We start from the raw sequence: 57,671 nt of genomic DNA, 5'->3' as shown, positions 1-57,671 counted from the left end.
GCAACACCGTTGCAGATTGCCCCGACCCCAAGCGCAACGAATGGCCCAAGGACAGCGTCCAGACGCTGGTGACAACCGGCTTTGCCGAGCGCGCCGGCCCGGCCATGGATTACCTCAAGGCGCGCAGCTGGTCGAACGACACGGTCAACAAGCTGCTGGCCTGGATGACCGACAACCAGGCGACCGGCGAGGAAGGCGCGAAGTATTTCCTCAAGAACAACGAGGACATCTGGACCAAGTGGGTTTCACCCGAGGTCGCCGAGAAGGTGAAGGCTTCGATCCAGTAATCAGGCTGTGCGAAAGGTCGGCGGCGTGCCGTTGAGGTGCGCCGCCGATGCGTTTCGCTTACGCCCAACAAAAACACACACGATCCGCCTCATGGGAAAGGGGAATCGATGGATTGGCTGACAAGATTTCCGCATATGAACGACGACACGCTGCGCGTGCTCAAGAAAAGCATCGATGAAGGATTCCGCACCTTCACCCGCGCCTATGGCGACAGCATCGAGGCTTTCTTCCAGCCGTTGCAGTATTTTCTCATCCAGTCCGAACGGTTCATGACCAATACGCCCTGGCCGATCATCCTTGTGTTGATCGCGGCGATCGCCTGGATCGCCAGCCGCAACTGGAAGATCGTTCTCAGTTCCGTCGTCACGTTGCTCCTCATCGGCTTCTTCGACATGTGGGACGACACGATGAAGACGATTTCGATGATCTTCGTCTGCACCGTTCTGTCGATCGTCATCGGCATCCCCATCGGCATTGCCATGTCGCGTTCCAACCGTCTGCAAAGCCTCATCAACCCGATCCTCGACGTGATGCAGACGATGCCGAGCTTCGTCTATCTTATTCCGGTGGTCATGCTGCTGGGCATCGGCAAGGTGCCGGGGCTGATCGCGGTGGTCATCTATGCCATTCCGCCGATGATCCGCCTTACCAATCTCGGCATCCGCCAGGTGGATCGGGACGTGCTTGAGGCCGCCGACGCCTTCGGCTCGTCGAGCTGGCAGAAGTTGAAGAACGTGCAGATGCCGCTGGCGCTGCCCACCATCATGGCCGGCATCAACCAGACCATCATGATGGCGCTGGCCATGGTGGTGATCGCCTCCATGATCGGCGTGCAGGGTCTCGGGCAGCCTGTGCTGAAGGCTATCGCCAATCAGTATTTCACGCTCGGCATGTTCAACGGCCTGGCCATCGTCGGCATCGCCATCATCTTCGACCGCGTCAGCCAGGCTTATGGCAAGCGACTGCAAAGGCATCTGGAGGTCATCCATGGCTGAGGCGCAGGCGAACGCCGAAAACGGCATCCGGATCCGCAACCTTTACAAGATCTTCGGCCACAACGCCGCAAGCTATGTGGACATGGTCGAGAAGGGCATGACCAAGGCTGAGCTGAACGAGAAGCACGGTCATGTGCTGGGCTTGAAGGACATCAACATCGACATGCCGAGTGGCGGCATCTTCGTCATCATGGGCCTGTCGGGCTCCGGCAAGTCGACGCTGATCCGCCACATCAACCGGCTGATCGACCCGACCGCCGGAGAGGTCATCGTCGGCGGCGCCGATGTGGTGAAGATGAACCCGCGCGAACTGCGCGAGTTCCGCCGCCGCAAGACGGCGATGGTGTTCCAGAAATTCGCGCTGCTGCCGCATCGCAACGTGCTGGAAAACACCGTCTACGGGCTGGAGGTGCAGGGCGTGTCGCGCGCGCGCCAGGTCGAGGCGGCGATGCGCTGGATCGAGCGTGTGGGCCTGCGCGGGTTCGAAAAAAGCTATCCGAACCAGCTTTCGGGCGGCATGCAGCAGCGCGTCGGCCTTGCCCGCGCGCTCACCAATGACGCGCCGATCCTGCTGATGGACGAAGCGTTTTCGGCACTCGATCCGCTCATCCGCATGGACATGCAGACGGTGCTTCTGGATCTCCAGAAGGAGATAAGGAAGACCATCGTCTTCATCACCCACGATCTCGACGAGGCGCTGCGCCTCGGCGACCGGGTGGCGATATTGCGCGACGGCGAGGTGATCCAGCAGGGCACCGCGCAGGACATCGTGCTGAACCCGGCCGACGGCTACATCGCCAATTTCGTCAAGGAGGTGAACCGCGGGCGCGTGATCCGGCTCGACGCGATCATGGAGCCGGTGGAGCCGGATGCACGGCCCATCGAAATCCGGGCACATGCCGAAACCACGCTCGACGAGGCGGTGACCATGCTGACCAGAGCCGGCCAGAACGAGCTTTCGGTGGTCAATGGCGACGGGCGGGCGATCGGCAGGCTGGACCTGCAGCGCATCATCTCGGCCATGGTGACGCCGGCCACCAGCGAATGACATCGTGCCGGGCAGCGGTTGCTGCCCGGCCTGTTCAATTCAGGCGTTGAAATATACCGCCACGGTTGCCTGCGCGCTGCCCCTCCTCATATTACCTGTTGCGGTGCCACGAGCGACAGCGAGACGAAGGGCACGACCATGCGATTTTTGTTGGCAGTCCCGATTATCGTCGGTCTTACCGGTATTGCCCACGCCGAAATGCGCGTCAGCTTCGAGTGGGGCCCGACGCGGAAATGCTTCGACGCCAATTCGCCACCGTTCCAGATTTCAGGCGTTCCCGAGGGAACGAAGCATCTGGAGTTCCGCATGCGCGACAACGATGCCCCGAAATTCAACCATGGCGGCGGTGACGTAACCTATGAGGGGCAGGACGAACTGCCCTACGGCGCCTTCCGTTACAAGGGGCCGTGCCCACCTTATGGCACGCACACCTATGTATTCACCGTCAAGGCGGTGGACGCGAAGAACCAGGTTCTAGCCACGGCCAGGGCCGAGCGGACGTTTCCGCAATAATCCCGGTCGATAAGGGGCTCCGCCTTCGGAGCCCCATCAACTCCGTTGTGCTCAGGCGTGCGGCTGCCTGGTCTTGCGCAGATAGGGCAGGATACGGTCGAACGCGCCGAAGCGCTTGATGGCGTCCTCGTCGGAAACCGCGCCGGTGATGATGACATCCTCGCCCTGCTTCCAGTCGGCTGGCGTCGCCACCTGATGCTTGGCGGTGAGCTGGATGGAATCGAGCGCGCGCAGGATTTCGTCGAAGTTGCGTCCTGTTGTCATCGGATAGGTCAGCGTCAGCTTCACCCGCTTGTCGGGCCCGATGATGAAGACCGAGCGCACGGTGGCGTTGTCGGCCGGCGTACGGCCTTCGGAACTGTCGCCCGCTTCCGCCGGCAGCATGTCGTAGAGCTTGGCGACCTTCAGGTCCTTGTCGCCGATCAGCGGATAGTCAACCGCATGGCCGGTCGCGGCGCGGATATCTTCCTTCCATTTGACATGGCTTTCGACCGGATCGACGGAAATGCCGATGATCTTGGCATTGCGCCTGGCAAATTCATCCGCGAGGCCGGCCATGGCGCCGAGTTCGGTGGTGCAGACCGGCGTGAAATTCTTCGGATGCGAGAAAAGGACCGCATAACCATCGCCGATCCAGTCATGAAAATGGATCGTGCCCTGGGTGGTTTCGGCGGTGAAATCCGGTGCAATATCGTTGATACGAAGGCCCATTGCATTACTCCCTGTTGGTCATTGAAAATCAGGCACAGATGATAGCGCAATCGGCATCGGCACCGAAGGCCTTATCACGCCCTCGTTTTGCATATTTGGGCAGCTGCGACGAAAAATCATCCTTTCCAACTCGGTGGGCGTGCCATTCATTCCCTTTGCCTGCGCCGCGCGGTATCGTTTCGGCCTGCGTGTTTCATCCATTCGTAAAACCCTGCTGCAAAAGAAGTGTGGAGGCTGACCGATGGGAAAGGCTGCGCAGGCTCATGCGATCGACGGCGGCTGGACGATATAACGCCCGCACGGACGGCTATACTCGCATGGCATCGTGTGAAGGAGATTTGCTGTGAAACTGTTGCGCTATGGCGAAGCCGGTCGCGAACGGCCGGGCCTGATCGACGCGGAGGGGAATATCCGCGACCTCTCGCAGAACATTGCGGACCTGTCGGGCGACACGCTGGACCCTGCCGCACTTGAACGGTTGTCGCATGTCGATCCCTCCACGCTGCCGCAGGTCCATGGCAAGCAGCGCCTCGGCCCCTGCATCGCCGGTACGGGAAAATTCATCTGCATCGGCCTCAATTATTCCGACCACGCCGCCGAAACCGGCGCCACCGTGCCGCCCGAGCCGATCATTTTCATGAAGGCGACCTCGGCCATTGTCGGCCCGGACGACGACCTGCTGATTCCGCGCGGCTCCGGGAAGACCGACTGGGAGGTCGAACTCGGCGTCGTTATTGGGCGCCACGCCAAATATGTCCCGGAAGACGAGGCGCTGGACTATGTCGCCGGCTACTGCACTATCAACGATGTTTCCGAGCGCGCTTTCCAGACCGAGCACTCGGGCCAGTGGACCAAGGGCAAGAGCTGCGACAGCTTCGGCCCCATCGGCCCGTGGCTGGTGACCAAGGACGAGGTCGCCGACCCGCAGAACCTTTCCATGTGGCTGACGGTGAACGGCCAGAGGGTGCAGGACGGCTCGACCAGGACCATGGTCTATGGCGTCAGATATCTGGTGTCCTACCTCAGCCGATTCATGAGCCTGCATCCGGGCGACATCATCTCCACCGGCACGCCTCCGGGCGTCGGCATGGGCATGAAGCCGCCGCGCTATCTGAAGGCCGGCGACGTCGTCGAACTCGGCATCGAAGGTCTCGGCATCCAGCGCCAGAGCGTCAGGCACGATGCATAGGGTACGTTTCCGAAAAGCGAGGACCGCTTTTCGGAAAGATCACCAATGAAGACAGAGTCTGAGGGCGATACGCGTAAGCGCCATCGGACTCTGGTTTCATGCCCTTCCGAAGTTCGAAAGCGGCCTTTCGACAAGCTGAAGCAGCAGTTCGCGCAGGCGCGCCGCGCCTTCCGGAATAGGATGCCGAAGGTCTATGCGGGCGACCTCATCCGCGGCCGCCTTTGCGACATCGGCATCGTGCGGCAGCCACAGCAGCCATGCCATGAGTATGTCCTCCGGCTGTGGTTCTCCGCCTGCCTCGGCCGGCCCCCAATGCATGTTCCCGCGCAGCGCGACGCCGGGCAATCTTTGCGATCCCATGCGTCAGGCCTCTATCTCGAGAGCCGAAAGCGGACGTGAGCAGCAGGCCAGCACAAAACCGTCGGCGATCTCATGATCGAGAATGCCTCCATTGTGGTTCATCTCAACCTCACCGAAGATTTTTTTCACCTTGCAGGTGCCGCACAGGCCGAATTCGCAGGCAGCCGGAATGCGCACGCCGGCCGCGCGCGCGGTCTGCAGGACAGTCTGGCCTGCAACGCATTCGGCATCGACTTCGGAAAGCGAGAAGCGGATAGGCGTTGCTTCGACGGGTCCATCCACTCCCGCCTCGCCCGGCAAGTTGTCGGCGAAGGACACCGGCTCCACCGGTGGCGCACCAAAGCTTTCCTGATGATAGTGCGCCATGTCGAAGCCGGCCGTTTCCAGCAACTGGCGTACGGCGCACATGAAGGGCTCCGGCCCGCAACAGAATATCTCGCGCTCGCGGAAATCGGGCGAAAGCAGTGGCAGGCGCACGGCGTCGATGCGCCCCATATGGCCGAACCAGCTTTCGCGGCTCGACCGTTCCTCGACCAGGAAGCCGAGCGAGAGGCCCGGCATCTGGTTGCCGAGCAGTTCCAGTTCCTTGCGGAAGATGATCTCCTCCGGCCGCCGCGCGCAGTTGACGAAGGCAATGTCGGTCTGCGGCGCAAAATCGTTCAGCCAGCGGGTCATCGACATCATCGGCGTGATGCCCGACCCCGCCGAGATGAACAGATATTTCGCCGCAGGGTGGTTGTGCAGCGAAAAATCGCCGGCCGGACCATAGGCTTTGACATGCATGCCCGGCCGCAGGTGATCGAACATCCAGCGCGTCCCGATGCTGTCGGCCTGCGCCTTGACCGTCACCGCAATGGAAAATGGCCGTGAGGGGCTGGACGAGAGCGTATAGGTGCGCAGTACCGGCTCTGTGCCTGCCGGCAATTCCAGCGTGACGAACTGACCCGGCTGGTAGCGGAACCAGGTCTGGTTGTCAGAGCGGAAGGTGAAGGTCTTCACCTGAGGCGCCTCGTCCGTTACGCCGATGCATTCCAGCACCTGCAGCCTGTCGTTCCAGGGCGCCATCTCATCGAGATGCCGGTAGAGACCGATTGAAGTCATGGCGTTCATGGTCTTCTCCCGCCTCAGGCGACGCTGCGCAGCGCCGGCTGATCACCGGTGGCAAGACGCGGCTCGATGAAGTTGCAATACCATTCGACGAACTGGATCACGCCGCCCTCATGCACCTCGGAATAAGGACCGGGTTCATAGGCCGGCGACTTGATGCCGAAGGCATTCTCCTCGACGATGCGGCGGTCCTGATCGTTGGTCTCGGTCCACACATGGGTAAGTTCGGCGAGATCGTAGTCGACCCCTTCCACCGCATCCTTGTGGACCAGCCATTTGGTGGTGACGGCCGTTTCGGTGGCGCTGATGGGCAGCACGCGGAACGTTACCGCATGGTCGCCCAGAACGTGGTTCCACGTCGTCGGATAATGATAGAGCAGCAGCGAGCCGATGCGCTCAGTGGACACGCTGTCGGAAAGGTTGCGCTTCACCGCCTGCCTGCCCGTCATGGTGTAGCTGACGGCATCGCGCAACAGCGGCGCGCGCGTGGCCCGGTACTGGCCGGCGGGGTCGATGCGGAACTTGCTCGGCAGGCCGGAAGCCTCGCACTTTTCCCAATGCGCCACCATTTCCGGGTCGCTCTCCGCGCCATTGACGCCGGTGATGGTCGGTGCCTCGGGGAAAGTCTTGCAGAGTTCGGGATGGTTGCCCGCGCAGTGGTAGCACTCGCGGTTGTTTTCCCACACCAGCTTCCAGTTGCCCTTTTCAATGATGGTGCTTTCGAAGGCGACCTTGGCCTCCGTCAGCCGGTGTGGCGCAAGGTAAGGTTCGATCATTGCCCGCATCGGCGTGAAGTCGGCCGGCTGGTCGGCCAGGCAGATGAAGATGTAGCCGCCTACGCTCTCGCAAGCCACGGGCTTCAGCCCGAACTGGCTGGCGTCGAAATCGTCGCACACCTGACGTGCGAACAGGAGGCGGCCGTCGAGTTCATAGGTCCACTGGTGATAGGGGCACACCAGCTTGGCAGCCGTGCCCTTGTGAGCGGTGCAGACGCGGCTGCCGCGATGGCGGCAGGAATTGTGGAAGGCGCGTATATCGCCCTTCTGGTCGCGCACGATGACCACCGGGTAATCCCCGATCTGCACGGTCATGTAGCTGCCGATCCTGGGCAGTTCGCAATCGTGGCCGATGAAGAGCCAGTCACGATACCAGATCAGTTCCAGATCCAGCTTGAAATAGTCGGGGTCGATATAGAAGGGCTGTTCGAGGCTGAAGCCCTCACGGCGGCTTCTGATCCGCCTCAGCATGTCGGCGCGTGCATCCATGTCCTGTCCTCGCATCGCACAAGGACTGAACTGGTGGTGATTTCAGAGGTGGATGGTTGCGCAATCGGCCCGCAGGGGCTTTCCGCGCAAGAATCCGCCACTTGACCGCCCACCGCGATCAGTCGGGGTTAAAACGACTTCAGGCTGGTTTCCGGGCTAAGGAGCTGGTTCTGCAGAACCGTCACGGATACCTTCCCGGGCTTTCGCCCAGTGGTCTCCCACCATGACACACTCCACCACCGTTGCGGGGGCAGCGCCGGACTTTCACCGGCTTCCCAATTCTCCAGTGTCGCCTTCACGACACCGGCACCTGAAGTGTCCCGATCTAATCATCGAATGCGGTGCTGCGCCCGCATGAATGCGACATCGCCGAAGCGCAAAGACGACAGGCCACGGATTGCGGATGTAAGGTCGATTTTACGTCAGCGTATGCTGAACTGCACGGGCAGAGACAGGTTCATGCGCGCCCTGGCGATTTCCGGCGGGGGTGCCGGAACGGGTGAAGAGCGCATCACCATGTCGATCGCGGCCCGATCCAAATCGGAATCACCGGATGAACGCTGCACCTTTGCAGACAGGACATCCCCGGACGGACCGATCGAGAAACTGACCTGAACGGTGCCGCGACCACGTGCGGAACGCGGCTTGTGCCTGTTGATCCAGGCCAGAACCTTCGCCTGCCAGCGCGCCGGGCTGACGGATGGGGCGGCAGCCGTGGAAGGCGCCGGCGCGGTAGCCGCTTTCGCCTGGCGCTCCACCTGCTTGTCGGCGATCTTTTCGGCCGGCTTTGCCTTTGCCACCTTCCTGACCGGTTGCGGCTTCTCAGCCGTCCTGGGCTCTGCCGGCTTGGGATTTTCCCTCGGACGCGGCGTAGGCAGCGGCACGGCCACCTCCGGCGTGACGGCTTCCGCCACTTCCGGCTCTGTGATCGCGGGCTCGGCGACTTCAGGCTCGGCCTCGCTGACCTCGTCGACGACGGGCTCCGCCTGCTCTGCCGGCGTTTCCTCGATCGGGTCGACCGTGTCTTGTTCAATCGTGGCGGTCTCGGTTTCCTCGCTGATGGTTTCGATGCCATCGACGGCGTCCGAAATCTCGGGCGAAACCTCTTCCGGTATGACGTCGCTTTCCACTTCGCTCGGCGCGACGAAAGGCAATGGCGCAAGCTCGACCACCATCGCCGCCTCCTGCGGGCCGGTCGGCGCGTCATTCTGCATGTATTGGAAAGCGGCCGCGACCACTGCATGGAGTGTCAGCACGACCAGCGCCGCCGTCGCCCAGCCTGCCACTTCCCGCTTCGAGGGAAGTGCGCTGTGAGCGTCGAAGCCAGGATGCTCGGCGGCCACGCTCATTGCGGTTGTGGTGCCTCCCCGGCAGGCACGGTTTCAATTCCGACCAGTGCGATCTTGAGATAGCCGGACGCGCGCAGCAGGTTCATCACTTCCATCAGTTCGCCATAGCCGACCACCTTGTCGGCGCGCAGGAAGATGCGCGTTTCCTTGTCGCCGCCCGTCTGCTGGTCCAGTACGGCGCCAAAGGTCTGACGCGGCACTGCCTCATTGCCCAGCGCCAGCGACAGGTCTTCCTTCAGCGTAAGATAGACCGGCTTGTCCGGGCGGGGTGCCGCGGCAGCGGTCGAAGCCGGCAGGTCGACATTGATGTCCACGGTGGCCAGCGGCGCCGCCACCATGAAGATGATGAGCAGGACGAGCATGACGTCGATGAACGGCGTCACATTGATCTCGTGGCTTTCTTCCAGCTCGTCGCCGGCGCTGTCGCGGATTCGGGCGGCCATGATCCTGCTCCCTATTCGGCGGCTACGGCTCTGGGGCGCACCGAGCGAAAGTCGAGGTCGCGGCTGACGAGACGCTCCACGCCTGCCGAGGCGTCGGCGAGAAGCTGGCGATAGCCGGTGATCGCACGGGCGAAGACGTTGTAGATGACGACTGCCGGAATGGCCGCGACCAGGCCGAGGGCGGTCGCCAGCAACGCCTCGGCGATGCCGGGCGCGACGACCGCAAGGTTGGTGGTCTGCGCCTCGGAGATTCCGATGAAGGAATTCATGATGCCCCAGACCGTGCCGAACAGACCGACGAAGGGCGCGGTGGAACCGATGGTGGCGAGCACACCGGTGCCGCGCGACATGCGCCGCCCCGCCATGGCCTCGATGCGCGACAGGCGCGAGCCGACACGTTCCTTCAGGCCGTCGCCGCCGGCATGGTCGAGCGCGGCCTGGGTGAGTTCGACCTCCTGCCGGGCGGCATGGACGAGGGCTGCGCCGGTATCGTGCCTGGCCTCCAATGCGCGACCGGCGTCGGCAAGGGTGCGCGCCTTGCTGATGACGTGAAGCGCGCGTCGCGCCCTATGGCGCGCTGCCGCCAGTTCCAGCGACTTGGCAAGCCACACCGTCCAGGTGACGAGTGAAGCGAAGGCCAGGCCGATCATCACGGCCTTCACCACGATGTCAGCGCCCATGAACATGCCCCATGGCGAAAGATTGTGCGGCAGTTCGAGCGCCGATGGGGCTTGCTGTGCCACCGGCCGGTTGTCATTCGGCGTGGACGGCGCGTCGGGGGGCATGATGTCGGTCGGCGTCGCAGTCATGGGCTGTTGCCCGGCAGGGGCGGAAAGCTCCTGCGGCATGGCCGGTGCTTGGGCAGCAGGCGCCTGCGGGGCCGTCTGCTCCTGAGCATGACCAATGCCGGGGGCAGCCAACACCGAGCCCGCCATCAGCATCATGGCCGCAATCCGTTTCTTCAGCATGGTCCGTCCTTTGCCGTGCACGGTCGATTATTTGTGGAGCGTAATAGTCATATTATGGTGCCATGGCAAGCGGACTCCGCACAACCGTTTTGAAATATTTTCTGAACAACTATTAATAATTGTTACGAAACAATACCTTATCTATTCCTTCTGATACGCTCCCCTGCTGTGGCTCCAACCCTCGCGTCACTTCATGCGCGCGTTCCACAGCATCTCCGCCTTGCGATAAGTTGAGGAAAACCCGTCTTCTCCCGTCCTTTCAATGGTCATCAGCGCGAGCGCGGCCGTTGCCAGCACGATGCGCGTGGCACGCTCGTCATGCGCCGTTCCCTGCCAGACCGCGTGCCAGTATTCGAACGAGGTCAAGCCGATCCGCTGTTCCGCGCGCGGCTCTTCCAGTGCCTGAAGGCGCTGGTCCCTCGCCTCGCCTCCAACAAGGCGGTGGATGCTGATGGAGCGATACGGAATCCATTCGGCCACGTCCCGGCTGCTGCCGATGACGGTGAGATCTTTCCAGCCAAGCAGCGCGGCGGCATCGCGATGCAGTTCGCGATAGGCAGGCTGGGTCACACCCAGAAACGAGGCGCGTGCCGCCAGCGGGTTGAGCAGATGCACGGCGCTGTTGGCGGGCGAGCGCGATTCGAATAACGGATAAAGGGAAAGCAGCCCCTGCATCTGCGGTGAGATCGCAGCGAGCGGAAGATAGGCGATGCTCGCCCTGTCCAGCGCCACATGCGCCTCGGCGACCGAAAGGCAGATCGGAATGCCCAGCGCATCGGCGGCATATTCGAGCTTGCCGCTCGCCCCGCTTGCATAACTTCCGTGCAGCACCACGCGATAGCCCGCCCTGGCGACCAGACAGGCAGCCTGAAGAAACCACGGCGTGCGCAGGGAACGCGGCGACAGATAGGCCGGCCAATCGAGGTCGGCCACCCGCGCAGTGGACCCGAAAGACGTGAGCGCGCGGCCGCGTGCCGCCAGCGTCAGGCCCGCTATCTCCGGCGCGGTTTCGCCACGGTAGCTAATCAGCCGCAGCAGCGCGCCTATCTGGGCGGGGTCTGCCCCACCATGCAGAACGGCCGCGAATGCGTCCTCGGCCTCCACTATGGTCAGCGGGCGCGAATTGCCCAGCTTGCGCCCGATGGTGGCGATGTATTTAGCCACGCGCCGGCGAGGATCGTTTTCCTCATGGATCCTGGCGATCTGCTGCGCGAGCGCCTCGGGCGAAGGCTGGTCGTCGAGTGCGAATGCCGGTCGCATGGCCAATGGCGGGGCCTCGATGATCGGCGCGCGGCGCCAGCTCTCTGCGGCGGCGTGATCCTGCGCAACCGGCGTTTCGGTGCCTTCCACAAGGGCATCGGCTTCCGCCGCGAGCGCGCGCAAACGCTTGCGCAGGGCTTCCGCCCTGGGCGTCGGCACCAGGCGGCGGCCCGAGCGGATGAAAAGCTGGTCGGCATAAAGCGCCCGTGCCTGGCTCAGCAGACGACTCATGGCGGCATCGCTCAGGCCCAGCCGGGCGGCTGCCTTGCCCACGCTTCCTTCAACCAGCAGGCAATCCAGCGCGACCAACAGCCGCATTCGGCCGAGCCGCGACGAAGGCGCCGTTTCCGCCCCACCCTCGCCCTTGCGGGATGCCGTCATGTCAGAACGCGAATCCATCAGCAGAACACCAGTTTCTTAGAACGGTTCCAGATTGCGCTTTCCTGAATTTGGAAAGATTCTGAAACATGACCGTTGACCTCATATTATCGTCATAAATAAGAGGACCTCGTTACTCAAGTTTAAAGGCGGGACGCTGACATGAACGGGATTTCTGGTTTGCTGCCAGGTGGGCTGACGGGTTTGCACGGCACTCAAACGGGCCTGAAACGCCTCTTGTCAGCCGGCCTGGTCGGCACCGCGCTTGTCTCGACGCTTGTTGCGATCCCCTCCAGGGCCTTCGCGCAGTCGGCGGAAGAATCGGCCGGGCAGCAGAAGCGGGATGGCGATGCCGCCGAAAGCGGCACCATGACGCTCGGCACCATCGTCGTCACGGCGACCGGCTTCGAGCAGAACGTGACCGATGCGCCGGCGAGCATCACCGTCGTGCCGCGCGAACAACTGGAAAAAGGTTCTTATCGCGACCTGACCGACGCCCTGCGCGACATTCAGGGTGTCGCGGTGACGGGTATCGCCGGCGAGCAGGATATCTTCATCCGCGGCCTGCCCGGCTCCTATACCCTGCTGCTGGTCGATGGTAAGCGGCAGAACACCCGCGACGCGCGCACCAACGGCAACGCCGGGTTCGAGCAGAGCTTCCTGCCGCCGCTTTCGGCCATCGACCGCATCGAGGTGGTGCGTGGCCCGATGTCGTCGCTCTATGGCTCGGACGCAATGGGCGGCGTCATCAACATCATCACCCGCAAGGTGGCCGATCGCTGGACCGGCTCCGTCACTCTCGACGGTACGCTGCAGCAGCATTCCGACTACGGAAATTCGGGACAGGCGGCATTTTACGCAAGCGGCCCCTTCATTCCCGAACTGCTTGGCCTGCAGGTGTGGGGCCGCGGGCTGAAGCGCGGGGAAGATTCCTTCATCGCGGGCACGCCCGAATGGCGAGATACCGACATCACCGCCCGGCTGACGCTGACGCCGAACGAAGACCATGACATCACATTGGAAGCCGGCCATACACGGCTGCGTCGCAACACCACCGTCGGCAATACGATCGACCCCGTGCCGACTCAGAGCAGCAAGCCGGTCGATCGCTATAATTATAACGACCGCGATCACTGGTCGCTGAGCCACACCGGCCGCTGGGGCTGGACGACTTCGGAATTCTCGATCCTGCAGGAATGGGCCAAGCGCACCAATTTCAACTGGGACGATAACGAATCCCGCTTCGTGGAGAACCTGCGGTCGCCGGAAATCCGCAACACCATCATCGACGGCAAGTTCACCACTCCCTTCGAACTGCTCGGCCGGCACACGCTGGTGACCGGTGGCCAGTTCTCCGAAGGAAACCTCACTGACCAGAACCCCGGACGCCGCACCGGCCTGGACGAGCAGTTCAACATCAAGCAGTGGGCGCTGTTTGCCGAGGACGAATGGTGGATCACCCCGGATTTCGCCCTCACCGGCGGCATCCGCATGGACGACCACGAAATCTATGGCTCGCATTTCAGCCCGCGCGGCTATGCCGTCTGGCACGCGACCGATCAGATCACGCTGAAGGGCGGTGTCTCCACCGGCTTCCGCGCGCCGGAAATCCGCACCATCGCGCCCGGTTACGCCTACACCACCGGCGGCGGTAACTGCGCCTCGCAGGGCACCTGCGGCGTCATCATCGGCGACCCGAATCTGCGCCCGGAGACCAGCACGAGCTACGAAGCAAGCGTGCTGTGGGACAGCCTCGCGGGCTTCCGTGCCGGCGCCACCTATTTCTACACCGATTTCAAGGACAAGATCGCCAACGAGCGCGTCTATAATGACGACGGCACCGTCGCCCGCTGGAGCGAAGACCCCTACTATCAGCTCTGGCACAGCTACAATATCGACAACGCCGTGATGCAGGGCGTGGAACTTACCGCCGACTGGGAAGTCACCGACGACATCACCTTGCGCGGCAACTACACCTATACGCATTCGCGCCAGAAGACCGGCGACTTTATCGGCTTCCCGCTTGCCCGCACGCCCGAGCACATGGCCAATCTGCGCGCCGACTGGCGCACGCCCTATGACGGGCTGACCGCCTGGGCGGCAGCCAACTATCATGGCTCGGAGATCAATGCCGGACAGCGCCTTGGAACGGCAGGCAGGCCTATCGCCTATTCGCCCGATGGCAAGACCGTGCTGGCGCGCAAATATGACGCCTACACAACGTTCGACATCGGCGCGTCCTACGATTTCAACGAGAATGTCACGCTGAACGCTGCCGTCTACAATATGTTCGACAAGCGTGCCGAAGTCGATGAACTCAATGCCGTCGTGGAAGGCCGCCGCTTCTGGGTCAGCCTGACCTCCAGGTTCTGAGGCGGGAACGCGGTTTCATGAGCGCGTTGAGGGTCTTCTGCCATTTGCTGGTTCTGGTCGCAGTGGCATTTGCCGCGCCGACCAGCGCCATGGCGGAACAGCCGGGAGCATCGATCGTGTCTTTCTTTGACGTTGAGGCCCCCGGCGGCGTTTCCTACCGCATCTTCACGGCCGTGCCGGAAGGCGAGGCCCCCGAGGACGGATTTCCGGTCGTCTATCTGATCGACGGAAACATGGTCTTTCCCATGGCCGAAAAGACCATGTCGGAAAGCGCCGGAATGCGCGCCGTGCTGGTCGGCATCGGCTATCCTGTCGAAGAGCGCGAACAGATCGTCAGCCTGCGCTATTTCGACCTGACGCCGGACACGCCCGCCGAACTCATTCCGCTTGCGGAAGGTGCGAGCCCGCCCAGGACGGGCGGGCGTGATGCCTTCCTCGCCTTCATCGAGGATGAACTGAAGCCGGAAATCGAGCGCCGCTTCTCCGTAAATCCGGCCCGGCAGACATTGTTCGGCCATTCGCTCGGCGGTCTCTTCACCCTTCACGTTCTCTACAACCGGCCCGATGCCTTCCAGACCTATATCGCCGCCGATCCGTCGATCTGGTGGAACGGCCGCGCGATACTGGAAGAACAGAACCTGTTCCTGCGCGACCGCGCCGATGGCATTTCGGACAAGCGCCTGTTGATCGAGACGTCAGGCAGGAAGCCGCTGCGTCCCGGAACCGATGCCGCCAATGCCCAAAAGCTGAAAAAGCTGCGTTCGGGTCCCAACGGACGTGACGTTTATGAAGTGTTGCAATCTATTCCCGGCCTGACAACCGCGTTCCGGAGTTTCCCCGACGAGAGCCATGGCAGCATGGTGCCCCTGACGGTGACGGATGCATTGCGCTTCTCATTATTTGGGGAAAAGCCCGCCGATCAGGACGTTCGGTCGCAGACAAGCGGGACCCCAAATCCGTAAAAGCACGATAAACATGACCAGAAAAGTCCGGATATAAAACAGGAGTAGGCGACCATGAACCTCGTAGCGAGATCTTTCTCGGCGGCACTTGTTGCCCTGGCCGGATTTGCCGCCATTCCGGCGCATGCCGAAGACATGACGATCAAGCATGCACAAGGCGAAACGGCCGTTCCCGCCAAGCCGGAGAAAGTGATCGTTTTCGATCTCGCCGCACTCGACATGCTCGACCGGCTGGGCATTGCGGCTGCGGGCGTTCCGGCAGGTCCCAAGCCTTCGCATCTGTCGAAATATACGGCCGACGACATCGCCAAGGTCGGCACGCTGTTCGAGCCGGACTACGAGACGGTCAACGCAGCCGAGCCCGACCTGATCATCGTCGGCGGCCGCTCGGCGGCAAAGTATCCCGAACTCGCCAAGATCGCACCGACCGTCGATCTGACGGTCGATTCCAAGGACATTCTGGGATCGGTGGAGAAGAATGCGCAGATCATCGGCACGATCTTCGACAGGCAGGCGGATGCCAAGGCCGAGATCGAAAAGCTCGATGCCGACATCGCCGCGCTGAAGGAAAAGGCGGCCGGCAAGGGCAAGGGCCTCCTCATCCTCACCACCGGAGGCAAGGTCAGCGCCTACGGACCCGGCTCTCGCTTCGGCATCCTTCACGACGTGTTCGGCATCGAGCCGGCGGCTCCAGACCTCAGCATCGGCAACCACGGCCAGCCGATCTCTCACGAGTTCATCCTGCAGACCAATCCGGACTGGCTGTTCGTGATCGACCGCGACGCAGCCATCGGCCGCGAAGGGGCTTCCGCCAAGCAGGTTCTGGACAATGATCTGGTACGCCAGACCAATGCCTGGAAGAACGAGCAGGTGGTCTATCTCGACGGCGCCAACTGGTACCTCGCCAATGGTGGCCTCACCGCTCTCCACCAGACCGTGGACCAGATTTCGCAGGCTCTCGACAAGGCAAAGTAACGGCGTGGCCGGCACTGCCGGTCCCATCAGCCAGAACCGCGGCCGCCCTGCCCCACAGGGCGGCCGCCTCATGCCAAAAAGCAGGTTGTTTCCTTGAAAGGTCTCGTCGCCGCCGCATTGCTGCTTGCCGTCCTGGCGCTTACCAGCGTCTTCGTGGGCGTGGGCGACGTTTCGTTCGGCACGCTCTTCGGACAGGAAGCCAGCGGACAGGCGCAGCAACTCCTGCTGGTGAGCCGCATACCGCGCACGCTGGCGATTGTGCTGGCCGGAATGTCCATGGCGGTCGCGGGCATGATCATGCAGATGCTGACGCGCAATCGTTTCGTGGAACCATCCACCGCCGGAACAGCCGAGTCGGCCAGTCTTGGAATTCTCGCCGTCACGCTGCTGGCTCCGGAATTGCCGGTCTTCGTCAAGATGCTCGTCGCTTCCGTCTTCGCGCTTGCCGGCACCGCATTGTTCCTGCGCATATTGCGCGCCGTGCCATTGCGCTCGATCCTGATCGTGCCGCTCATCGGCATCATGCTTGGCGGCGTGATCAGCGCAATCACGACCTTCATCGCCTATCGTTTCGACCTCCTGCAATCGCTCAACGCCTGGATGACGGGAGACTTCTCCGGCGTGTTGCGTGGTCGCTACGAACTGCTGTGGCTTTCTTTTGCGTTGACGGTCGTCGCCTACACGGCAGCGCACCGTTTCACTGTTGCGGGCATGGGCGAGGACTTCACCACAAATCTCGGCCTCAACTACAAGGCCGTGCTTCGGCTCGGGCTGGTCATCGTGTCGCTGGTCACCGCCGCCGTCGTCGTCACCGTCGGCATGATCCCCTTTCTGGGCCTGATCGTGCCCAACGTCGTGAGCATGGTAATGGGCGACAATATGCGCCGTTCACTGCCATGGGTGGCACTTCTGGGCGCGGCGCTGGTGCTGGCCTGCGACATCGCCGGGCGGCTGATACGCTACCCGTATGAAATCCCTATCGGCACCACCATGGGCGTGGTGGGCAGCGCGCTGTTCCTTTACCTGCTGCTGCGCAAACGGAGGCAGCTTGGCTAGATCGCGTGCAATTCCGGTTCTTGTCCTGCTCGGCCTGCTGGCGGTCGCGTCGATGGTTGCCTTCATGACGGTGGGCGCCAGGGGGCGTTGGGACTTCATCCTGCCGTTTCGCGGCGCGAAACTCGCCGCCATGCTGCTGGTCGCCTACTCGATCGCGGTATCGACCGTCCTGTTCCAGACCATCACCAACAACCGCATCCTGACTCCGTCGATCATGGGCTTCGATGCGCTCTACATGCTCATCCAGACGGTCGTGGTGTTCTTCTTCGGAGCGGCGCAGTTCGCAATCGCCGGCCCTAACATCATGTTTCTGGCCGAAGTAGTTGTTATGGTGACGTTTTCCGGCCTTCTCTACCGCTGGCTGCTATCAGGCGAGATGCGCAGCCTTCACCTCCTTATGCTGGTGGGCATTGTCTTCGGCGTGTTCTTCCGCAGCCTGTCGGGCCTCATGCAGCGCATGATCGATCCGAACGAATTCGTTACGCTGCAGGACCGCTTCTTCGCGAGCTTCAACACCATCCACACCGAGTTGCTGCTTCTGGCATTTGCCGCCGTGCTTGCGGTAACGGCTGTCGGCTGGCGGCTGCTGCACACGTTCGACGTGCTTGCACTGGGACGCGAGAATGCCATCAATCTTGGCGTGGCGCACAAGCGCGCGATAACGATCATCCTCGTGCTGGTCACGATACTGGTGTCGGTTTCCACCGCACTGGTCGGACCGGTGACTTTCTTCGGCCTGCTGGTGGCAAACCTCGCCTATCAGGTCACGGGCACGTCGAAACACACGGTCGTCCTGCCCGCTGCAATCCTGCTTGCCGTCATCTGCCTCGTTGCCGGCCAGATGGTGCTGGAACGCATCTTCGCCTTCAATACCGCGCTCAGCGTCATCATCGAATTCCTGGGCGGCATCACTTTCATCGTCCTGCTGTTGCGGAGGTCCGTGCGTTGATCGAGATAAGCAAGGTGACGAAAGCCTATGGCGAGGCGGTGGTGGTGAACGACGTGTCGCTCAGCCTGCCGGCCCGCGGCATCACGTCGATCATCGGGCCGAACGGCGCGGGCAAGTCCACGCTGCTGTCCATGGTCAGCCGGTTGATGCCCATGGACCGCGGTCGCGTGATGGTCGACGGGCTCGACGTCGCCACCACGCCGGGCGACGTTCTGGCGCGCCGGCTCTCCATTCTGCGGCAGGACAATTCGGTCTCCTCGCGCCTGACCGTGCGCGACCTCGTCACCTTCGGGCGTTATCCCTATTCGAAGGGGCGGCCCACGGTGGAAGACCGGGGCCATGTCGAGCAGGCGATTGCCTATCTCGGCCTTGAAAAACTCGCCGACCGCTTCCTCGACGAATTGTCGGGCGGCCAGCGCCAGCGCGCCTTCGTGGCCATGGTGCTGTGCCAGGACACCGACTATGTGCTGCTGGACGAGCCGCTCAACAATCTCGACATGAAGCACGCCGTCACCATGATGAAGCTGTTGCGCCGCGCGGTGGACGAACTCGGCAAGACCGTGGTGCTGGTGCTGCACGACATCAACTTCGCGTCCTGTTACTCCGACCACATCGTGGCCATGAAGGACGGCAAGGTCGTGCATCAGGGCGCACCGGACGTGCTCGTTCGCCCCGACGTGCTGAAGGACATCTACGATCTCGACATCGCCGTGGAAGAAGTCGGCGGTCGCCGGATCGGCATCTATTATTTCTGAAGCGCCCTGACGCCAAACGCGGCAATGGCCCTGCGCTTCTCAGCGCTGCCTGGCTGTCGAAAAACATTCATTCTGTTGTAGCCATGCGACGACGCAATCGAGGATGTCACCTTCGATTGCGCCCTTGCAAATGCATCGCCTCGCAACCGGGCTCACGCTTGCCTGTCCAAAACCGAAAATTATATCTGTAAATTCTAATTTCCATGTGTATTTTAAGGAGGCGCCCTCCCGAGCAACCGTGAATTTCTGAACCCGCATGCCCGCAGCAAACCGCAGACCCATCGTCGGAACCGGATGGAAGATGAACAATCTGGCTGCCGACGCCGCGCGCTATGCGAGCGCGATGCAGGCCGCGCTTTCAGATGTGGACCTGTCGGTCCTCGACATTTTCGTATTGCCGCCTTTCACCGCGCTACCAGCCGCGGCCGCAGCCTTTGGCGACATGCCGGTCGCGATCGGCGGGCAGAATATGCATTGGGCCGAAAGCGGAGCGTGGACCGGCGAGATCTCGGCAGCCATGCTCAAGGATGCCGGCTGTACCTATGTCGAACTCGCTCACGCAGAGCGGCTGAAGCATTTCGGCGAGACTTACGAATGCGTGCGGCTGAAAGTCATGGCCGCCCTCAGGGCCGGCCTTTCCCCGATCATCTGCCTGGGTGAAAGCAGCGAGGACAAGGACCTCGACCGTGCCGACGAGGCACTCAGCCTGCAACTCGTCACGGTGCTTTCCGGGCTTGCGCCGACGCACCTCCAGCACATCGTGCTGGCCTATGAGCCACGCTGGGCGATAGGCGTGACCGAGGCCGCCTCCCCTTCCTATGTCGCCGCGCGCCATCGCCACCTGCGCGCCGTGCTTGCCGAAAGGTTCGGTCGCGACGCCGCCGAGACCGTGCGCATCATCTATGGCGGGTCGGTCAACCGGGACAACGCCATGGTGCTGGCCGCGCTCCCCGAGGTCGACGGCCTGTTCGTCGGCCGTCAGGCATGGACCGGCGAAGGCTTCGCCGAAATCGTCCGCATCGTTGCAGCCCATTCCCCCAAAGGAGACAAAGCATGAAGATAGTCGTTGCCGGCGACAGCGCCGGCGAGCCGCTGGTCAGGGTCATCCTCGATCATCTCGCCAAGGTGGAAGGAATTGAAACCAGCGACCTCAGCAAGCCCGAGGATGGCGCGGCCGAATATTATGCCGGCATTGCCGAGCGCGCCTCGCTTGCCATTCTTGAAGGGCGTTTCGACCGTGGCATCCTGATCTGCGGCACCGGCATCGGCGTGTGCATTTCGGCCAACAAGGTGCCCGGCATCCGCGCCGCGCTGACCCACGATACCTACTCGGCCGAGCGCGCCCAGCTCAGCAACAATGCCCAGATCATCACCATGGGCGCGCGCGTGGTTGGACCCGAGCTTGCCAAGTCCATCGTCGATGCATGGCTGCATTCGCAGTTCGACGTCAACGGCCGTTCGGCTTCCAATGTCGCGGCCATCGATGAGCTGGATCGCAAATACAGCAAGCAGTCCGCCTGAATTCCTGCAAACCGGCCGAGGAGGATCGTCGCCATGACCACGCTCTATGAACGCGCACTCGATGATTTGCGCGCCGTGTTCAGCCGCCTGGATGAAGCCCGGGTCGACAGTGCCGTCGAGGTGATCGCCCGGGCCGGACGCATCGCACTCTACGGCGTGGGGCGCGAGGGGCTGCAGATCAAGGGGCTGGCCATGCGGCTCTACCATCTCGGCCTGAATGCATCGGTGGTGGGCGACATGTCCACCCCGCCGCTCGGTAAAGGCGATCTGCTGGTCGTTTCGGCCGGTCCCGGACAGTTTTCCACAGTTGCGGCCCTGATGGATGTGGCGCGCGGATCGGGCGCCACGACGCTGTGCGTGACCGCGCAGCCGGATGGCGAATGCCCGCGCGCGGCCGACCATGTGTTGACCATCCCCGCACAGACGATGGCCGACGATCAGGGTCCCGCAACTTCGGTGCTGCCGATGGGCTCGCTCTACGAGGGCGCGCAATATGTGCTGTTCGAGGTGATGATCCTGAAGCTGCGCGAGCGGCTGGGTGTTTCTTCCGAGGCGATGCGCGCCAACCATACCAATCTCGAATAGGAGGCAGGACACGGGTCCCCCGATTGTGGAGGACATGCCTCCGCATTAAGTTCGCCTCAACAAGAGCGAATCTGGGGGAAACGTGTCGGACGAATTCTTGGGAGATATCGAGGCCGAGCATTTGCGCGCACGCGTGGCGTGGCTCTATTTCGTTGGCGGCATGACCCAGCAGGAGATCGCCAACCAGCTCGATATTACGCGTCTGCGGGTCAACAGGATGATAGGTCAGGCACGCGCCGAAGGTGCGGTCATGATCGACATCCGCCTGCCGCTCATCGACTGCATCGAACTCGAGGAAAAGCTGAAGGAACGATACGGGCTGCAGGACGCGACCGTCGTGCCTTCCATTCCAGACTATGTGCAACAGCAGCAGACCATCGGCGAGGCCGCGGGCGCCATGCTGGATGCGCTGTTGCCCGAGCGCACCGGCGTCGGTGTCGGCTGGGGGCGCACCCTCAGCTTCAGCGTGCGCAGGCTGGGCGCGCGCCGCCCGAAGGAGCCTTGGGTGGTCGGGCTGATGGGCGGCGTGACGCGCGGTTCGGGCACCAACACATTCGAGGTTTCCACCGCCCTGGCGCAGGCGCTGGCGGCCGAGTGCCACTATCTGACCGCGCCGATCTATTGCCCCAGCCCGGAAAGCCGGGAAACCTTGCTGATGCATGATGAGCTCGCCGCCGTGGTGCGCCGGGCCGAGGAAGCCGAGATCGGGCTGATCTCCTGCGGCGATCTCTCGGAGCGCTCGCCCGTCGTGCCGATCAAGGCCGTTGGTGAAAGCCTGGACGAGCTGAAGGCGCTGGGTGCGATCGGCGAAGTCCTTGGCTGCTTCATGGACGAGAATGGCGAGATCATTCCCCATCCGCTGAACTATTGCATCATGGCCTTGCCGCCGGACAAGCTGCGCGACAAACCGGTGTCGATCCTTGCCTCCGGCGGTATGAACAAGCTGCCGATCCTGCGCGCCATATTGCGTGGCCGCTATGTGAACCGCCTCGTGACCGACGAAGCGGTCGCGCGCGAACTCGTTGCCGGCTGACCAGGTCAGGTTTCAAGCTGCACATCTTTCGACCTGTGGCCGCACCCGTCTTCACAAGCGGGTGCGGCCACACCCGTTCTGTTGTCCAAAGCGTGATCGAAAGCTGCACAAAACCGTGATTCCGCACCAATGATGATCTTGTAATTCTCAATTTACATCTGTTATGGTGCCTTCGTTGACGTCGGTTCCGGGAGCCGCGGCGGAAGCCGGTCCTGATTTCCCCATGCAATTCCAACGTCTGCGATCGAGAGGCGGGCCGCGCGGCGACCCCACAGTCTGGAGGAAATTATGAAGAAACTTCTGTTGTCGTTGCTGGCGGCTGCGTTCATCGCCCCCGGCGTTGCGCTGGCCCAGGATCAGGCCGGCCTTGAAAAGAAGGATAGCTATCGCTTCGTCATCATCCCGAAGGTCGTCCATCCCTGGTTCGACAAGGTCAATGACGGCGCCAAGCAGGCGGCCGCGGTGATCAAGGCGCAGACGGGCGCGGATGTTCAGATCGACTACAGCGCCCCTCAGCAGGCGGATGTGGTGCAGCAGAACCAGATTCTGGAAAGCTCGATCGCCACGCGTCCGGATGGCATTGCCATCGACCTTCTGGACGAGAAGGGCAACCGCGCCTCGCTGGAAGAAGCTGTCGGCCAGGAAATCCCCGTCACCATCTTCGACTCGGTTCCGCCCGAAGGCATGGAACTGACCAGCATCGGCAACGACTTTTGCGAGCAGGCACAGATCGCCTCGCGCCGTCTTGTCGAACTGCTGAAGGAAGAGGGCGAAGTCGCCATCATGATGGGCGTGCCGAGCGCGCCGAACCACGCGATCCGCGCCGAGTGCCACCAGAAGGTGTTCGACGAGTATCCGAACATCAAGGTCGTGGCCACCGGCATCGACAATGACGACATCGAGACGGCCCAGAAGCAGGCTGCCGCGATCATGCAGGCCAACCCGAACCTCAAGGGCTGGGTCGCTTCCGACGCTGCCGGTCCGATCGGTATCGGCCAGGCTATCCAGGAAGCCGGCAAGAAGGGCGAGGTCATCCTCGTCGGTCTCGACAACCTGCCCGAAATGCTGCAGCTCATCCGCGACGGCGTTGCCGACTCCAGCTCCTCCACCAAGCCGGAGATGCAGGGTTACTGGGCTGTCATGACCATGTGGCAGAAAGCCCTCGGCATCGAGACGCCGAAATACATCGACACCGGCATTGCCATCCTCAACAAGGACAATGTCGGCGAATAAGCCCGTCCAGCCGCATGCTGGCGCGTGCGGCTGCTCCTCCCAAGGGCACGCACGCGTGGCGCCGGATTTTCGGCGCCACGCGTAAAACTCAGGATCGGCCGACCCGACAGAGCGGCCTTTCATCCTCAAGGATGATGTTGCGATGGCATTTCTCGAAGTTCACAAGGTGGGGCGCGATTTCCCCGGCGTGACCGCGCTCGATGACGTCGATCTTTCCCTCGAGCTTGGGCGCGTCCACATTCTCGCCGGCGAGAACGGGGCGGGAAAGTCCACGCTGGTCAAGCTGCTCACCGGTGCCGACCACCCCAGCCGCGGCACGATCACGATCGACGGCCGCGATACCGCACAGCATCCTGACGTCTTCAATCTCGTCGCCTATGTGCCGCAGGAACTGAACCTGTTTCCGCATCTGAGCGTCGCAGAGAACCTGTTCATTCCCTATGATCGCTCGGATTTCGGCGGTCTGACGATAGACCACGGCGCAATCCGCAAGGCCGCGCAGGACTATCTCGACCGTTTCGCCATCAGCGCGCGTCCGACCGATCTGGTGCGCAATATCTCCGTTTCCGACCAGCAGCTTCTGCAGATCGCCCGCGCCTCCACCAACAAGCACATGAAGGTGCTGATCCTCGACGAGCCGACCTCCTCGCTGACCCGTACCGAGGTCGACCGCGTGTTCAAGGTGATTTCCGGATTCCGCGACCGCGAACACGCTATCGTCTTCATCTCGCACAAGATGGACGAGGTCTTCGAGATCGGCGACGACTACACGGTGCTGCGCAACGGCCGCAAGGTCGAGGCCGGTCGCATGGCCGAGACGTCCGAAGCGGGTCTGATCCGTGCCATGTCGGGTGCCGAACTTGAGCTCGAACAGAATTTCCGGCCGGTAAAGCAGCCGGAGTTGCCAGAAGAAACCATCCTCGACGTGAAGGGCCTCAGCGGCGAGCGGTTCGAGGACGTGTCCTTCACGCTCAAGCGCGGCGAGATTCTGGGCTTTGCCGGCCTCGTCGGTGCGGGCCGTTCCGAAGTCATGCAGACGATGTTCGGCTTCCTCAAGCCCAAGGCCGGCAGTGTCACCGTGAAGGGCGCGCCCTGGAAGCTCGGCGACACCAGCCATTCGGTCAGGAACGGCATGCTGTATCTCTCCGAGGAGCGCAAGCATCACGGCATCCTGCCGATGCTCAGCGTGCGCGAGAATATCGGCATCTCCATCCTTGACGAGACGCTTTCCAAATTCGGCATCTCTGCCGCAAGGGAGCGCTCGAAGGTGCTTGAGATCATCAAGGCCTACGACATCAAGACACCCGACATGGAAAAGAAGATCATGTTTCTGTCGGGTGGCAACCAGCAGAAGGCGATTATCGGTCGCGCCATGGCGACTCGTCCCAAGGTGCTCATTTTCGACGAACCCACCAAGGGCATCGACGTGCGCACCAAGGCCGAAATCTACAAGATCATGAAGACGCTGGCCGAGGAAGGTGTCGGCATCATCCTGGTCTCGTCCGAAATGGACGAACTGCGCAAATGCTCGAGCCGCATCATCACCATGCACACGGGAAAAATTACCGGCGACTTCGACGCCGAAACCACAGCCAATGAGACGCTCGTGGGAGCGATCTTCGGCACGGAGACCAAGAATGCAGCGTAATCCTCTTGCCAGCCTCGTCGCCAATCCGCTTGCGGGCGTGTTCGTGGCGCTGCTGATCATCTTCGGCATTTCCGCGCTGCTGTCGCCCTACTTCCTGACCTCTTACAACATGTCGGTCATCGCCCGTTCGCTGGCCTTTGTCGGGCTGGTGACGATCGGCCAGTCCATGCTGCTGATCCTGGGCGAACTCGACCTGTCGCTTGGCGTCATCGGCGGTCTGTGCGGCATCATCTCCGGCATTCTGATGGTCAATTACGGCATCAACCCCGTGGTTGCCCTGGGGCTTGCGCTGGCCATGGGCGCGGCTCTCGGCTTCATCAACGGCATTCTGGTGACGAAGCTGCGCCTTCACTCGCTCGTGCTCACAATCGGTACCGCGGGCATCTATGGCGGCGTGACACTGGTGCTGACCAAGGGTGTCGCGATCACCGGCATTCCGGCCGAAATCCAGTTCCTCGGCCGTGGCACCGTTTACGGCATCCCCGTGCCGTTCATCATCATGCTCGTGGTGCTGGCAATCGGTACGTTCATCACGCTGAAGACGCCCTTCGGCCGCTATATGTATGCCGTCGGCAACAATACGCAGGCCGCCAAGATGCTCGGCATCAAGGTTGACCGCGTGCGCGTGGCGATCTTCACGCTTGCCGGTCTTCTGGCGGCGCTCGCGGGCCTTCTGATGGTGGCGCGTCTCGGCACGGCGCAGCCGTCCATCGGCGACACCTGGGTTCTGCCCCCGATCGCGGCGTCGGTCATCGGCGGCGTGGCCACCACCGGCGGTGTCGGCACCCCGCTGGGTGCGATCTTCGGTGCGGCCATCATCGCCATCATCGAGAACATCATCGTGCTGTTCGGCGTCTCGCCCTACTGGCAGGGCGTGGTCAGCGGCGCAATCGTGGTGCTCGCCATCTCGTTCGACGCCATCTCGCGCCGCTACATCCGCCGCGAAGGCTGACCCGTCCAATCTCACAGCAAGCATACCAAGCATACCGGGAGAGGCAGAACATGAAACTCGGCGCAAATCTCAGCTTCGCCATCAAGCGCTGGCTCGGCGGTGATCGTCTGGCCAAGGTGGTGAAAGAAGACCTCGGCCTCGACCACGCCCAGTTCACATGGGACCTCGTGGACCCGTGGTGGCCATCCGCTGAGCGCGACCGCATCGCCAGGGATTACGCCGCCGGATTCAAGGCCGCCAGCGTGACCATCGAGAGCAATTTCGGCGGTCTTGCCTCCTACACCTACAATCATTTCCTCGCACCGACGCCGGAACTGCGCGCGCTGGGCAAGGAACACTTCAAGCGTGCCATCGACATGACGGCCGCGATGGAAGTGCCGACCGCCGGCATGCCGTTCGGCCCCTATTCGGCCGATGACGCGCTCGACCCGCGGCGGCGCGAGGACATCTATCGCGAGGCGCTGGAAGCGCTTGTCGATCTGTCGCGTCATGCCAGGAAGAGCGGCCTCACCAGCCTGATGATCGAGCCGGTGCCGCTGGCGACCGAATTCCCCTCCTCCGCCGCCGACTCGCTCAAGCTGATGAAGGACCTTGACGGCGCCACCGACATTCCGGTGCGGCTGATGGTGGACTGGGGGCATGCCCTGTTCACGCCGCTGTTCAAGGAAGACGCGGACATGGATCTGTGGATGCGTATCTGCGGCGACTATATCGGCGCCTTCCACATCCAGCAGACCGACGGCCTGCTCGACCGCCACTGGAACTTCACCCGCGACGGCATCGTGACGCCGGAAATCCTCGCCGATTTCTGGAAACGTCACAAGCTGACCGACCAGACATACCTGCTCGAAATCATCTACCCCTTCGAGGAGACCGATGATTTCGTGCTGGAAGACATGAAGAAGGCCGTGCGTCTGCTCAGGCAGGCCGCATAACGGCCGCAAATCTTTCAAAGAACGTGCCTGACCTTCAGGCCGCCTGACCGGCTTCTCAGGAGCATTGTCGTGACCAAGACCAAAAAGCTGATCAACAACCCCGACGACATCATCCCCGAGATGATCGAGGGCATCCTCGGCGCCCATCCGGACCTGCTCGGACGCACCGGGGAAACCGGCCGCGCCGTCGTGGCGATGGATGGGCCGCGTCAGGGCAAGGTCGGCATCGTCGTTGGCGGTGGCTCCGGCCATGAGCCCGCCTTCGTCGGCTATGTCGGCCGCGGTCTCGCGGATGCCGCCGCGATCGGCAACGTCTTTGCCTCGCCCTCGCCGGAGCCGATCCTTGAAGCCACGCGCGCGGTCGATGGCGGGGCTGGCGTGCTGTATCTCTACGGCAATTATTCCGGCGACGTGATGAATTTCGACATGGCCGCCGAGGAAGCCGCAGCCGAAGGCATCAAGGTGCGCACCGTGCGCGTCACCGACGACGTCGCCTCCGCGCCGACCGACCGGGCACAGGAACGGCGCGGCATTGCCGGTGATTTCTTCGTCTTCAAGATCGCAGGCGCCGCCGCAGACCGCATGGCCGATCTCGACGCCGTGGTTGCCGTGACCGAAAAGGCCAATCGCGCCACCTTCACCATGGGCGTTGCGCTGGGCGCCTGCTCGCTGCCGCAGACGCTGAAGCCGAATTTCTCGCTGGGCGACGACGAGATGGAAATCGGCATGGGCATACATGGCGAGCCGGGCATCCGCCGCGGGCCGCTCGAAACAGCCGATCAGGTGACTGACGCCCTGCTGGAGCGCATCTTCGCCGAACTGACGCTTGCCAGGGGCGAGGAAGTGGCCCTGCTGGTCAACGGCCTCGGCTCAACCTCGCAGATGGAGCTTTATCTGCTGCACCGGCGCGTGAAGCAGCATCTGGACGAAAAGGGCGTGTCCATCCATCGCTCCTTCGTCGGCGAATATGTGACCTCGCTCGAAATGGCCGGCGCTTCGATCACGCTTCTCAAACTCGATGACGAACTGAAGGCCCTGCTCGAGCACCCCTGTCACACAGCCGCCTTGCAGGTGGGGATTGTTTCGCCGCGCGCGAACGGTCATGCCGGTGTGGGTCACGGCATCTCGAAAGCAGTCGGCAACCGCGCTGATGCCGTCGCCGCCAGCAGCGACACCATAGCGGGCGAACGCCCCGGCGGCGAAGTAACGCCGGAAATCTTTGTCTCCATGATCCGCAATGTCGGTGCGGCGATCGAGACCCACAAGGATTGGCTCTCCGAACTCGATGGCGTCATTGGCGACGGCGACCACGGCGTCACGATGGGAATCGGCTGGTCTGCGGTAGGCCACGCATTGGACGAGGTTTCGGACAATGACGACATCGAAGCCATCTGCAAGCGCATTGCCAAGGCATTCCTCGATGCGGTGGGCGCTTCGTCAGGTCCGCTTTACGCCACCGCCTTCCAGCGCGCAGGCGCAAGCGCACGTGGCCGTGCCGGTCTCGACGGGGCAGCGATGGTTACCTTCATCGATGCGGCAGCGAACGGCATTCGTGAACGAGGCAAGGCCGAACCCGGCGACAAGACGATGGTGGATGCCTGGGTGCCGGCGGCCCATCAGGCTGCGCAGGCGCTGCAGGGCGGCGCATCCACGCTGGCTTGCCTGCAGGCGGCAGCCAGAGGTGCCGAAGAAGGCATGAACGCCACTGCGAAGATCGCGGCGCGCAAGGGCCGCTCGAGCAAGCTCGGTGAGCGTTCGCTCGGCCATATCGATCCGGGCGCGGCCTCGACCTTCGTGACGCTGCGCGCCATGGCCGAGGCACTGGAGCGCGCCCTGCGCTGATCTGCCGCCGGCCGTCCGCCGGGACCCTATCCATTGCCCACCCGGACACCCGAACTGCTGACGCGGCTCGGGTGTCCGTGCTTTGTCGTCGCGAAACTTCAAGGCGAACCCGCGAGGACGCGCTCGTCCGTCGCGATCTGCGGTCACTGCGTCAAACACGGCGGTCGACAGGCTAACCCCTTGTTTTATAAATTCTTGTCACTACATTGATGGCATGTGCATGAAAACTTTCATTTTGATTTCGAGGCTCGCCGGGAAAGCAAGTGGTTTTTCCCGGAGCGACTTGTGATCGACTGAACACCGCACAGGACTTTCCGCTCCGGGACCGCATCTTAAAGTCGATTTGCGGTGCATTTGCTGCGCGACGCGCGCTTTTTACCGGAGTATTCAATTGATCTACAGACAGCCTCTTTCGATCTGCAAGTCCTGCCGCCGCAGCCTGCCGCGGGCAGCGGTGCGTTGTGTGTGGTGTGCCGATGGCAGGCGCACGCCCATCCAGCCGCGTCTTGGCAACATGGAGGTGAGGCCCGGAGGGCGCCTATGAGGTCGGCTCTGCGGCCATCCACCCTGCGATCCAGCCCGACACCAACCGTCATGGAGCGGACGCGCTACGGCGCCCTTCCATGGCGGCGTACGAAACAGGGTGAGATCAAGATATTGCTCGTCACGTCGCGTGACGAGGAGCGCTGGCAGTTGCCCAGCGCTTTGACGAGCGACGACAGGACACCGCGCCAGATGGCGATGACCGAAGCTTTCGAGAAGGCCGGTGTATTCGGCCATCTCGATCCGAACCCGCTTGGGTCCTATACCAGCGTTTTGGCGCGCCCTTCCACGGTCGTGCTCTACGGCCTGAAGGTGCGGGGAACCTTGACCCACTGGCCGGAACGTGTGCGCCGCAAGCGCCGCTGGTTCTTCCTGAACGATGCCGCCAATGCGGTCACGGATCTCGAGTTGAAGCGATTGTTTTCGTCGCTTGATGCAAACCCCGGCTTCCTGGAGCCTCTTCGCGAGGCGGCCTGACCGCAGGTCGCCTCGCCGTGAACCACCTCAGCGTTTGAAATAGCCAGCGCGCACCGCAGCGCCGATTGCGTTCAGGATGATATTGCCTGCCGTGATCGAACTGATCTCGTTGATGTCGCGCGAGGGTGTAATCTCGACCATGTCCATGCCGACGAGCCGCCCCTTGCCGATCACGCCCTTGATGAGGTCGATTGTCTGGCGATAGCTGATGCCGCCGGGGGATGGTGCGGCGACAGCAGGCATCACCGCCGGATCAAGACCGTCGGCATCGAGCGTAAGATAGTAGCGCCCGCCGTCGGGGATGCGCGCCAGGATCGCGTCCGTACCCTCTTTCTCCCATTGTGCGGCGGTGACGATATCGACGCCATAGGCACGAGCCGCCTCGATTTCCTCGAAGCGTGCGCTGCCCTGCCCGCGAATGCCAAGCTGGAAGATGCGATCGACATGCGCCATCTCGGAGGCACGGCGCATATTGCTCGAATAGCCGTCCTTTACGCCGTTCCTTTCGTCGAGCCAGTCGAGATGCGCATCGATCTGGATCACCGTGATCGGCCCTTCGCCGTCCAGCGCGCGCAGGACCGGAATGGGAATGCCGTGATCACCGCCCAGAATGATCGGCATGGCACCGGCGGCAAGGATTTTGCGGATCGCCGCCTCGGAGCGGCGGTAGTGCCCGCCAATGTCCGCCGCCTCGCCCGGTACGTCGCCGACATCCACCACCTTGATGTCCTGTCCGTCGAACAGCGTGCCGCCGATGTCGAAATCATAGCGGTCCAGATCGACGCTGATGTTGCGCGAAGCGCGACGCATGGCGGTCGGGCCATTGGTCTGGTCGTTTGTCATCTCGTCGATCGAATAGGGGCTGCCATAGGGCATGCCGATGATCGTGATGTCCGCCTTCAGCGTATCGAGGTCCTCCACGAACGGAAAGTTCATGAAGGTGCGGTTCACATCGCGCGGCGCAACGGTAAGTCTCGTCATGGTTCCTCCTCTCGGAATCACATTGGCAAATCCGGTTATCGATTGCTGGCGTCGGGCCGCTTTCGCACCGCCTCCAGAAGCGGTCTGTCGAAGACCTCCATCCAGGGCTCCAGGCCTGCGCCATGTCCCATCGTCAGCCGCTGCCTGAGTACGACACGAACGATATCGGTCTCGTGGCGGGTCTTGAGCGGCTGCATCACTGTCGTGCCGGCGGCAATGTCGGCCTCCGTCTGTCGCTTCAGGCTCACCAGTTCAGCAATGCCAAAACGGTCGAGTATCTGCTGGAAGCGCAGATGCTCCCGTTCATCGAAGTGCTTGGGCATCCCCGGCGCGGCGCGCGCAGGGTGCGGTGGAAAAATATAGCCGCAAGGCATCCATCCGGGCGGAATGGCTATGCCGCGCGCATAGGTAAGTCCGCTCGCCAGCAGGTCGCGGTCGATAAATACAGGGCATGGCATATTCAGGGAATGGCTCGTTAAGCGCTGCCTGAACTCAAGCCGCCCAACCGGCGTTTCGACGATCCAGTCGATGGGGCTTCGGGCGAGAAGTTCCATGACCGAGGCAGGCAGGTCAAAGAAGTTCAGGCCCGTGTGGTGTCGCAGGGCGTGCAGAAGGTCGCTATCCGCTGTCCGCAGCAGCACGCGCATCTGCTGCGACGCGACGCCGGCCGCGAAACACGGAACGTGCCGATCAGCTTCATCGATCGCTGATCTATCGGGACCGGTTTCGCGAAGGCAATCGGATTGCGCGGCAAGCAGGCGGGACTGGTCCGTACAGATCGCAACACCATGGTTCCACGACAGGGAATCGGAACTGATCGTCTCGAACGCCACCAGCCGGATGTTGGCCCCGCGCTCGATCCTGAGCGTTGCACCGGCTGCACCGACCACGATGGCGTGGTCCTTCAATGCCACTTCTGCATCGGCGTCTTGCGCAAACATGCCGACAGCGCCAAACCCGCCCAGGCTGCATTTGCAGGCGGGATCGGAAAGCTGCGTGGCGATCCATTCCAGCGGATCGTCGGGAATTGATGGTGAGGCCAAGATGCTGAACCTTTTCGGAACAGCCAGTTAGGCGTGTTGCCTAAGATAAGGCAACACATGAGGTCGGCGTCACCAACAGTCTTTTGCGGCGATTCTCCATGAAGGGGATGCGGCACGGCGATCCTTGCTTCTCAGGCGGCAGCATCCTCGACCGCGCGGACGGGCATATAGTTGAGGATGGGTCCCAGCCAGCGTTCCACATCGGTCACCGCCATGCCCTTGCGCTGTGCATAGTCCTCTACCTGATCACGCTCGACCTTGGCGACGCCGAAATAATAGCTTTCGGGATGCGCCAGATACAGACCCGATACCGACGAGCCCGGCCACATCGCCATGCCTTCGGTGAGCGTCACGCCGGAATTCCTTTCCGCATCGAGAAGCCGGAACAGCGTCACTTTTTCGGTATGGTCGGGCTGGGCAGGATAACCGGGCGCCGGCCGGATGCCATGATAGGCCTCGGCGATCAGCTCGTCGCCCGTCAGTGTCTCATCCGGCGCATAGCCCCAGAACTCCTTGCGCACGCGCTCATGCATGCGTTCGGCGAAGGCTTCGGCAAAGCGGTCGGCCAGCGCCTTGACGAGAATGGACGAATAGTCGTCATTGGCGCGCTCGAAGCGCTCGGCGATCGCCACTTCCTCGATGCCGGCCGTCACCACGAAGCCACCGACATAATCGGGCTTTCCGCTTTCCGCGGGTGCCACGAAATCGGACAATGCGAGATTGGCCTTGCCATCGCGCTTGGTAAGCTGCTGGCGCAGCGTGAAGAAGGTTGCAAGTTCCTGCGACCTGTTCTCGTCGGTGAAGAGGCGTATATCGTCGCCCACCGCGTTGGCCGGCCAGAAGCCGATCACCGCTCTCGGGGCGAACCATTTTTCCGCGATGATCTTTTTCAGCATCGCCTGCGCATCCTCGAAGAGCTGGCGCGCGGCCGCTCCCTGCTTTTCGTCCTCCAGGATTTTCGGATAGCGGCCTTTCAGCTCCCATGTCTGGAAAAAGGGCGTCCAGTCGATATAGCGGGACAGTTCTTCGAGATCCCAGGTTTCGAAGACGCGCGTACCGAGGAAAGAAGGTTTTGGCGCGTCATAGGCCGCCCAGTCGATGCGATGCGCATTGGCGCGCGCCCTGGCCAGCGGCAGACGCTGCTTTTCCCGTTCCGAGCGCTCATGCGCTTCCGCCACCTTGCGGTATTCGCCGCGCAGCGTCTCGACATAGCCCGGTTTCATTTCAGGTGAGAGCAGGCTCGAAACCACCCCGACCGCACGGCTGGCATCGGTCACATAGACCGCCTGTCCGCGATCATAACGCGGATGGATCTTCACTGCCGTATGTACGCGGCTTGTGGTCGCCCCACCGATCAGCAGCGGGATTTCAAAGCCCTCTCTCTCCATTTCGGAGGCGACGTGAACCATCTCGTCCAGTGACGGCGTGATGAGGCCCGACAGGCCGATGATGTCGACCTGTCTCTCGCGCGCGGTCTCCAGGATTTTCGAGGCCGGCACCATCACGCCGAGGTCGATGATCTCGTAATTGTTGCAGGCGAGTACGACACCGACGATGTTCTTGCCGATGTCATGCACATCGCCCTTCACCGTGGCCATCAGGATCTTGCCCGCGCTTTCGCGCATGTCTTGTCCGCCATTGGCCTCTTTTTCGGCCTCCATATAAGGCAGCAACACGGCCACCGCCTGCTTCATGACGCGGGCCGATTTGACCACCTGCGGCAGGAACATCTTTCCCGATCCGAACAGGTCGCCCACGACATTCATGCCGGCCATCAGCGGTCCCTCGATGACATGCAACGGCCGCTCGGCCCTCTGTCGGGCTTCCTCGGTGTCCTGCTCGATATATTCGGTGATGCCGTTGACCAGCGCGTGGCTGATGCGTTTCTCGACCGGCCATTCGCGCCAGGCGAGGTCCTTTTCCCTGGCCTCCTTGCCGGCGGCGCCCTTGAAGCGCTCGGCCAGTTCCAGCAAACGCTCGGTCGCGCTGCCGCCTGCCTTCGGCGTCCGGTTCAGCACCACATCCTCGCACGCCTCGCGCAGCTCCGGCTCGATGGTTTCGTAAACGGCAAGCTGGCCAGCATTGACGATGCCCATATCCATGCCCGCCTGAATGGCGTGGTAGAGAAACACGGCATGCATCGCCTCGCGCACGGGCTCGTTGCCGCGGAAGGAGAAAGACAGGTTCGACACGCCGCCCGAAACATGGACATGCGGCAGCGTGGCCGTGATCTCGCGCGTGGCGCCGATGAAGTCGACGCCGTAGTTGTTGTGCTCCTCGATACCTGTCGCCACCGCAAAAATGTTCGGATCGAAGATGATATCCTCAGGCGCGAAACCCGCCTGCCCGGTCAGGAGCTTGTAGGCGCGGGTGCAGATTTCCACCTTGCGCGCCTGCGTGTCGGCCTGCCCGGCCTCGTCGAAAGCCATGACGACGACGGCCGCGCCATACATGCGGCACAGCCTTGCATGGTGCAGGAAAGCTTCCTCGCCCTCCTTCATGGAAATGGAATTGACGATCGGCTTGCCCTGCACGCATTTCAGGCCGGCTTCGATCACCTCCCATTTGGACGAGTCGATCATGATCGGCACGCGCGCTATGTCCGGCTCCGAGGCGATCAGGTTGAGATACTCCACCATCGCCTTTTGGGAGTCGATCAGGCCCTCATCCATATTGACGTCGACGACCTGCGCGCCATTGGCCACCTGGTCGCGCGCGACATCGAGCGCGGCGGCAAAATCGCCAGCGGTGATCAGCTTCCTGAATTTCGCCGAACCGGTGACATTGGTGCGCTCGCCGACATTGACGAAGGGGATTTCGGGCGTGAGCGTGAAAGGCTCCAGGCCGGAGAGCTTCATCAACGGCTTGTGCTCGGGCACCTGACGCGGCGGGTGTTTGCTCACTGCTTCGGCTATGGCGCGAATATGCTCGGGCGTCGAACCACAGCAACCGCCAACGATGTTCACCAGCCCCTCGCGCGCGAACGCTTCGATCTGCTCGGCCATGAATTCCGGCGTCTCGTCATAGCGCCCGAATTCGTTGGGCAGGCCGGCATTGGGATAGGCGCAGACCAGCGTGTCGGCGACGTCCGAGATTTCGGCCAGATGTTCGCGCATGGCATTGGCGCCCAGCGCGCAGTTCAGCCCGAAGGTGAAGGGGTTGGCATGGCGCAGCGAGTGCCAGAAGGCGGTCGGCGTCTGGCCCGAAAGGGTGCGGCCGGAAAGGTCGGTGATCGTGCCGGAAATCATGATCGGCAGGTGCTCGCCCGTCTCGGCGAATATTTCCTCGCAGGCAAAGATCGCCGCCTTGGCGTTCAGCGTGTCGAAGATGGTCTCGATCAGGATCAGATCGACGCCACCGTCGATCAGGCCGCGAAGCTGCTCGGCATAGGCGATGCGCAGATCATCAAAGGTTACAGCGCGATAGCCGGGGTTGTTGACGTCCGGCGAGATTGAAGCCGTGCGGTTGGTGGGACCCAGCGCGCCGGCCACGAAACGGCGCTTGCCGTCTTCCTGGCTCGCCCGGATGACGGCGCGGCGGGCAAGGCGCGCGCCGTCCCGGTTCAGGTCGTAGACCATGTCCTCCATGCCGTAATCGGTCTGCGCGATGCGCGTGGAGGAGAATGTGTTCGTCTCGACGATATCCGCGCCGGCAATGGCGTAGCGGTAGTGGATTTCCTCGATCGCAGCAGGCTGGCTGAGGATCAGGAGGTCGTTGTTGCCCTGCTGGTGGCATGCGCAACCGCCGAAACGGTCGCCACGGAAATGCTGCTCATCGAAGCCGAGACCCTGGATCTGCGTGCCCATGGCACCGTCCAGCACCAGGATGCGCTCACGCGCGGCCGCAGTCAGCGCAGCACGCGCCTCATCTCCTCGGGAGCTCTTGGTAACCGGCCCGAACAGGCCCTTCAACGCAGAATCCATTTGCGACAATTCCAGTCCTTCGAACGACACATCATCCAGATCACATAAAGACATCTTTATGTCAACATACCGGAGATCGCAAATCGCAGCCGGTGCCGCAGACGCCCGCACCGAGGAAATCCAGAAGCCTGCTGCGACTTCCTTTGGTTCTTCGCTAAAATGCAGGCTGCGGCCGCATCGCGCAGGCGGTCAGCAAGCTCAAGCGTTTCGGATGCGTTGCGCGCGACGCGAAACAGTGCGCGAGCATCCTCACGGATGTTGCGGAGGTAACCGAGATCGCCGCAAAAGCGGGCGGGCACTGATGACAAAGCCGCGCTGCGCTTGTCACCGAAAAGCCGGGTGGATCGATAATGCTCAGCTTATCGACCACATGTTCATGGCATAGTGAAATGGGAAATGATCGACGGGGCGCTTCAGGCGCCCCGTTTTTCACGCGACTCCCGCCGCGATCAGGCCGAACAGACCCGAGACTTCGACACTGCCCCTATCGTCAGGGCATAAGCTCGATGGCCATCGCGGTAGCTTCGCCACCCCCGATGCAGATCGACGCTATGCCGCGCTTCAGGCCATGCCTGCGCAGCGCATAAAGCAGTGTGACAAGCACCCGGGCACCCGACGCACCAATGGGATGACCAAGCGCGCACGCGCCTCCATGAACATTCACCCTGTCCGCCGGCAAGCCGAGTTCACCCATCGCCGCCATGGGCACGACCGCGAAGGCCTCGTTGATCTCGAAGAGGTCAACTTCGCTGATGCTCCAGTCAAGACGTTCACACAGCTTTCGGATGGCGCCGACAGGCGCCGTCGTGAACAGATTGGGAGCCTGGGCATGGGTCGCGTGACCGCTGATCGCCGCTAGCGGGACGAGGCCCCGCTTCAGTGCCTCCGAACGGCGCATCAGCGTAAGCGCGGCAGCACCGTCGGAAATCGAGGAGGAATTTGCCGGCGTCACCGTGCCGCCTTCGCGGAAGGCAGGCCGCAACGTCGGGATTTTGTCGATCCTGGCCTTCGCAGGCTGTTCGTCCTCGTCCACGACCAGTTCACTTCTTCCCGCTCTTACGGTCACGGGAACGATCTCTTCGGAGAAACCGCCGTCCGTGATGGCCTTCTGCGCCTTCCCGAGAGACGCTATGGCGTAGGCGTCCTGCGCTTCACGGCTGAACTGGAATGCATCGGCGCAGTCCTCTGCGAACGTGCCCATGAGCCGGCCTTTGTCATAGGCATCCTCCAGGCCATCCAGAAACATATGGTCGACCACCTTGTTGTGGCCCAGGCGGTAGCCGGCGCGCGCGCGGTCAAGCAGGTAGGGAGCATTGCTCATGCTCTCCATGCCACCGGCCACCGCGACCGATACCGATCCGGCGGTCAGAAGGTCGTGTGCGAGCATGGCTGCCTTCATGCTGGAGCCGCACATTTTGTTGACGGTCGTGGCACCCGCGGCGAAGGGGAGACCGGCGCCCAGCGCTGCCTGGCGGGCCGGTGCCTGGCCAAGGCCCGCTGTCAGCACGCATCCAAACAAGACTTCGTCAACGGCACTGGGGTCGAGCCCGGCACGCTCCAGTGAGGCGCGAATGGCGGTGGAGCCGAGTTCGGCGGCAGCGACGTCCTTGAGCTTGCCCTGGAAGCCTCCAAGGGGCGTACGGCTGGCTCCGACGATCACTACAGGGTCGTGAATGCTCATTATCAGGTCTCCTTACAATCCACTTGGCTTACTGCGGTGCGTCAGCGCGGGGGCATCCGCAACGCGCCGTCAAGGCGGATCACCTCGCCGTTGAGCATGACGTTCCTGCAAATATGCCTGACCAGCGCGGCATACTCCGCAGGCCGACCGAGGCGCGACGGGAACGGCACGCTCGCGCCCAACGCATCCTGCACCGCTTGCGGCATGCCAGCCATCATCGGTGTCTCGAAGATGCCGGGAGCGATGGTTACGACACGGATGCCGTAGCGCGCGAGTTCCCGCGCGGCCGGCAGCGTGAGCGCCGCCACGCCCCCCTTCGAAGCGGCATAAGCCGCTTGACCGATCTGTCCGTCAAAAGCCGCGACAGAGGCCGTGTTGATGATCACTCCACGCTCGCCATCCGGACCCGGCTCCTCATTCACCATGGCGCTGGCGGACAGGCGCAACATGTTGAAGGTGCCGATAAGATTGATGGCCACGGTGCGGCCGAAGCTATCGAGGCCATGCGGACCATCTCGTCCCACGACCTTCTCGCCGGGCGCGACGCCGGCACAGTTTACCAGGCCGTGAATATGTCCGTACCTTGCCTTGGCATACGCGATTGCTGCGACGCCCTCTGCCTCGCTGGTGACATCCGCCTTGTGGAAGCACACGGCGTCGCCCAGTTCCGCGGCAAGTTTTTCGCCTGCCTCCATATTGATATCGATTCCCAGCACTTTCGCGCCTTCATCCGCGAACATGCGCGTGACGGCGGCGCCAAGGCCGGATCCGGCACCGGTGACGAGAAAGACGCGATCTTTAAGCTGCATTGCCCTATCCAAGCTTCACTGTTTCCCGAACATGTTGCAATGGAACAATGTGGTATGCGATGACTGAAGAAAGTCGATTTGGTGATCGGTTTTGCAATGTTTTCGGTGCGGAGGTTAGGCAATGGAACGTCGGATGATCGCGCCGTGCTTTATGGAAGATACGCTCGATTGCCTTCGCCGCCATGGTGTGCAGCCCGAGCCGCTTCTTGCCCAGGTGGGTATACCACCAGTAATCACCATGCCGATCACATCCGTACAATACGGTGCCTTGTGGCACGCCGTTGCACAGACGATGGACGACGAGTTCTTTGGCGAAGGCGCGCGACCCATGAGGGCCGGCAGTTTTGCCTTGCTGTGCCAGGCAATCCTCTCCACGGCCACGCTGGAGCATGCTTTACGACGAGGGCTGCGTTTCCTGCGCGCGGTTCTTGATGAGCCCCATGGCCAACTGGTCGTGGAGAACGGGCTTGCCCGGATTGTCCTGAAGGATACAGGAGGACCACGTTCGGCTTTTGCCTATCGCACCTTCTGGATCATCGTACATGGGGTCAACTGTTGGCTGGTGGGTCGACGCATCCCCATCCGATGGGTGGATTTCCGCTGCAGTGCGCCGCTCACCGGAACCGACTATCGTCTGTTCTTTGGCGCACCCGCCCGCTTCGACCAGCCAGAAACGAGGCTTGTTTTCGACGCCGATTTCCTGAAACTGCCGACCATCCGCGACGGACGTGCATTGAGGGAATTCCTGCGTCACGCGCCGGCTAATATTCTGGTACATTATCGTCACGACGCAGGCCTCTCAGCCACGGTCCGCGAACGGCTGCGGGGAACTCCCCCGTCCGCCTGGCCGAGTTTCGAGGTCCTCGCCCAGCGGATGCGTGTAAGTGAGCCTACCTTGCGACGCAAATTGCGTCAGGAGGGACAAACCTATCAGTCCATCAAGGATGAAATGCGCCGGGGGCTGGCCATGACTACGCTGCGGGCCGGACGCAGGAATGTAGCGGACATCGCGGCCGATCTCGGTTTTTCCGAGCCAAGCGCCTTTCACCGGGCATTCCGCAAATGGACGGGCAAGAGCCCCGCCACTTTCCGACGGGAAGCAGCGGACCAGGCCAATATCGATTTCACGGCAAACGCGCTCGCGGCTGCAACTCCTTTTCCCGACAAGCATCGCCCTGTGGGGTAAACCGCGCCTCATGTCAGGGGCGCGGTTGCTTGTCCGGAATTCTGCAGGCTGTTGCCCGATCGGATTACGCGGCTTCGATGAGGCGCAAGGTACCGCTTCTGAGACGCAGCCAGCCGACCAGGGTGCAGATCATAAGCACGAAGCCCAGATAACCGAAGAACGGGAAGACGGTTCCGACAAGCTGGACGAAGCCGGCCAGGCTTCCCGCAAAGGCAAGGATACCCGCCGCGACAGTTCCCAGGCGGAACTTCATCGTGCCGGGTTCCAGCAGCCGTGCCGAGAAGGAATAGAGCACGCCCACCGCGGTGTTCAGGATCATGCCAAAAATGGCGACGCCCATGACGATACCGACGAAAGGCGAGAATTGCGTGGCAAGCAGCAACATCGGCATGGGAACGCCGGCAAGGATATCCGCGCGCGCGAACATGCTTCCGACGATCATCAGCATCAGCAGGCCCAGAAGCACGCCGCCGAGGACGCCGCCCCAGACCGCGGTTTTCCGGTCGAGCGACTGCCCGCCCATGATGATGAGGAACGGCGCCCCGGCGATGATGTTGTAGGAGACGTAGAGAAGAGCTCCGATAACCCAGTTGCCCGCGCCGCGAGGCAGCGTGCTCGCCGCTGCTTCCAATGCATGGAGATCGGCTTCGTGACCGGAAAATGCCACCACCGAGACGATGATCACCATTAATGCCAGAAGCGGGGTCGCCGCGCCGATGAAAGTGATCACCTGCCTGACGTTCATGCAAACGATCAGCACGGTCAGGACCGTGACCGCCACGCTTCCCCACAGCTTCGGAATCCCGAACAGCTGCTCCCCAAGCGCGCCGCCGCCGGCGATCATGACGACAGCGAGGGCGAACATGAAGAAGGTGATCAGCGCATCGACGAAGATGCCGAGGTATTTCCCGCAGATCGCATAGACAATCGGCTTGTGCGACGACGACGTATATTGCTGACCAAGCGACGACAGCGCCATCGCCAGGAAAATAAACAATGCGATGCTGATCATCGAGCCTGCCAGTCCGATCAGCCCGAAGCTGGTGAAGAACTGCATAAGCTCCTGCCCCGAGGCAAAGCCGGCACCCACGATGACGCCGACAAACGCCCCCGCGATGCGTATAACCTCCTTGAAATTACCCATAGTCTCCTCCGTTTAATCTGAAACTAAGCCATATCCTCATTGAGCGGTTCGGGACCACGAGCGGGAAAACCGAGCGAGGCCGGCCGCCAAAGGCCGTGACGTCATGCGACGTGAATTTCTGCGCCAGGCGCTATCCGAGTAAGGGGGTCGCAACGAGTTCTGAAATGCCAGCCGCGCCTGGACACAGTAGCCACCCTGACCGACCGATCCGTGCGTAAGGGAAGCGGCGTGCAGACACCGAGATCAAGAGCGTTGCAACTCCTCGCGGTGTTCGAACAGTGAGAACTGCCCTGGGGCGCGCATCGTGCCATCCGATTGTTCAGCCGGGCAATTCACCCGTGCCAAGATCGAAGCCCAGGTTGACGACAGGCCCCTCCCCAAGCTGCATTGCGTCCTCCAAGTTCCTGTTTATCCGAGCATGTTGCAACGGAATAATATGGTATGCGATGACCGTAACGAACCAAATTGGCGATCGATTTTGCAATGTTTCGAATGCCTGACTCAGCGTCTGCGCGAACGCTCCAACGGGAACGGTTCGGGGGTGGGTGAAAGCGGCTCTGTTCATGATGGCAGGCCTGATACGGCAGGAGGGACGCGAAGGGCGGCTGCGCCGTTTCAGTGCACTGCGCGGCCGCTCTCGAAGCTGGGATTTGGCCGGATGTCTCCCGATCTATACCGATCGGGAGACATGGAGTGTCGCGCCCCGGCATCGGACCAGAACGCCAGGCTAGCGCCCTGATAGTCAGGTCGGCTAAATCGCCGGCGCCATTTTCGCTATCGCGAACCTCTGTCCAGAGTGGTTTCGCTCACCCCTCTTTTTTTCAGCTCGTTTCTGGCAACCTTTTCGGTTGGGGTTCTCGGCAGCGGCGTGTCGGTGATCTCGATGAAACGAGGGACCATATGGCGAGGTGCGCTCTCTTTGAAATGCTCGAGGAGGTCCGCCGGCTGAACGGACGATCCGGCGCGGCGCATGGCAACCACCATGATGTCTTCCTCGGTGAACTCCGACGGAATGCCGAAAGCCGCGCTTTCCACGATGTCGGGATGCTTTTCCGCGACAGATTCCAATTCATAAGCGGAGATGTTCTCGCCGCGACGCCGTATGGCTTCGTTCAGGCGATGTTTGAAGTACAGCCATCCGTCTTCATCCATCACGCCGGCATCGCCGGAGTGATACCAGAGGTTCCTGAGAGTCTCTACCGTCTTCGCATCGGAGCGGTAATAACCGGAGAACATGTTCCAGCTTTTCCTGGGGCGCGACACAATCTCGCCCATGGTGCCGGCAGGGACGGGCTTGTCCGCTTCGTCCACCACGGCGACCTCCCAGTCAGGATGTGCCCGGCCACAAGAACCGGGACGTGTTTCGTCTGCTGTATCCAGAGTGACAAAACTGGTTTCGGTCTGTCCGTACCCTGTAACGAGCTTCATGCCGAAACGGTTTTCAAACGCCTGCTGGTCCGGAACCATGGGAATGCATTGGCATACCCTCACAGGATTGTTGCCGTCGTCCGCGGTTGCTGGCGTTCGCGTGAGAATGACCGCCATGGCGCCCAGCAAATTTGTTGCCGTGGCACCGCTCGCACGCACCTGGTCCCAGAATTTGGATGCGCTGAAGCCATCCACCAGGGTCGTGTTGGTACCGTAGATCAAGGGTAGATAAACGCCGAACATCTGGGCATCGGTATGAAACAGCGGCAAAGGCGAGAAATAGCTGTCGCTGCTCGTATAACCCAGATTGTAGGCCATTGCCGATGCCCACGAATAGCAGTGGTGATGGGACATCAACGCGCCCTTGGCTGGGCCGGTCGTACCGGACGTATACAGGATGGCCATCGGATCGGAGTAATGGACATGGACCGGGTCGAAATCCCGCTGGGGCGCCAGGCATTCCTCGAAGGCGACGATACGAGCGATCTTGATGCCCGCCGCTCGCGCTTCCTCCGGGTCGGTCCCCACGACAACGAGTGTCCGGATCTCCGGCAGCTTGTCCTGAACTTTGGCGATTTCCGTCAGCACGGTCGCGTCGGCGACGAGCACTTCAGCACCGCAATTGTTCAGATTGTGGCATAGAAGGTCGCCCTTCAGCCCCGGATTGTTCGGAACTTCGACCGCGCCCAGTTTCGATACCGCAAACCAGATCGCCACGAACTCGAAGCAGTTTGGCAACAGCATCGCCACCCGGTCCGACGGGCTCACACCCAGCTTGCGCAAGCCATGCGCCAACTGGCTGGAAATGGATTCCATCTCCTCGAAGCTGGCCGAACGACCGCATATGTCGATAAATTTCCTGCCGCCAAGCAGTTCTGCCTGCCTCAGCAGAATCCTTGGCAACACCCGGTTTTCAATATCGTCGTCATGTCTGCCCGGAATATAAAGGCGGGACGGAACTTCATTTGTTGTCATCAGCACAGTTAAAACTCTTTTGCTCGCGCCTGTGATTCCGCCGAAAGAAATCCCCGAACGGTGGCTGCGGTCTCTATCCTCATCGCGTCGGCGAGCGATGAGTGGAAACCTTCATTGATGGCTCGTTTGATTTCGGCGACCGACTCCGCAGGACGCTCTGCAATCCTTGAGGCGAGCTTTTCAGCCTCGGCCAGAATCTGATCTTCGGGGAAGAGTTTCCACGCGATCCCGACCTCCAGGGCCTTCTTCGCATCGTGGCGGTCGCCGAACATGATCAAATCCTTGGCCATCTGCGGTCCCACCTGCTTCGTCAGAAGCGCGGTGACGCCGCCGGTGACGAAGAAGCCGTAACTTACCTCCGGGAAGAACCACCGCGTGTTGTCGGCAAACAGCCTGAAATCGCAGTTGATGACCCATTCGAGGGCACCACCGACGCACCAGCCATGCACCGCGGCGATGACAATCTTCCTGGATCGCATGATCTGCAGGGTGACCTGCTGAATGGCTTCAACCCAGGCCTGCGTTGCATCTTCCGATACGGTCTGTGCGTCGAGATCCTTCAGATCATCGCCTGAGCAGAAAGCACGGCCTTCGCCATGGAGAATGATGACGCGGATCGTTTCATCCGCCTCGGCCCTGGCGAGCGCCTCGGAAAGCTCTTTGACAAGCTCTTCGTTCATGGCGTTGAGCCGGTCCGGCCGGTTCAGCTTGACCCAGGCAATGACCCCGTCATGTCGAGCAACGATTGCTTCTGGCATGTGCTTTCCTTCACACTATCATCGGTTCGTCGTAAGAGCCCCAGACATCACGGAGCGCGCCGCAGATCTCGCCAAGGGTCGCTCTTGCCTTTACAAGCTCGATGGTCTTCGGCAGCAGGTTGACGCTCTCCGTCCGAGCCTGTTCCGCCAGTTCTTTGAGGAGAGATTGCACCCGGTCGCTGTCGCGGTTCGCACGCACGGTGTTCAGGCGATCTATCTGCAGTTGCGTGCATTCCTCGTCATAGGGGTGAATGCCCACCTCAGCCGTGCTGCTTTGCTCATCGACATAACGATTCACGCCGACGGAGATTTTCTCGCCGCTGTCGATCTTCTTGAACGTTGTGTAGGCCGAGTCGGCCAGCTTCTGCTGGAACCATCCCTCTTCGACCAGCTTGACGGCGCCTCCCCGCTCGTCGACCTCATTGAGGACCTTCCAGATTTCGGTTTCCATGTCGCGCGTCAGGCTTTCGACGAAATAGGATCCACCGAGAGGGTCGATGACGGATGTCACATTGATTTCATCGCGGATGATCTGTTGCGTGCGAATGGCCAGCTTCATCGCCTCCTCGGTGGGAATGGCGAAGGCTTCGTCCAGGCCGTTTGTATGCATGCTTTGGCACCCGCCAAGCACGGCACCCAGCGCCTGGATGGCGGTGCGCATCAGGTTGTTCTGGTGCTCGACCTTCGTCAGGCTCATCGCGGCGGTCTGCACATGCACCCGCAGGCGCATCGATTCCGGCTTCTTTGCCCCGAACCGTTCAGATATCACCTTGGCGTAGACCCGTCGTGCCGCCCGGAACTTGCAGATCTGCTCGAAGAAATCCTGGTGGCTGATGAAGAAAAACGACAGCCTGGGCGCGAAGTCGTCGATATCCATGCCCGCCGCGACGACTTCCTCGCAGTAGGCGATCGTGAAGGCCATGATGAATGCGATTTCCTGAACCGCATTTCCTCCAACATCCGACAGATGATACCCGCTCAGGCTGATCGGGTTGATCTTCGGTGTCGCCTTGGCGCTGTACATGATCAGGTCACGCAACAGTCTTACGGCGGGTCGGACCGGATAGATCCATTCCTTCTGAGCGACATATTCCTTCAACGGATCGGCCTGCAGCGTGCCTGCAAGCTTCGTGAAGTCCAGGCCGCGTTGTTCCGCCACGGCGATGAACATCGCATAGACCACCCATGCCGAAGGGTTGATCGTCAAGGAAACGGAAATCTTTTCCAGGTCGATCCCCTCAAAGAGGCGGTCCATGTCATCGATCGTGTCGATGGCGACGCCAACGCGTCCAACCTCGCCGAACGCCATCGGGTCGTCCGAATCCAGACCGAGCAAGGTCGGCAGGTCGAAATCCGTGGAGAGACCGGTCTGCCCGGTCTGGATCATGTATTTGTAGCGTTGGTTCGTCGCTTCGGGATTGCCGAAACCCGCGACCTGCCTGATGGTCCAGGGCCGCCCGCGATACATCGTGGGATAGGGTCCGCGTGTAAACGGGAAGGCGCCGGGAAAGCCCAGATCGCTTGCGGGAATGTCCGCGACGTCCGCTGCGGTATAGATGCGCTTCAGCGGGATGCCGGATTCGGTTTCGTAGGAAGGCTTTTCTTCAGGCCTGTCGTTCAGGACCGCCGCAAGTTCCTTTTCTTCCCATTCAGCCTGCCTTGCACGAAGTTCTTCGATGGCTGCTTCGGAGAACAAATTCATTGGCCCTGCCTCTCATTTTCCCAGCCAAGCAATGCCAGGGCGGCGACGGACGGATCCGCGTTCCTGTGCATCACAGCCTGAAGCTGCTCATCGAACCCATCGATGCCCTGATCGAATTTCTGCTGAAAAAGGTGCTTGGCCGTGCCCAGCACCCGTGCCCTGCAAATATTGTGCTGGCGCTCGGCCAGTTCCTGGCTTTCCTTCAAATGCTCCCAATGGCGGTCGATGGCATCCTTCAGGTCCTGGATGCGCTCACCCGAATAGGAGCTGACGGAAAGGACCGGCGTATTCCAGGCCGAGTTGTCCCGGACAGGTCCAAGCGCCATCATCCCTTGCAGCGCCGAGACGGTGGCTGCCGCTTCCGGCTTGTCGGCTTTGCTGACGGCATGTACATCCGCGATTTCGAGGATGCCTGCCTTGATGGCCTGTATGTCATCGCCCAGTCCGGGAGCGGAAAGAACCACGACCGTATGGGCCGCGGTCACGATTTCCACCTCGTCCTGGCCGACACCGACAGTCTCGATGATGATGGGCGAGTAACCGGCTGCATCGAGGACATCGACGGCCTGAAAGGTCGAACGGGCCAGACCGCCAAGATGGCCGCGGGTCGCCATGCTGCGCACGAAGGCCCGGGTTGCTTCGGCGGCATCGTTCATCCGCACGCGATCGCCCAGAATGGCACCGCCGGAAAAGGGGCTGCTGGGATCGATCGCAATCACCCCAACCTTGTGACCGTCAGCGGTTAACGCCTTGATAAGGGAGGAGACAAGGGTGGATTTGCCTGCGCCCGGCACGCCGGTGATGCCGATAATATGCGCTTTGCCGGTGTGCTTGTAGATTTCCGCCAGGGCATCGGAAGCTTCCGCATAGCCGGCTTCGGCGCGGGAAATCATCCGGGAAATGCTCAGGGTGTTGCCTGCGAGTACCTCCGGCACCAGATCCATCGAAGGTCTGTAGACCGGACGCGGTTTGTTGGAGCGGGTGACGATCGTCATATGCGGCCTCGGGCAGCGATCATGTCCCTGATCGTGGAGACGATCAGGTCCGCACGGGCCTCTTGCGGAATAATAACATCGACGCCGCAGTCCATCAGGGAAGCGTAGTCCTGTTCCGGTATCACTCCGCCCGCAACGATAGCGATGTGATCGGCGTTTTGTTCGCGAATACATCGGCCCAGCTCACGGAACAGTGGAACATGGGAGCCAGAGAGAAGGCTCACCCCGATCACATCCACGTCTTCCTGGATTGCCGCGTTGACGACCTGGAGCGGCGTTTTGTACAGGCCGGTATAGATAACCTCCATTCCGGCATCCCGTAGGATGCGGGCCACTACCTTGGCGCCGCGATCGTGGCCATCAAGCCCCAGCTTGGCAACAAGCACCCGGATGGTCGGTGGCGTTGCTGCTTCAGTCTTGGCAATTGCGGCTTCGCCGTCTTTCGTCGTCATATTCATGTTCATTTGCTATCCCGTGCTCCATCGGAGGTCCTGCTGCCGCCGGCCCTCCTGACTGCGGCCAACTCGCTTTCGATCGAATCCGAAATTATTTTCAACCCGAGGTCGATCTCCTCCTCGGAGATGGTCAATGGCGGGGCTATTCTGAACACACCGCCCATCCCAGGAAGCTTGACGATGTTCATGTTCAGGCCACGCTTCAGCGCTTCCGCGGCGATGCCAGCCCCGAGTTCGTGATCGGAAGCGCCGCTCTGCCGGTCCTTGACGATCTCGACGCCAAGGAAAAGACCGCGCCCGCGTACATCGCCGACGCATTCGTAGCGTTGCTTGAGTTGCCGCAATCCGCCGGACAGCTTTTCGCCCAGATGGCGCGCACGCGCGATCAGGCCTTCTTCCTCCACGACATCGAGCACCGCGAGCCCCACTGCCGCCGGCAGCGGATCGGAAACATGGGTCGTATAAAAGAGGAAGCCGCGTTCATGGGCGATCGCTTCGATTTCGGGCGTCGTCAGGACAGCCGACAACGGAAGCCCCGCACCGATGGTCTTGGACAGCGTCAGGATATCCGGCACGACGCCATCTCTTTGAAAGGCGAACATGTCGCCGGTGCGGCCGACGCCGGTTTGCGCCTCGTCGAGGATGAGCAGCATGCCGCGCTCGCGGCATTTCTGCTTCAGCGCCGCGAGATAGCCTTCAGGAAGCTCCAGCATGCCGCCGCTTGAGAGGATCGGCTCTGCAATGAACGCCGCGAGGTTCCCGGTTGACTGGTTGTCCACCAGCGCGAAGGCATCGTCCAGTTCCGTGCGCCAGTCCAGAGAACCATCGGCATTGCTGAATCGCGGTCGGAAACTGTTTGGCGCGGGAATGGCGAACGATCCTACGGTCGCGGGTCCGTATCCCTTGCGGCCGGCGCTGTAGGTTGCCGAGGCAGCCGCCCCGGTCATTCCGTGCCAGCTTTTGGAGAAGGCAACGATCTCGTGCTTTCCCGTAACCAGCTTGGCCATGCGGATGGCCGCTTCGTTCGATTCGGCCCCGGTCGACAGAAGCAGTACTTTTTCGAGACCAGGCGTCAACGCCGAAAGGCGCGAAGCGAGTTCGACCACCGGTCGTGACAGCATGCCGCTGAAGAGATGCGCCACCTTCCCGACCTGTTGCCGGACCGCCGAAACGATCCTGGGATGGGAGTGCCCTAGGAGCGCGCTCATCTGCCCCGAGGTGAAATCGAGGATAGGCTTGTCGTCCGCGTCATAGACAAAGGAGCCCGCCGCACGTTCGACGATAACCGGGTCGAATGCCCCGCCATAGCGTATCAGGTGCCTCTCCGCAGAAGCCCAGAACGCGGGTTCATTGTTCTTTGACATCATCCCCTCCAAGATCTTTGGCGGACGATTAGCGGCTGGCACATCTCCAGTAAAATTGATAATACTCGATCCGGATATTAACGGAATTGATATGCGCGCTCCGCTTGATCTTCGCCTCCTGGTGACATTCGTGCATGCCGCCCAATCGGGTTCTCTCAGCGCGACCGCGACACGCGTCGGACGAACCCAGTCGGCGGTGACGATGCAGATGCAGCGGCTGGAAGAGATACTCGGCCAAAGCCTGCTGCACCGAAGTGGCAGTGGTGTTCGGCTTACCGGGAACGGAGCCCGTTTCCTGACCTATGCCGAGCGAATCCTGAAAGCTCATGATGAAGCGGTTTCGGCATTCTCGGAGAAAGGCCTGCATGGCTCCATCATATTCGGGAGCCCGGAAGACTATCTGATGGGCTTCTCCTCGACGCTTTTGAAGGGTTTCGGAACCCTGTTTCCCGCGGTGGAGATCAAGGTCGTTTCAGCTCCAACGATTGAATTGCGAACACTTTTGCGCTCGCGTCAGGTCGATATCGCGCTTGTTTCCACTCCCAACCTGAACGACTCGGAAGAGATTGTACGAACGGAGCCCCTCGCATGGGTCGGCAGCAAGCCGACGCTGGAGCTGCACAACTTCGGCGACATCGTGCCGCTGGCCTTGCCGGCATCGAATGCCATGGATCACAAGATCGCCTGCGATGCCATGGCTCGCGCAGGGTTGAGGTACAAGATATCCCATGCGAGCAACAGTCTTGCCGGATTGATCGCCCTGGCCCGGTCCGGCCTGGCGATAAGCGTTATGACCCAGGAAGCCGTGCCCAGCGACCTCTATGTTCTCAACGCTCCACTTCCCCGGCTGCAGCGCCTCGGCATCATAATCGCCTTTGCAGAGCCCGAGCAGTCGCCTGCGGTAAGTGCTTTCGCAGATCACATTCGCCATGTCCTGCCTACGCTCTAGAAGCGTGCGGGCACCCAGCTGAGCCGACAACCGGGCGTGGTGAGGATTGCGCCGGCAGTCCCTTGTTGGCCTCCTGAAACGCAGCGGCGCGCCGCTGCCGAGCTTTGGAAGGCGGCATTCGGCGGGATCCGTTTCCCGAGCGCCGAGGGCAAATGACGGGCGGATCAAGATGAAGTGACAGTCTTGGCCGAGCCCGGAGCCGCCTTATAAAAGTCCTTGATCGCCTTGCTCGAACGCGAGCCTGGCCGATCGTTCAAGGTGATTGGCTGTCATGGATCAGCTAAGGGAAGCGCCCGGGGCGACGAATGTGGAGCGGGCACCGGTTGTTCAACGCCGTTCGCGAAGCTGGATTGCCTGGCTCATTTTCCTGGTGCTCCTTGCGGTGGGAGCGACGCTGTGGTGGCAGCACGGGCAGTATGGGGAGCCGCCGGCGCGCCCGCGCGCGGCGCCAACCGTATCGGTCGGCGCCGCGACGGTTGAAACCGGCAACGTGAACGTCACACTCGATGCCCTCGGCACGGTGACGTCGCTTGCGACCGTCACCGTCAAGCCGCAGGTCAGCGGACAGCTTACGCAGGTGAATTTCCAGGAAGGCCAGGAGGTCAGGAAAGGCGACCCGCTCGCGCGGATCGACCCTCGCCCCTATCAGGCCGCGCTTGCGCAGGCCCAGGGCCAGCTCACCCGCGATCAGGCGCTGCTGCAGGATGCGCAGATTGATCTGGGGCGCGATAAGAAACTGGTTCCGGGCGGCGCGATCCCCCAGCAGACGCTCGACACGCAGGCCGCGCTTGTCGCGCAATATGTCGGCACGGTCGAAGCCGACAAAGCGGCCGTGCAGGCGGCAACGATCAATCTCGACTACACCACCATCCTCGCTCCCGTGGATGGTCGGGCGGGTCTGCGGCAGGTGGATGAAGGCAATTATGTCACCCCCGGCGATGCCGGCGGCATCGTCGTCATCACGCAGATGGAGCCCATCAGCGTGCTTTTCACGGTTCCGGAAGACAGGTTGCAGGAGATCGCGCAGCGTCTGGATCAGGGCGCCAGGCTGCCGGTCATTGCATTCGACCGCACCGGCGACAACAAGCTCGCCGATGGTCAGCTCGAGACCTTCGACAGCCAGATCGACCCGACGACCGGCACCATCAAGCTCAGGGCCTCCTTCGCCAACGAGAAGCGGACGCTCTATCCCAACCAGTTCGTCAATATCGACCTGATCGTGGACGAGCACGACGGCGTGACCATCGCGCCGACCGCCGCCATCCAGCGCGGCGTACCGGGCACGTTTGTCTACGTCATCGGCGCGGACGACACCGTCTCGGTGCGCAAGGTGACGCTCGGCGTCTTCGACGGCGAGCGCGTACAGATCGCATCCGGGCTCAATCCCGGTGAGCGGGTGGTCATCGACGGGGCCGACAAGCTGCGCGAAGGCTCCAAGGTGGCGGTGCGGCAGGAAGCCCGGACACCCCCATCGCAACAGCAGGCGGCCGATCCTGCAAAGCCGGCTGATGCCGTGAATCCGCAACAGCACAAGGGCAACGGCAGGCACAAGCCATCTGGAGCCGGGCAGCAGCAATGAGCCCCTCCCGCCCGTTCATCCTGCGGCCGGTCGCGACGACGCTCCTGATGGTTGCGATCATGCTGTCGGGCATATTGGCCTTCCGCTTCCTGCCGGTCTCGGCGCTGCCGGTGGTCGACTACCCCACCATACAGGTACAGACCTTCTATCCGGGCGCGAGCCCGGACGTGATGACTTCATCGGTCACGGCTCCGCTCGAGGTCCAACTCGGGCAGATCCCCAACCTCAACCAGATGAACTCGGTGAGCTCGGCCGGCTCGTCGGTCATCACGCTCCAGTTCAATCTCGACATCTCGCTGGACGTGGCCGAGCAGGAGGTGCAGGCCGCCATCAACGCCGCCGGCAACCTCCTGCCCTCGGACCTGCCCGCACCGCCGATCTATGCCAAGGTCAACCCGGCCGACGCGCCGGTGCTGACGCTTGGCCTGACATCCGAAACGATGCCATTGCGCGACGTGCAGGAACTGGCCGACACACGGCTTGCGCAGAAGATATCGCAGCTTCCCGGCGTCGGGCTGGTCAGCCTCGCCGGCGGCCAGCGGTCGGCCGTGCGCATCCAGGCCGATCCACGCAAGCTGGCCGCCTATGGCCTCAACATAGACGACCTGCGCACCACCCTCGGCAACGCCAATGTCAACACACCGAAGGGCAATTTCGATGGCCCGTCGCGCGCCTACACCGTCAACGCCAATGACCAGTTGCAGAGCGCCGACGAATATGGCCCGCTGATCGCCGCTTACAGGAACGGCGCGCCGGTGCGGCTTTCCGATGTAGCGACAGCGACCAATGGCACCGAGAACGACAAGCTCGGCGCCTGGATGAACGATACGCCGGCCATCATCATGAACATCCAGCGCCAGCCCGGCGCGAATGTCATCGAGGTGGTGGACCGCATCAAGGCGCTGCTGCCACAACTGCAGGCCTCGCTGCCGGGCGCCATCGAGGTGCATGTGCTGACCGACCGCACCACCACCATCCGCGCCTCGGTGCGCGACGTGGAATACGAGCTGGCTCTTGCCGTCATCCTCGTCGTGCTGGTCATTTTCGTGTTCCTGCGCAGCGCGCGCGCCACGCTGATCCCGAGCCTCTCGGTGCCGCTGTCGCTGGTCGGTACGCTCGGCGTCATGTATCTGTTCGGCTTCAGCCTCGACAATCTGTCGCTCATGGCATTCACCATCGCCACCGGCTTCGTGGTGGATGACGCCATCGTGGTGATCGAAAACATTTCCCGCTATATCGAGGCCGGCCACTCGCCGCAGGAAGCGGCGCTGATCGGCTCCGGGCAGATCGGCTTCACGATCATATCGCTGACGGTTTCGCTGATCGCGGTGCTGATACCGCTGCTGTTCATGGGCGATGTGGTGGGGCGGCTGTTCCGCGAATTCGCCATCACGCTTTCCACCACCATCCTCATCTCGGCCGTCGTGTCGCTGACGCTCGTGCCGATGGCCTGCGCCAGGCTGTTGCAGCCGATCACCGAAGTTCATGAGAACGTCTTCCAGCGTGCCAGCCGTGAGTTCTTCGAATGGGTGATCCGCGGCTACGGCCGCGCGCTGACCTGGGTGCTTGACCGCCAGACCTTCATGCTGATGGTCGCGATCGTCACGCTCATCCTGACGGGCGTGCTCTATGTCGTCATTCCCAAGGGCTTCTTCCCGGTGCAGGACACGGGCGTCATCCAGGCCATCACCGAGGCGCCGCAGTCGGTCTCCTATGCCTCCATGGCCGAGCGCCAGCAGGAACTGGCCACGGCGATCCTGAAGGACCCTGATGTCGATAGCCTGTCCTCATTCATCGGCGTCGACGGCACCAACACCACGCTCAATGTCGGCCGCATCCTCGTCAATCTGAAGCCGCATGATGAGCGCACCGCCAGCATCACCGAGGTGATCGACCGGCTGAAGAAGGAAACGGCGTCGATCCCCGGCACCACGCTCTACATGCAGCCGGTACAGGATCTCACCATAGACGGCACCGTCAGTCGCACGCAGTATCAGTTCGTGCTGCAGGACGCCAACGCCGGCGACCTCGCCGAATGGGCGCCCAGGCTGGTGGACAAGTTGAACATGCTGCCCCAGCTCTCGGATGTCGCCAGCGACCTGTCGCAGAATGGCCTCGCCGTCTTCATCGACATCGACCGCGACCAGGCCGCACGCTTCGGCATAACACCGGCGACGATCGACAACGCGCTCTACGACGCGTTCGGCCAGCGCATCGTCTCGACCATCTTCACCACGTCGAACCAGTATCGCGTCATCCTCGAGGCCGATCCCTCGCTACAACGGTCGGTCAGTTCCCTGTCCTCGATCTACCTGCCCACCTCCACGGGGGGTGCGCCGATCCCGCTTTCAGTCGTCGCCAGGGCGCGGGTCGATACCGCGCCACTGCAGATCACGCATATGGGTCAGTTCCCGGCCACCACCATTTCGTTCAATCTCGCGCCGGGGGCATCGCTGGGCGAGGCGGTCGCCGCGATCCAGCAGGCGCAGGCCGACCTCAACATGCCGGCCAGCGTCATCACCACCTTCCAGGGCGCGGCGCGCGCCTTCCAGGCCTCGCTCAGCAACCAACTCTTCCTGGTGCTGGCCGCGCTGGTCACGGTCTACATCGTACTGGGCGTGCTCTATGAGAGCTTCATCCACCCGATCACGATCCTGTCCACCCTGCCCTCGGCGGGCATCGGCGCGCTGCTGGCGCTGATGATCGCCGGACAGGACCTGACCATCATTTCCATCATCGGCATCATCCTCCTGATCGGCATCGTCAAGAAAAACGCCATCATGATGATCGACTTCGCGCTCGACGCGCAGCGCAACGAGGGCAAGTCGCCTCGCGAGGCGATCCATCAGGCCTGTCTGCTGCGCTTCCGGCCGATCCTGATGACGACGCTGGCCGCCATCCTCGGCGCGCTGCCGCTGATGCTGGGCACCGGCGTCGGCTCGGAACTGCGCCATCCGCTGGGCATCACCATCGTCGGCGGTCTGCTGCTCAGCCAGTTGCTGACGCTGTTCACCACGCCGGTAATCTATCTGTGGTTCGATCGGCTCGCGCAGCAGCTGCGGGGCCGGCCGGAACTGCCGGAAGGTCGGGAAGCGGACGCCGCGCCATGAACCTGTCGGCTCCCTTCATCCGACGGCCCGTCGCGACCACGCTGCTGACATTCGGCCTGTTCATGGCGGGGCTGGTGGCATTTCCACTGCTGCCGGTAGCGCCACTGCCGGAGGTGGACTATCCGGTCATTTCGGTACGCGCGACGCTTCCCGGCGCAAGCCCCGAAGTCGTCGCCAACACCGTGGCAAGCCCGCTGGAAAAACATCTCGGCCAGATCGCCGACGTCAACGAGATGACCTCTTCCAGCACGGTCGGCGGCACGCGCGTGACCTTGCAGTTCGGCCTCGACCGCGACATCGACGGCGCGGCGCGTGACGTGCAGGCGGCCATCAATGCCGCGCGTGCCGACCTGCCAGCCAGCCTGCGCTCGAACCCGACCTATCGGAAGGTCAATCCGGCCGACGCGCCCATAATGGTTCTTTCGCTCACCTCAGACACGCTGCCCAAGGGTCGGATATACGATGCGGCCAGCACCGTGCTGGCCCAAAAGCTCTCGCAGGTCGCGGGCATCGGCGAGGTCAATGTCGGCGGCTCTTCCCTGCCGGCGGTCCGCGTCGAACTCGATCCGCAGGCGCTTTACAAATACGGCATCGGACTGGAGGACGTGCGCGCCGCCCTCGCCTCGGCCAATGCCCATAGCCCCAAGGGCGCCATCGATGTCGGCGACCAGCGCTATCAGATCTACGCTAACGATCAGGGCACCCGCGCCGACGATTACCGCTCGCTGATCGTGGCCTACCGCAACGGCGCCCCGGTGCGGCTTATCGATGTCGGCAAGGTGACGGATTCGGTGGAGAACATCCGCAATGCCGGCCTCGCCAACGGCAAGCCGGCGGTGCTGATCATCCTCTACCGCTCGCCCAACGCCAACATCATCGCCACTGTCGACCGCGTGAAGGCGCTGCTGCCGGCGTTGCGCGCGTCGATCTCGCCGGCCATCGATCTGTCGCTCGCCGTCGATCGTTCGACGACCATCCGCGCCTCGCTGAAGGAGGTCGAGCAGACGCTGATGATCGCCATCGGGCTGGTCATCCTCGTCGTCTTCGCTTTCCTGCGGGACGTGCGCGCCACCATCATTCCCATCGTTGCGGTGCCGGTGTCGCTCGTCGGCACGCTGGGGGTGATGTATCTGTGCGGCTTCAGCCTCGACAATCTGTCGCTGATGGCGCTGACCGTCGCCACCGGCTTCGTGGTCGATGACGCCATCGTCGTGCTGGAAAACATCTCGCGGCATATGTCGGCGGGCATGTCGCGCATGGAGGCGGCCATCAGGGGCGCGCAGGAAGTGGGCTTCACGGTGCTGTCGATGAGCACCTCGCTCATTGCCGTGTTCATCCCGATTCTGCTCATGGGCGGCCTCATCGGCCGGCTGTTCCGCGAATTCGCCATCACCCTTTCGGCCGCGATCCTGGTCTCGCTCGTCATCTCGCTTACCGCCACGCCGATGATGTGCTCGATCCTGCTGCGAGGCGAACATGACCGCAGCCACGGCCGCATCTACCGCTTCAGCGAGTGGGTGTTTGAGGGCATGCTTGCCGGCTATCGCAGGTCGCTCTCCTGGGCGCTGGACCATTCGCGTTTCATCCTGGCCGTGCTTTTCGCTGCACTGTGCCTTAACGCCTATCTCTATGTCACTATTCCAAAAGGTTTTTTCCCACAGCAGGACACGGGGCGGCTGGTCGGTTCGATCCAGGCCGATCAGGCGATTTCCTTCCAGCTCATGTCGCAGAAGCTCAGCCGGTTCATCGATATCGTGAAGAGCGATCCGGCGGTGGAAACCGCTGTCGGCTTCACCGGCGGCGGTCAGACCAATTCCGGCTTCATGTTCGTGACGCTGAAACCGCAGGCCGAGCGCGGGATATCCGCTGATCAGGTCATTGGCAGGCTGCGCCCGCAACTCGCCGAAGTTCCCGGCGCCACGCTGTTCCTCCAGGCCGTGCAGGACATCCATGTCGGCGGCAGGCAGAGCAACGCCCAATACCAGTACACGCTTCAGGGCGACAGCTTCCAGCAACTCAATGAGTGGGCGCCGAAGCTTCTGGCGGAACTGGAGAAGGAGCCCAGGCTCACCGACGTCAACAGCAACCAGCAAAACAAGGGTCTCGAAACCGAGGTCGTCATCGACCGCGACACCGCCGCCCGCCTCGGCATCAGCGTCAGCCAGATCGACAATACGCTCTACGATGCGTTCGGGCAGAGGCAGGTTTCTACCATCTACGTGGCGCGCAACCAGTATCATGTGGTCATGGAAGTGGCCCCCGAATACTGGCAGGACCCGGAGACGCTCAGGCGGGTTTATGTGAGCAAGTCCGGCGGTTCGGTCGGCGGCGCGCAGGCGACGAATGCGGTTGCCGGCACCTTCATGTCATCCGGCCAGTCCGAAAATGCGGCGTCCATTGCCGCCGACACCGCGCGCAACCAGGCGACCAATTCCATCGGCAATACCGGCAAGGGCGCGGCTTCCACCGGATCGGCGGTGAGCACCAGCGCCGAGACGATGGTGCCGTTGTCCTCCGTGGCGCAATACGGCCCCGGCAGCACGCCACTGGCGGTCAACCATCAGGGCCTGTTCGCCGCCACCACGCTTTCCTTCAACCTGGCCCCCGGCGTGTCGCTCAGCGACGCGGTTGCGGTCATCACCCAGGCGAAGGACCGGATCGGCATGCCGGCCTCGATCCATGGCAGCTTCCAGGGCACGGCGCGCGTGTTCGAGGAATCGCTCGCCAACCAGCCCCTGCTCATCCTCGCTGCGCTGATAGCGGTCTATGTGGTGCTGGGCATCCTCTACGAGAGCTACGCGCATCCCCTGACCATCCTATCCACCCTGCCGTCCGCCGGCGTCGGCGCGCTGCTGGCACTGACGGCCTTCGGCATGGAGTTCGACCTCATGGCGCTGATCGGCGTCATTTTGCTGATCGGCATCGTGGAGAAGAACGCCATCATGATGGTCGACTTCGCCCTGGCCGCCGAGCGCAACGAAAACAAATCCTCGCGCGATGCCATCCATCAGGCCTGCCTGCTGCGTTTCCGCCCCATCATGATGACGACCATGGCGGCCATGTTCGGCGCCGTGCCGCTGGCGATCGGGTTGGGCGAAGGCTCGGAATTGCGCCAGCCGCTCGGCATCGCCATCGTGGGCGGCCTGATCCTCAGCCAAATGCTGACCCTCTACACCACGCCGGTCATCTACATCTATATCGACCGGCTCGGCCTGTGGTGCCAGCGTCAGCGTGCCTCGCAAGGCAGCCCGGCCCGACCTGGCCCGCAACCGGGCGAGTAGCTCTCAGATCTGCTGGATCGAGCTGAAATCGAACGACACTCCCGGCGGGTTTTCGCCAATTTTCAGCATGGTCGCGCTGGTGAAATGATAGGGCGGCACCGGCAGGTTGTAGGGTGCCGGCACATTCTTGAACACGCGGCCGGCCAGATCGTATTTCGAGCCGTGGCAGGGGCAGAAATAGCCGCCCGGCCATGCTCTTTGCGGGTCCGCGGCGGGCTGGAATTCCGGGATGCAGCCCAGATGCGTGCACACGCCCACCAGCACCGCATATTGCGGATTGCTCGACCGAGACCAGTTCCTGGCATAGGGTGGCTGTTGCGGGACCTGCGAATCCGGGTCCCTGAGTCGGGCGAGAAGGCTCGGGTTCTTCAATTCCTTCAAGGCGTCAGCGGCCCGATTGATGATGAATACCGGCCGGCCGCGCCAGCGCACCGTGATCTGTTCGCCGGGGCCGACCTTCGATACGTCGACCTCGACCGGACCACCGCTGGCCAGTACGCTTTCGTCCGGCCGCATCTGGTCGATCATCGGCCAGAGCGCGGCTGCGGTTCCGACCACGGCAAAGCTGCCGGTGGCAATGTAGAGAAAATCGCGG

47 protein-coding genes and 1 riboswitch (2 of these 48 cut by a window edge) are annotated in these 57,671 nt (G+C 62.2%); of the genes, 26 read left to right on the top strand and 21 right to left on the bottom strand.

Going from position 1 to position 57,671, the window contains the following annotated elements:
- From C7441_RS01775 to C7441_RS01760, 4 genes are all read left to right on the top strand, one after another.
- A protein-coding gene (locus C7441_RS01775; RefSeq protein WP_109611442.1) for an ABC transporter substrate-binding protein crosses the window boundary here: on the top strand, positions 1 to 287 show its 3' end. Its footprint begins 715 nt before the window's first position; 287 of the gene's 1,002 nt are visible here — the last part of the coding sequence; its start codon lies beyond the left edge, outside the window; its stop codon occupies positions 285 to 287.
- 108 nt (positions 288 to 395) lie between these two features.
- On the top strand, positions 396 to 1,283 hold the full coding sequence (locus tag C7441_RS01770; protein ID WP_109611441.1) for an ABC transporter permease: 888 nt from the start codon (positions 396 to 398) through the stop codon (positions 1,281 to 1,283).
- Positions 1,276 to 2,331, top strand: a complete 1,056-nt coding sequence (locus tag C7441_RS01765; RefSeq protein WP_019172511.1) for a quaternary amine ABC transporter ATP-binding protein — start codon at positions 1,276 to 1,278, stop codon at positions 2,329 to 2,331. Before C7441_RS01770 ends, C7441_RS01765 begins: the two co-directional genes overlap by 8 nt.
- 138 nt (positions 2,332 to 2,469) lie before the next feature.
- Positions 2,470 to 2,844 (top strand): phospholipid-binding protein, encoded by a 375-nt coding sequence (locus C7441_RS01760; RefSeq protein WP_109611440.1) that lies wholly within the window; start codon positions 2,470 to 2,472, stop codon positions 2,842 to 2,844.
- 51 nt (positions 2,845 to 2,895) lie between these two features.
- On the opposite strand, the gene C7441_RS01755 is transcribed toward C7441_RS01760, so the two are convergent.
- Entirely contained in the window at positions 2,896 to 3,555 is a 660-nt protein-coding gene (locus C7441_RS01755) for a peroxiredoxin (RefSeq protein ID WP_109611439.1), read from the bottom strand.
- Between the two features lie 343 nt (positions 3,556 to 3,898).
- Between C7441_RS01755 and C7441_RS01750 the strand changes: the two genes are divergently transcribed.
- Positions 3,899 to 4,744, top strand: a complete 846-nt coding sequence (locus C7441_RS01750) for a fumarylacetoacetate hydrolase family protein (RefSeq protein WP_109611438.1) — start codon at positions 3,899 to 3,901, stop codon at positions 4,742 to 4,744.
- Positions 4,745 to 4,840: 96 nt separating this feature from the next.
- Here C7441_RS01750 and C7441_RS01745 read toward each other — a convergent pair whose 3' ends face one another.
- The 7 genes from C7441_RS01745 to C7441_RS01715 all read right to left on the bottom strand — a co-directional run bounded on the left by C7441_RS01745 (position 4,841) and on the right by C7441_RS01715 (position 11,895).
- Positions 4,841 to 5,104: a hypothetical protein gene (locus tag C7441_RS01745; RefSeq protein WP_109611437.1), complete on the bottom strand. Its 264-nt coding sequence runs from the start codon at positions 5,102 to 5,104 to the stop codon at positions 4,841 to 4,843.
- A 3-nt stretch (positions 5,105 to 5,107) separates the two neighbouring features.
- Positions 5,108 to 6,205 (bottom strand): FAD-binding oxidoreductase, encoded by a 1,098-nt coding sequence (locus C7441_RS01740; protein ID WP_109611436.1) that lies wholly within the window; start codon positions 6,203 to 6,205, stop codon positions 5,108 to 5,110.
- A gap of 23 nt (positions 6,206 to 6,228) precedes the next feature.
- On the bottom strand, positions 6,229 to 7,476 hold the full coding sequence (locus C7441_RS01735; RefSeq protein WP_109611435.1) for an aromatic ring-hydroxylating oxygenase subunit alpha: 1,248 nt from the start codon (positions 7,474 to 7,476) through the stop codon (positions 6,229 to 6,231).
- A 125-nt stretch (positions 7,477 to 7,601) separates the two neighbouring features.
- Positions 7,602 to 7,805, bottom strand: a riboswitch (cobalamin riboswitch).
- Positions 7,806 to 7,898: 93 nt separating this feature from the next.
- Positions 7,899 to 8,825, bottom strand: a complete 927-nt coding sequence (locus tag C7441_RS01730) for an energy transducer TonB family protein (RefSeq protein ID WP_109611434.1) — start codon at positions 8,823 to 8,825, stop codon at positions 7,899 to 7,901.
- Complete coding sequence (gene exbD / locus C7441_RS01725; protein WP_109611433.1) at positions 8,822 to 9,268, bottom strand: TonB system transport protein ExbD; 447 nt, start codon at positions 9,266 to 9,268, stop codon at positions 8,822 to 8,824. Before exbD ends, C7441_RS01730 begins: the two co-directional genes overlap by 4 nt.
- An 11-nt stretch (positions 9,269 to 9,279) precedes the next feature.
- Positions 9,280 to 10,236, bottom strand: coding sequence for a tonB-system energizer ExbB (gene exbB / locus C7441_RS01720; RefSeq protein WP_109611432.1), 957 nt, complete (start codon positions 10,234 to 10,236; stop codon positions 9,280 to 9,282).
- A 186-nt stretch (positions 10,237 to 10,422) separates the two neighbouring features.
- The gene (locus tag C7441_RS01715; RefSeq protein WP_109611431.1) at positions 10,423 to 11,895 is read right to left on the bottom strand and encodes a glycosyl transferase family protein; all 1,473 of its coding nucleotides are present in this window, start codon (positions 11,893 to 11,895) and stop codon (positions 10,423 to 10,425) included.
- 141 nt (positions 11,896 to 12,036) lie between these two features.
- Between C7441_RS01715 and C7441_RS01710 the strand changes: the two genes are divergently transcribed.
- The 16 genes from C7441_RS01710 to C7441_RS01635 all read left to right on the top strand — a co-directional run bounded on the left by C7441_RS01710 (position 12,037) and on the right by C7441_RS01635 (position 29,713).
- The gene (locus C7441_RS01710) at positions 12,037 to 14,247 is read left to right on the top strand and encodes a TonB-dependent receptor domain-containing protein (protein WP_244916030.1); all 2,211 of its coding nucleotides are present in this window, start codon (positions 12,037 to 12,039) and stop codon (positions 14,245 to 14,247) included.
- A gap of 17 nt (positions 14,248 to 14,264) precedes the next feature.
- Positions 14,265 to 15,209 carry an alpha/beta hydrolase gene (locus C7441_RS01705; RefSeq protein ID WP_109611430.1) on the top strand — a complete coding sequence of 315 codons (945 nt, stop codon included), beginning with the start codon at positions 14,265 to 14,267 and terminating at the stop codon, positions 15,207 to 15,209.
- A gap of 54 nt (positions 15,210 to 15,263) precedes the next feature.
- On the top strand, positions 15,264 to 16,184 hold the full coding sequence (locus C7441_RS01700) for a siderophore ABC transporter substrate-binding protein (RefSeq protein ID WP_109611429.1): 921 nt from the start codon (positions 15,264 to 15,266) through the stop codon (positions 16,182 to 16,184).
- Positions 16,185 to 16,277: 93 nt separating this feature from the next.
- On the top strand, positions 16,278 to 17,240 hold the full coding sequence (locus tag C7441_RS01695) for an ABC transporter permease (RefSeq protein ID WP_109611428.1): 963 nt from the start codon (positions 16,278 to 16,280) through the stop codon (positions 17,238 to 17,240).
- Positions 17,233 to 18,189 (top strand): iron chelate uptake ABC transporter family permease subunit, encoded by a 957-nt coding sequence (locus C7441_RS01690; RefSeq protein WP_109611427.1) that lies wholly within the window; start codon positions 17,233 to 17,235, stop codon positions 18,187 to 18,189. Before C7441_RS01695 ends, C7441_RS01690 begins: the two co-directional genes overlap by 8 nt.
- On the top strand, positions 18,186 to 18,944 hold the full coding sequence (locus C7441_RS01685; RefSeq protein WP_109611426.1) for an iron ABC transporter ATP-binding protein: 759 nt from the start codon (positions 18,186 to 18,188) through the stop codon (positions 18,942 to 18,944). Before C7441_RS01690 ends, C7441_RS01685 begins: the two co-directional genes overlap by 4 nt.
- Positions 18,945 to 19,200: 256 nt before the next feature.
- Positions 19,201 to 20,001, top strand: a complete 801-nt coding sequence (locus C7441_RS01680; protein ID WP_109611425.1) for a triose-phosphate isomerase family protein — start codon at positions 19,201 to 19,203, stop codon at positions 19,999 to 20,001.
- Positions 19,998 to 20,465: a D-erythrulose-4-phosphate isomerase gene (gene derI / locus C7441_RS01675; protein ID WP_109611424.1), complete on the top strand. Its 468-nt coding sequence runs from the start codon at positions 19,998 to 20,000 to the stop codon at positions 20,463 to 20,465. The genes C7441_RS01680 and derI overlap by 4 nt, the downstream gene beginning before the upstream one ends.
- A 33-nt stretch (positions 20,466 to 20,498) precedes the next feature.
- Positions 20,499 to 21,050, top strand: coding sequence for an SIS domain-containing protein (locus C7441_RS01670; RefSeq protein WP_109611423.1), 552 nt, complete (start codon positions 20,499 to 20,501; stop codon positions 21,048 to 21,050).
- Positions 21,051 to 21,132: 82 nt separating this feature from the next.
- Positions 21,133 to 22,083 carry a sugar-binding transcriptional regulator gene (locus tag C7441_RS01665; protein ID WP_109611422.1) on the top strand — a complete coding sequence of 317 codons (951 nt, stop codon included), beginning with the start codon at positions 21,133 to 21,135 and terminating at the stop codon, positions 22,081 to 22,083.
- A gap of 288 nt (positions 22,084 to 22,371) precedes the next feature.
- Positions 22,372 to 23,316, top strand: a complete 945-nt coding sequence (locus C7441_RS01660; protein WP_019172491.1) for a substrate-binding domain-containing protein — start codon at positions 22,372 to 22,374, stop codon at positions 23,314 to 23,316.
- A 142-nt stretch (positions 23,317 to 23,458) separates the two neighbouring features.
- Positions 23,459 to 24,964, top strand: coding sequence for a sugar ABC transporter ATP-binding protein (locus tag C7441_RS01655; RefSeq protein WP_109611421.1), 1,506 nt, complete (start codon positions 23,459 to 23,461; stop codon positions 24,962 to 24,964).
- Positions 24,954 to 25,916, top strand: a complete 963-nt coding sequence (locus C7441_RS01650) for an ABC transporter permease (protein WP_109611420.1) — start codon at positions 24,954 to 24,956, stop codon at positions 25,914 to 25,916. Before C7441_RS01655 ends, C7441_RS01650 begins: the two co-directional genes overlap by 11 nt.
- Before the next feature lie 50 nt (positions 25,917 to 25,966).
- Complete coding sequence (locus C7441_RS01645) at positions 25,967 to 26,851, top strand: sugar phosphate isomerase/epimerase family protein (RefSeq protein WP_109611419.1); 885 nt, start codon at positions 25,967 to 25,969, stop codon at positions 26,849 to 26,851.
- 69 nt (positions 26,852 to 26,920) lie between these two features.
- Positions 26,921 to 28,693, top strand: a complete 1,773-nt coding sequence (gene dhaL, locus C7441_RS01640; RefSeq protein ID WP_109611418.1) for a dihydroxyacetone kinase subunit DhaL — start codon at positions 26,921 to 26,923, stop codon at positions 28,691 to 28,693.
- Between the two features lie 540 nt (positions 28,694 to 29,233).
- Positions 29,234 to 29,713 carry an NUDIX hydrolase gene (locus C7441_RS01635; RefSeq protein WP_146201425.1) on the top strand — a complete coding sequence of 160 codons (480 nt, stop codon included), beginning with the start codon at positions 29,234 to 29,236 and terminating at the stop codon, positions 29,711 to 29,713.
- Positions 29,714 to 29,740: 27 nt separating this feature from the next.
- Here the strand turns inward: C7441_RS01635 and C7441_RS01630 are convergent, their stop codons facing one another.
- The 5 genes from C7441_RS01630 to C7441_RS01610 form a co-directional block, all read right to left on the bottom strand.
- A complete protein-coding gene (locus C7441_RS01630; protein WP_109611416.1) occupies positions 29,741 to 30,694 on the bottom strand; it encodes an agmatinase in 954 nt (317 codons plus the stop codon).
- Positions 30,695 to 30,729: 35 nt separating this feature from the next.
- Positions 30,730 to 31,737 (bottom strand): DUF6925 family protein, encoded by a 1,008-nt coding sequence (locus C7441_RS01625; protein ID WP_109611415.1) that lies wholly within the window; start codon positions 31,735 to 31,737, stop codon positions 30,730 to 30,732.
- A gap of 131 nt (positions 31,738 to 31,868) precedes the next feature.
- Positions 31,869 to 35,660, bottom strand: coding sequence for a methionine synthase (gene metH, locus C7441_RS01620; protein ID WP_210205595.1), 3,792 nt, complete (start codon positions 35,658 to 35,660; stop codon positions 31,869 to 31,871).
- A 490-nt stretch (positions 35,661 to 36,150) separates the two neighbouring features.
- The gene (locus tag C7441_RS01615; protein ID WP_109611414.1) at positions 36,151 to 37,341 is read right to left on the bottom strand and encodes an acetyl-CoA C-acyltransferase; all 1,191 of its coding nucleotides are present in this window, start codon (positions 37,339 to 37,341) and stop codon (positions 36,151 to 36,153) included.
- A gap of 41 nt (positions 37,342 to 37,382) precedes the next feature.
- Complete coding sequence (locus tag C7441_RS01610) at positions 37,383 to 38,150, bottom strand: 3-hydroxyacyl-CoA dehydrogenase (protein ID WP_109611413.1); 768 nt, start codon at positions 38,148 to 38,150, stop codon at positions 37,383 to 37,385.
- 121 nt (positions 38,151 to 38,271) lie between these two features.
- Here C7441_RS01610 and C7441_RS01605 point away from each other — a divergent pair, with 121 nt between their 5' ends.
- On the top strand, positions 38,272 to 39,336 hold the full coding sequence (locus C7441_RS01605; protein WP_244916029.1) for an AraC family transcriptional regulator: 1,065 nt from the start codon (positions 38,272 to 38,274) through the stop codon (positions 39,334 to 39,336).
- 64 nt (positions 39,337 to 39,400) lie between these two features.
- On the opposite strand, the gene C7441_RS01600 is transcribed toward C7441_RS01605, so the two are convergent.
- The 7 genes from C7441_RS01600 to C7441_RS01565 all read right to left on the bottom strand — a co-directional run bounded on the left by C7441_RS01600 (position 39,401) and on the right by C7441_RS01565 (position 48,157).
- On the bottom strand, positions 39,401 to 40,480 hold the full coding sequence (locus tag C7441_RS01600) for a YkvI family membrane protein (protein WP_109611412.1): 1,080 nt from the start codon (positions 40,478 to 40,480) through the stop codon (positions 39,401 to 39,403).
- Between the two features lie 774 nt (positions 40,481 to 41,254).
- Entirely contained in the window at positions 41,255 to 42,883 is a 1,629-nt protein-coding gene (locus C7441_RS01590; RefSeq protein WP_109611602.1) for an AMP-binding protein, read from the bottom strand.
- A gap of 8 nt (positions 42,884 to 42,891) precedes the next feature.
- Positions 42,892 to 43,641, bottom strand: a complete 750-nt coding sequence (locus C7441_RS01585; protein ID WP_109611410.1) for an enoyl-CoA hydratase/isomerase family protein — start codon at positions 43,639 to 43,641, stop codon at positions 42,892 to 42,894.
- A 10-nt stretch (positions 43,642 to 43,651) separates the two neighbouring features.
- Positions 43,652 to 45,343: a methylmalonyl-CoA mutase family protein gene (locus tag C7441_RS01580; RefSeq protein ID WP_170124971.1), complete on the bottom strand. Its 1,692-nt coding sequence runs from the start codon at positions 45,341 to 45,343 to the stop codon at positions 43,652 to 43,654.
- Positions 45,340 to 46,338: a methylmalonyl Co-A mutase-associated GTPase MeaB gene (meaB, locus tag C7441_RS01575; RefSeq protein ID WP_019172474.1), complete on the bottom strand. Its 999-nt coding sequence runs from the start codon at positions 46,336 to 46,338 to the stop codon at positions 45,340 to 45,342. Before meaB ends, C7441_RS01580 begins: the two co-directional genes overlap by 4 nt.
- Complete coding sequence (locus C7441_RS01570) at positions 46,335 to 46,802, bottom strand: cobalamin B12-binding domain-containing protein (RefSeq protein ID WP_210205594.1); 468 nt, start codon at positions 46,800 to 46,802, stop codon at positions 46,335 to 46,337. Before C7441_RS01570 ends, meaB begins: the two co-directional genes overlap by 4 nt.
- Entirely contained in the window at positions 46,799 to 48,157 is a 1,359-nt protein-coding gene (locus tag C7441_RS01565) for an aspartate aminotransferase family protein (protein ID WP_109611599.1), read from the bottom strand. The genes C7441_RS01570 and C7441_RS01565 overlap by 4 nt, the downstream gene beginning before the upstream one ends.
- Positions 48,158 to 48,248: 91 nt before the next feature.
- Here C7441_RS01565 and C7441_RS01560 point away from each other — a divergent pair, with 91 nt between their 5' ends.
- The 4 genes from C7441_RS01560 (at position 48,249) to C7441_RS01545 (ending at position 57,076) form a co-directional block, all read left to right on the top strand.
- Positions 48,249 to 49,106, top strand: a complete 858-nt coding sequence (locus C7441_RS01560; protein ID WP_109611409.1) for a LysR family transcriptional regulator — start codon at positions 48,249 to 48,251, stop codon at positions 49,104 to 49,106.
- 271 nt (positions 49,107 to 49,377) lie between these two features.
- The gene (locus tag C7441_RS01555; protein WP_109611408.1) at positions 49,378 to 50,685 is read left to right on the top strand and encodes an MdtA/MuxA family multidrug efflux RND transporter periplasmic adaptor subunit; all 1,308 of its coding nucleotides are present in this window, start codon (positions 49,378 to 49,380) and stop codon (positions 50,683 to 50,685) included.
- Positions 50,682 to 53,795: an MdtB/MuxB family multidrug efflux RND transporter permease subunit gene (locus tag C7441_RS01550; protein WP_109611407.1), complete on the top strand. Its 3,114-nt coding sequence runs from the start codon at positions 50,682 to 50,684 to the stop codon at positions 53,793 to 53,795. The genes C7441_RS01555 and C7441_RS01550 overlap by 4 nt, the downstream gene beginning before the upstream one ends.
- Positions 53,792 to 57,076 (top strand): efflux RND transporter permease subunit, encoded by a 3,285-nt coding sequence (locus C7441_RS01545; RefSeq protein WP_109611406.1) that lies wholly within the window; start codon positions 53,792 to 53,794, stop codon positions 57,074 to 57,076. Before C7441_RS01550 ends, C7441_RS01545 begins: the two co-directional genes overlap by 4 nt.
- Positions 57,077 to 57,079: 3 nt before the next feature.
- Here the strand turns inward: C7441_RS01545 and petA are convergent, their stop codons facing one another.
- On the bottom strand, positions 57,080 to 57,671 hold the 3' portion of the coding sequence (gene petA / locus C7441_RS01540; RefSeq protein WP_109611405.1) for a ubiquinol-cytochrome c reductase iron-sulfur subunit. Its footprint extends 56 nt past the window's final position; only the last 592 of its 648 coding nucleotides appear in the window; its start codon lies off the right edge, out of view — the gene reads right to left on this strand; its stop codon occupies positions 57,080 to 57,082.

This window comes from Pseudaminobacter salicylatoxidans, assembly GCF_003148475.1.
Lineage (GTDB): Bacteria > Pseudomonadota > Alphaproteobacteria > Rhizobiales > Rhizobiaceae > Pseudaminobacter > Pseudaminobacter salicylatoxidans.
This window is presented reverse-complemented; position numbering and strand designations above follow the sequence as displayed.

What these genes read in the sequence shown, in the direction of transcription:
- C7441_RS01645 (WP_109611419.1), top strand. Translation starts at nt 25,967, where the DNA reads ATGAAACTCGGCGCAAATCTCAGCTTCGCCATCAAGCGCTGGCTCGGC.
- C7441_RS01740 (WP_109611436.1), bottom strand. Translation starts at nt 6,205, where the DNA reads ATGACTTCAATCGGTCTCTACCGGCATCTCGATGAGATGGCGCCCTGG.
- meaB (WP_019172474.1), bottom strand. Translation starts at nt 46,338, where the DNA reads ATGACGATCGTCACCCGCTCCAACAAACCGCGTCCGGTCTACAGACCT.
- C7441_RS01600 (WP_109611412.1), bottom strand. Translation starts at nt 40,480, where the DNA reads ATGGGTAATTTCAAGGAGGTTATACGCATCGCGGGGGCGTTTGTCGGC.
- C7441_RS01590 (WP_109611602.1), bottom strand. Translation starts at nt 42,883, where the DNA reads ATGACAACAAATGAAGTTCCGTCCCGCCTTTATATTCCGGGCAGACAT.
- C7441_RS01770 (WP_109611441.1), top strand. Translation starts at nt 396, where the DNA reads ATGGATTGGCTGACAAGATTTCCGCATATGAACGACGACACGCTGCGC.
- metH (WP_210205595.1), bottom strand. Translation starts at nt 35,660, where the DNA reads ATGGATTCTGCGTTGAAGGGCCTGTTCGGGCCGGTTACCAAGAGCTCC.
- C7441_RS01555 (WP_109611408.1), top strand. Translation starts at nt 49,378, where the DNA reads ATGGATCAGCTAAGGGAAGCGCCCGGGGCGACGAATGTGGAGCGGGCA.
- C7441_RS01560 (WP_109611409.1), top strand. Translation starts at nt 48,249, where the DNA reads ATGCGCGCTCCGCTTGATCTTCGCCTCCTGGTGACATTCGTGCATGCC.
- C7441_RS01655 (WP_109611421.1), top strand. Translation starts at nt 23,459, where the DNA reads ATGGCATTTCTCGAAGTTCACAAGGTGGGGCGCGATTTCCCCGGCGTG.
- C7441_RS01660 (WP_019172491.1), top strand. Translation starts at nt 22,372, where the DNA reads ATGAAGAAACTTCTGTTGTCGTTGCTGGCGGCTGCGTTCATCGCCCCC.
- C7441_RS01610 (WP_109611413.1), bottom strand. Translation starts at nt 38,150, where the DNA reads ATGCAGCTTAAAGATCGCGTCTTTCTCGTCACCGGTGCCGGATCCGGC.
- C7441_RS01745 (WP_109611437.1), bottom strand. Translation starts at nt 5,104, where the DNA reads ATGGGATCGCAAAGATTGCCCGGCGTCGCGCTGCGCGGGAACATGCAT.
- C7441_RS01650 (WP_109611420.1), top strand. Translation starts at nt 24,954, where the DNA reads ATGCAGCGTAATCCTCTTGCCAGCCTCGTCGCCAATCCGCTTGCGGGC.
- C7441_RS01680 (WP_109611425.1), top strand. Translation starts at nt 19,201, where the DNA reads ATGCCCGCAGCAAACCGCAGACCCATCGTCGGAACCGGATGGAAGATG.
- C7441_RS01760 (WP_109611440.1), top strand. Translation starts at nt 2,470, where the DNA reads ATGCGATTTTTGTTGGCAGTCCCGATTATCGTCGGTCTTACCGGTATT.
- C7441_RS01700 (WP_109611429.1), top strand. Translation starts at nt 15,264, where the DNA reads ATGAACCTCGTAGCGAGATCTTTCTCGGCGGCACTTGTTGCCCTGGCC.
- C7441_RS01670 (WP_109611423.1), top strand. Translation starts at nt 20,499, where the DNA reads ATGACCACGCTCTATGAACGCGCACTCGATGATTTGCGCGCCGTGTTC.
- exbD (WP_109611433.1), bottom strand. Translation starts at nt 9,268, where the DNA reads ATGGCCGCCCGAATCCGCGACAGCGCCGGCGACGAGCTGGAAGAAAGC.
- C7441_RS01565 (WP_109611599.1), bottom strand. Translation starts at nt 48,157, where the DNA reads ATGTCAAAGAACAATGAACCCGCGTTCTGGGCTTCTGCGGAGAGGCAC.
- exbB (WP_109611432.1), bottom strand. Translation starts at nt 10,236, where the DNA reads ATGCTGAAGAAACGGATTGCGGCCATGATGCTGATGGCGGGCTCGGTG.
- C7441_RS01715 (WP_109611431.1), bottom strand. Translation starts at nt 11,895, where the DNA reads ATGGATTCGCGTTCTGACATGACGGCATCCCGCAAGGGCGAGGGTGGG.
- C7441_RS01730 (WP_109611434.1), bottom strand. Translation starts at nt 8,825, where the DNA reads ATGAGCGTGGCCGCCGAGCATCCTGGCTTCGACGCTCACAGCGCACTT.
- C7441_RS01735 (WP_109611435.1), bottom strand. Translation starts at nt 7,476, where the DNA reads ATGGATGCACGCGCCGACATGCTGAGGCGGATCAGAAGCCGCCGTGAG.
- C7441_RS01570 (WP_210205594.1), bottom strand. Translation starts at nt 46,802, where the DNA reads ATGAACATGAATATGACGACGAAAGACGGCGAAGCCGCAATTGCCAAG.
- C7441_RS01605 (WP_244916029.1), top strand. Translation starts at nt 38,272, where the DNA reads ATGGAACGTCGGATGATCGCGCCGTGCTTTATGGAAGATACGCTCGAT.
- C7441_RS01705 (WP_109611430.1), top strand. Translation starts at nt 14,265, where the DNA reads ATGAGCGCGTTGAGGGTCTTCTGCCATTTGCTGGTTCTGGTCGCAGTG.
- C7441_RS01710 (WP_244916030.1), top strand. Translation starts at nt 12,037, where the DNA reads ATGAACGGGATTTCTGGTTTGCTGCCAGGTGGGCTGACGGGTTTGCAC.
- C7441_RS01615 (WP_109611414.1), bottom strand. Translation starts at nt 37,341, where the DNA reads ATGAGCATTCACGACCCTGTAGTGATCGTCGGAGCCAGCCGTACGCCC.
- C7441_RS01550 (WP_109611407.1), top strand. Translation starts at nt 50,682, where the DNA reads ATGAGCCCCTCCCGCCCGTTCATCCTGCGGCCGGTCGCGACGACGCTC.
- C7441_RS01755 (WP_109611439.1), bottom strand. Translation starts at nt 3,555, where the DNA reads ATGGGCCTTCGTATCAACGATATTGCACCGGATTTCACCGCCGAAACC.
- C7441_RS01545 (WP_109611406.1), top strand. Translation starts at nt 53,792, where the DNA reads ATGAACCTGTCGGCTCCCTTCATCCGACGGCCCGTCGCGACCACGCTG.
- C7441_RS01765 (WP_019172511.1), top strand. Translation starts at nt 1,276, where the DNA reads ATGGCTGAGGCGCAGGCGAACGCCGAAAACGGCATCCGGATCCGCAAC.
- C7441_RS01630 (WP_109611416.1), bottom strand. Translation starts at nt 30,694, where the DNA reads ATGACGAGACTTACCGTTGCGCCGCGCGATGTGAACCGCACCTTCATG.
- C7441_RS01585 (WP_109611410.1), bottom strand. Translation starts at nt 43,641, where the DNA reads ATGCCAGAAGCAATCGTTGCTCGACATGACGGGGTCATTGCCTGGGTC.
- C7441_RS01580 (WP_170124971.1), bottom strand. Translation starts at nt 45,343, where the DNA reads ATGAATTTGTTCTCCGAAGCAGCCATCGAAGAACTTCGTGCAAGGCAG.
- derI (WP_109611424.1), top strand. Translation starts at nt 19,998, where the DNA reads ATGAAGATAGTCGTTGCCGGCGACAGCGCCGGCGAGCCGCTGGTCAGG.
- C7441_RS01635 (WP_146201425.1), top strand. Translation starts at nt 29,234, where the DNA reads ATGAGGTCGGCTCTGCGGCCATCCACCCTGCGATCCAGCCCGACACCA.